We start from the raw sequence: 53687 nt of genomic DNA on the forward strand, positions 1-53687 counted from the left end.
TTTGTAATAATAAGTACTATCTTCAGCTACAGTCGTATCCACGTAGTACATAGTTTTTAAATTTGTAGCAATTGGGCTTGGCAAGTTTGCGTCTGCAACACCAATCATAGATGTATTTGAGCGAATAACGTCAAACGAGTCAAAATCGCCAAACTGCGCCCATTCCAATCTAATGCCAGCCATAACCTAACCTTTCAATCGACCATAAACATCTTCATTCTTCCAATACCCTTTTTCATCATGCCAATTAACGTATTCATCAAAAAAGTTTTGTTCTCCATAAGAGCGAATACGGTCCTGCACATAACCCATTAACCATTCCATAACATTGTCACAGTTACCATAACTACCACCTGTCATTTGTACTGCATACATTTGGAACTTGGGTAAATGAATCAATATATGCCAGTCGATTTTTTTAATATCACTGGCATATAAATCAGCTTTAAAACCTGCGACACCTACGGATTGCGTAGGCGGTTTAGATATTTCACTCATATTTATTCACCATTCAATTACTCTCTAATGCTTGGTGGTATTCATTTAAGATCAATAAAGTCCTCTTTCATGTCGAATATCTTGTTTGTGCCGTTATCCCACGTCACGATGATGTCACCGCCATTTGGGATGGCTGGTAAAGAATAGGCTTTATCAATAAATGCAATGAGATGATGATTTTTACAGCCTTGATAAATTAAAATTCCTGTTATGTCGTTTCCACAAATGCAAGGAAAGTAAATATCTTCAGCATCAAACACATAATTTTCAAATGACTTTTTTTTGAGTTCGACAGGTTCACTTGAAATATTTATTTTGGGTATTTCAGATAAAAATTTATTATCTTTATCTGGTGTAAAATAATTATTTACTAAGACAACGCAAATTCTATCGCTCTCTAGGTCAAGTATTTTTTTACTCACCAATGTTTTAACTTGATTAAATATAAAATTCATCGTCACCGTCCTCATTTACAGTGGCATGTAAGAAACTGCCTTACACTTTAAAAATTTTATTTGTACCGTTATCCCACGTCACGATGATGTCGCCGCCATTAGGCGTAATTGGCAACCCTGTCGCAGTGTCGATAAACGCAATCAAAGGGCTTGTACTCTCAGTCCCCGTATCCGCATAAATCACGATTGCTTCAATAGATGCACCTGATACTGCTGTAAATGTAACGTCTGCTGCATCTGCTGCACCACCAGTGGTAGCCTTTGCAGTTAGTGTTACTGGCCCTGCAATACGAGCAGAAATAGGAATATCTGCAAGGTACTGATGCACTGCTGTTTGTGGTGTGTATGCACCTGTATCAACCAAGATGACTTTAACAGTGTCAGTCATCCAGTTAATTTGCGCTTCCAAAAATCGTTGACGCGCGTAGTCATAGAGTGTGTTTGCCATGTGCTTGAGTCTCCGTAGCTGAATCGGAAGCACTCATGCGCTCATGTTTAATTTCAATGTGATTATCTGCTTCAACACAAATTCGAGCCAATTGCCCAGACTTTTTAAGCAACTTAACTTTGGCATCGCCAATGTAAAGCGTATCTTCGGTCTTTAAATCAATTGTACGTTTGCCCATATCTGCCCAAACTAAATAATTACTACAAACCTCATTATGTAAAAACCCCTGAAAAGCCGTTAGCCTTACAGGGGTGCTTATGTCACAAGCAAGTCATGGCATGAATGGAATAACGTTATGCGGTATATCCTCACGAGTAATGCGTCGCAAATCACTATCAGGACGAATACCGAAATAGTCTGTAAATTCCTGCTCTGCTAATGCTGACCGATTTGGATCAAAGAATTCTGCATCTGGTACCTTAAACGCTTGGTGTAGAACCCACTGAATCAATTGAACATGGTGAATTTGGTTAATTTCTGGAATATCAGTATCACTTTCCATTGGTGACAATGGCACACGATAGCCTTCCAATTGTAATTCACCGCCTACATCAGGAATTGGAACAAGACGAATACCTGTGTCATCCTGAATAATGTGTTCAGGTTTACCCTGTTTCACTCGCCAATTCTCACCATCATAGTAATGATCGAGTAATTCAGCTGACATTAAAGTCAAGTATTGCCCTTTTGTTCCATCGCTTGGCTGGAACCACACTCGAGTCAATTCGTATAACGATTCATGTAACTGATAACGAGATGAACCAATCAATATATTAATCTTACAAACATCATTGTTTTGGGATTCATGCAATAAACGACCACGGATACACGCTTCACTTACGGCATCATTAAGCCAATCAATGACACTGGCATCATCAATAAAATATGGTTCTACTTTATCGTTGGCCAGTGTACGAAAACGGCTGATCAGGTCATTTAGCTGCATTACACAACCCCATATTGATGAATCATTTGAGTAACTGATTCTTTTAATTCATCAAGATTTTTTTGTGGGCTAAGTTTCTGCTCATACTTTTCTAAAGCATATTGAACCAAGCCAGCCTTTGTCATTTTTCCAATCGTTTCAATTTCATCAAGAATTTTATTTTCTTTATCAATTTCTTCTTGCTGTTTTTCTTTAGAGCGATTGAGAATACTTGACGTATCATCATCTAAGCCTTGCTCAGTAGATTCACAAGAAATGGATTCAGGCTCACCCTCATAACGAGTAAACTCAGGATGTTTTAAAAACTTGGTTGCCAAATCACTTGGAATTGATCGCACTTGACCTTGTTCAAAGGTTAAAGCTGATTCGTATAAGTGGTCGGTATATAGAGATTTATTTCCAATATACTGAATTGATACACCAGCAGATTTTTGAACAACATTGGTTGGGGTGATTGTCGCTGTATTAATTGCGACATTCTTTTGATGCTCAACCTTTTGGCGTAGGTTCACAACTTCCGCACTCAATGCCAAGTAATCTTCAGGATCAGGCAAGTGCTTAACCAAATGCACCGTTGTACGGAATAAATAATCCTTTGCCTTTTGTTCATCTGGTAATTCTTCATAAGGTAAAAAACATGGATGTTCTTTTTTCTCCATATCTTTTACTTCACCATACTTCCAGCCCTCAGCTTCTTTGACCTTATACCAAGACTCATGAGACTGTTCAGGTGTGGCATCAGGATTTGCCAAATGCATTTCAACGCCAGCAATCAAACTTTGTTTATGTGATTCTGGTGTGTCATCCCAAGTAGGTTGACTATCATCACCCATTGATTGGCAATATGCAGCATTAATTGCATGACACATCATCGCTATTGCAATCGTTTTCATCTTATCACCGTAATAAGTTAAAAAATAAAAAGAATAGTGTAGGTCTGTCTAAAACCTACACCATCAAAACATTAACGAGGACCTGTCAATTCACCGCTGACAATAACCTTGATGTCGCTTGCCTTGGCATTCGCTGCACCACCAGTGGTTAAAATCAATCGTGCAGCCTTAGGCAAGGTTACTAATTTACCTGTATTAGCACGTAATCGACCTGCCGTTGCAAGATCACCAGCATTGATAAAATATGCTGCATCTTGTGGTACTTCTGTACTATCACCATCAACATATTTAAAGCCAAGTGAACCTGTAACGGTGGCTGTCATACCTGTTTTAATCAGGATTTGAGCATCATCAAGGCGCATACCTTCTGGTAGTTCACCTAAATCGATAACATCACCACTTGCTACTGCAACAGTTGTGTCTGAATCAATTACGGCACCTGAAGCATTCGTGGCAAGAAAAAATGCTAACGCTGTAACATTTCCATATGGTGAGAATCCACCAAACTGACCATAACCACTAGGCTTCTTCTTAATTGTCGCCATTTTAAAAATCTCCAAGGATTAGAATAAGATGAGGTATGCCCATAACTGGACATACCCAAAACAATTACTGATTAGCACCAATGATTGGCACAGCGGTATCGACAACAGTTACACCATAGTCGGTAAATTCTGTACGCTCACCAGTATCAACAGAGAAACGGATTTTTGATGTACCACGAATGGCACCGATCAATAATTCCCATTTATCGCCATGATCAAGGTCTTTTTCAGACCAGAAGAAAGGCACACCAGACTTATCACTTGCAGCCATTGCTTCCGCAATTGCTTGTCCACCCAAAATAATTGAACGGTCAACAGCGAAAGTGCTACCAAAACTTGATGGTACGATTAAATCTGATTCAGCTTCACTGTCATACGAAGCACAATATTTAATTGTGTCACCTGCATAGAAACGAATCGGACGTGGCATTTTTCGGATAATAAATCCGTTCCATAAACCCACATCACCTAAGAAAAGCGGATGTTGTTTTGCCTGACTTGCTCGCGCAAATGCAGATGATTGGAAAGAACGGAAACCTGGTTGGGCAGCAAATTTGTTGTACTGTGCTGGCGATACAAGCCATACACGTAATGGTGAATCTTCCGCAGCAACATCACCTTCAAACTTACAAATAGGTGGTGGTAAAGCAATTTGATCCAGAACAGTTTTCATTGAATCAACTGAATCCATTGTAAATAGATCAGTTGTTGCAATATCAAACTCACCTGCATTGCTTTTAACGCTCTGCACACCAGAACCATCAACAACATAGTGACGGTTTTTAGTTGGTGCTTTAACACGGTTCACCATGATTTTATTGAAGTTTTTATGATTATCTTTAGGAATAACCCATTCAATGTTGTTATGAGAACCACGTGCACCAGCCATATGCACCAGTAATGACTGATCACAATAGCGATCCATCAAGTTCTGAGCGACTGGACGACCAAGTTTGCGTAAATCAGCTGGGCTACGAATCTGTGACATCACGTTACCCAAATCAACAGGGAAACGAGCTTGGTTCACACGTAGGCGATCTTCATTCAAAGACATCCCCACACCACGACCTTCAGCATACGCACTACCCATAATTGGATATGCACCGACTGGATTTAGTAAGTGGAATGTCACTTCATCACCACGCCCTTTTCCTAAGTCCTGAACACGAACAATAGGCATATGGGATGTGGTTTGTTTACGGAGAGTCGCTTCCGCACCTGCTTCGCCCTTAGGCATTTTCCCAGCCAATAGGTTTAAAGTGCTGTTACGATTCATGTGTGTAGCGAACAGACCTACCGCTTGGGTAACTAAATTGGTCTTATCGCCATAACTTGCGTTAGTTTTAGTAGTCATGTTTCAAATACTCTCATCACGTATGTTTAAACACGTCTATTGAGAAATTGCTCCACTTGGTCGGGTGTCCATCCTTGCATTTCCTCTGCAAGTTGCGCTGGCGACATTGCTGCCAAACGCTCATCACGAGAAACACCAGCAGGACTACCAGCAGGCAAATCACTCAGACTGTTCGGTGGTGGTGTTTGAGCCTGACTCACAGCTTTTTGCGCTACTGCCTTTACTGCATCATTGGCAGGTTGAGCAGCTTGTTGACCTGATTGGGTATTCGACTTATACAATCCTAGAAGTTCTACCACCTGAGCAGCTGAACCTTTATCCAAAACTGTTTCATACGCATCTTTCAGAAAACTTGGTTGTGCATTCTTCCAATCATTAAATTCTTTCGATTCAACAATAGATTCTGCATCTGGGTGTGCTGTAAAGATTTCGTTAAAATGAGCTTGCTCTACACTGACCTGCTGTTGTTGCTGAATTGGAGCTAAAGCAGTTTGTAATTGCTGTTGCACCAAAGTTGAAACCTGTGAATTAACAAGTTTCTGAATACCAGCAGCCAAATCTTTCTCGCTAAAATCCCCAAAGATTGCAGGGTCTACACCCTGATCAATCGCTTGTTGTGCGATATTTGCTTGGTTGTCCTGTGTAGTTGGAGCCTGTCCGTTATCTTTACGTTCCTGTGCATCAGCTTGAAGTTGCGCCAACTGTTGTTGAGCTTCATCAAACTTTTGCTTCCATTCCTTTTCACCGTTACGTGCTTCCACTAACTTGTCATAGGGAATGGTGTGTTTTCCGTCTTTAGCTAAGATCACAGCATTTTCAGCATTTAACTGGCTTTCATCGACCTGTTGTTGCTGTTGTGCTTGTTGTGTATCAGCTCTTGCGGAGCTATGCTCCTCATGCGTACCGTCTTGACCTTCAACTTTTGGGGTATTTTCTTCTGTAACTTGGGTAGTTGCTGGCTGACTACCATTTTCCGCATTTGCGGTATCGCCATTTAACGCTTGCTCTAAAAGCTGCGCTGCAAGTTCAGGTGATGCTTTACCACCGTTAGCTTCAATCAACTCATTTTGTTGCTCTGTAATATCCATGTCTGTCCTATCACTTATCGCTGTGACCGCAAAGGCGAATGGCTAGAGTTATCTAGCGTTTAGCTGTTGATTGCTCAACATGAGACAAGTGTCTAGGATTTATATATGATGTCGTTAGCCTTACAGGGGGTATAAAAAAACCACCCGAAGGTGGCTTAGATTAAATCAAGCTATTTAGAATGTTGTTGGCTGTGCCACAGAACGCACCAAATACATGAGTCCTGTTTGAAATTCTGTCTTAGCCATAGCTGCAAAACGTTCTGGAGTTGCATCGTTGAGTCGATCATAAGTTTCTTGGTCAGTTATCTCTTGAAACTGTTCGATGATGCAACAGCTATCACGCTGCTTTTTAATATGCGCTTGAACCTTAATGATCATCGCTTCAATTTGTGGTCCAAGTTCTTTGATCTCATTCATCAATGCGATTTCTTCTGTATTAAGTTCACGATAACCAGTAATTTTACGGTGTTGGTTTTCCATCCTTATTACTCCAAAATCAACCAATCATTTGCGAATAGATCACCTGTAGATGGTGTCCAACCCATAGCCAAAGTGTCTTGTACGGTCTTTAATGTGCAATATGGTGCAACATCGATGTACCCACCAAGTTTTTCAGCATGAGCTTTGTTGTGTGGATTCCAGATATAGGTTGATTCAATTTGCTTGGATTCACCTTGAGCAACCACATATTGCAAATCATTCCAACATGAACGAGCAACTTTTTTACCTAGTTTCAAAGCACTAAGTGCATCACCAAAATTTAAACTTCCGTTTGGTCGATAAGCATCTTTGAATACACATGCTGGCGACCAAGAGATATAGCCTTTATGTCGTTCATCATTTGGTTTTCCACCATCAACATACTCAACTAAGTAGCCTTGTTCTGAAGGGTCTTCGTTTTCAGGTATATCCCAATTACGATAATGGTTATATTCACCACGTGTCATAGTTGTTGCTAATACGGATTTAGTGCCGATGTATGCACACATAGCGAAAGGTAATAATTTCTTTAACATTTTATGCCCACAATAAAAAAGACAGCCGATTCGACTGCCTTAGTATCTGTGAACAATAAAAATTACTCTTGCCTTACAGGGGGCATATTATCACTGGTTCGTTGAGTCTCAATTCCCTGCATTCCTGTTGAACCTTGCTGTGGTACTGGTGGGTTCATTGGACTTGTATTCTGTTGTACCTCTGCTAGTCCTTCACTGCCTAACTGCGCCCCTTCACCTTCTAAATATGGTGAACGTACATCACGTGCTGCTGTCTGTTCTGCGGTTGGGAAATTAGGATCATCACCCATCGGATTAGGACGCTGATAACCTGCACCTTTCATAATCTCGTCAGCAATAGGTGCGATCTGTGGCATCATTGCTACCTGTGAACCTCCTTGCATTGCTGAATATGCAGCTTGCACACCAATTTGTACTGAACGTGCGTCTATTTCCTTAATTTCACTTAATGCTTTACGCTCTTTAAGTTCAAGCTCTCGACGTTTTAGATCAATACCAGCATCGGCAAGTGCTTTATCAACAGCTTCTTTAATTTGTTGTTCCACTTGTTCTGGTGTTGGTGCCTGTGTAGCTTGGCGAATAGATTCAATAATATCTTTCTTGAATGGAATGTCAGTCAAGGCCATCACATAAGGCAATACTGCAACTTGAACCTCTTGAGGTAAGGATTTAACAATCTCAGACAAGGCATTAAGTTGTTGTTCTCGGAAAGTGCTGGTACTTGGAACATCATCCAGTACAACTTTCAAGCGTGTACGTTGAACATCATTACTGACATAAGGATAACCATGTTCATCAACCTCAGGTTTATTGATAACAACTGTACGATCCTCACGTACCGCATCACCCTCAATAATGATAGTCTGTTGCTGAGTTCCCATATCCTCAACGATCATTGATAGTAGCATTTCTCCCATGAGGGTACGTCCCTCACGGAAATTATCCATCATCTTCATTAAAGTTTGATTGGATTGCTCAACTTGAATCTGCTCTTGTTTACCCGAAGTAGCATTACCTTTTTTACCTTGGAACCCAGAAGTAATATTGCTTACTTGCTCAATAGCAGCACGATTATCACTGATCAGTTGGAAATGTTGCTGTGATAATTCATAGTCACGTTTAACATCAAATCTTGCACCAGGTCTAGCCATGTGTGCTGCATCCAATACAATATCAGCATCAGGACGTGCAACTTGACGACGTAATTGTTCGTCTGTCATAGCCACTGCACCTTTGGTACGTTCAACACGTGTAACACTCATGCCCCAACGCAGTTTAGAAATACCTGAATTGATACTATCCTGACTGTACTTCATGCCACGAACAAAGCCATAAGGAATGCCGGTGTTATCTTCTCTGAACCCAAAGAACGGAACATAGGGGAAATAATGGTGTGAATATGGCGAAGGACTATCATGTAAAAGGTGTGGTCCAAGCCAATATGAACGACGCAATTTTGATATGGTAGCCTGCTCTACACGTGCAACACCTTGATAAATTGCCAAATCATGAGCCATATTATTGGCGTCATACTCAACGATACGACCATCACTGAACTTTAAAACTGGTACACGGATCCAACGACGGTACCAAACCTCAGTAACATTTATCTCTTTAGATGTCGGGTTATACCAGTAGTTTTCACTTATCGTCCATGAACGTGCATCAAGCCAAGCGTTTTGTAAGCCTGTACTTGCTCCACCATCCAGCACATCAGGTTGTTGCCACCATGAACCGCCATAACGACCAACTGTTTGGATTAGCTCCTTGTGTTCTGGGAAAGCACTCATTAACCGTTTAGGATGAACCCAGCGTGTGCGACGTAACCAACGTGCATCAGATAAGTCTGGCTCTGTAGACTTCATATCCCAATGAATTTCATTACGATGAACTACAACACAACGATAAGGATATTTAAATGGGTCTTGCTCACGCTTTACCTCAACCCATCCTAAACCACATGAAATTTGAGGACGAAAAGCATCACTACATGCTTTATCAGCTTTAGATAAACGTTCAGCTTGATTTAATTTGTAGTTCAAGGCATCAGCAACATCATCACCGCCAGTTTCACCATTGGCTTTTACACGCCAATCAGTACGAGTCTGTAGCTCATAACCCATAATCGACAATAAAGCTGGACTAATTCTGTCCTCTACAGCAGGTGGAATACCGATCTGTTGCATACGGTTAAGCAAATCTGTATCTAATTGATTGCCATCTGCATAATCCATCTCTTTATCTGCGATGTGACGCCAATGAGGTTGTTCCTCAATTTCGTGCATGATCTCCGTTAATTCTTCCAGACTGAGCGTATCATCATCGCTAATCTGCTCACTTGTAGCTGTATCTTCTTGAGTAAACATAGCTTTTCCTTATAAACGCCAATCTGTCGGAGGTGCTTCGACATAACCATGTGGATTTTGTTGTGTTGTACCTTGATTCATGCCAGTAAGACTAGCCGTATAGACGTAATCACCAAGCAACCCTGCATCTTTAGCCTGTGCCCACTGTCTAAGTGCATCTGCACCTTCTGAGCAACCATTGGATTTATCAGGCTGATCAATAAACATATTGGCTTGTTGGTTAAACTTTTTCTTATAGCCTTCAATACGTTCGATACCCAATTTGCATCGTTCTTCATCAAACCAAGCATTCTTTAAATGCCTACGAGTCTGTTGAATACCAGTTGTGAGTAACGTAATACGTGGAATGACCACAAAATTATGACCAGGTAATAATTCTTCAAGCATTTCTAATACTGACTTGTTGTAATCGCCAAGCCTTTGATGTGCTGCATCGTGCGGTAAATAATGAGTATGATAGATATAAGGTTTATCTTTAATCAGTTTCACGTAATGACGCAAATCTTGAAAATGATCTTCTTCATAATCAATAAAGCGATCTTGCTGATTCATCATTTGATGAAACCAAATTGCACAACCATCATGGTTGCCAATATCCCAAAACGTACACGTAGGTACATCTAAAACTTCAATTTGAGCAATACCACTACGTTTACGCAACTCAAGCATATCTTTTGCGTAGTAGTTCCCTTCTGTACTGACCTGAAATGCTTCGTCAGGAAATGAGGGATACTCTTGCCACATCAAAGCTTGATCACCAGATAGATCATTATCACGTGTCGATACATACCAAGCACGTTGATCAGGATCAATTTTGATCTTCTTACCTAAGTTTCTGGATACAACAATTTCAATGTGATCAAAAATATTATGATCTTTTTTAGAAATAATGACTTCAGTTGAGTCAATACGATACTTCGGTTCTTCCCACCAACCATAAAAATGCAATCTAAAGTCTTTTGGCGTGAGCTTTTTACGTGATGCAAAGTTCTTCTGTGCAATCTGAACCTTATCAAAGAAGTCACCACCACGACCTTCAGCAGTAGATTCAATGACACAGATCCCTGTTGTTGGAACTGCTGGTAATGAACCTGTACGAACCTCTTTCGCTTTACCAGGCGATTGAGCGCAAATTTTACCGTATTCAGAAATAAGTAAACGGTGCATGGTGCCACCACGGAATGATGTGGCCACTGAAATTTTAGAACCATTATGGGCGAATTCCATCTCAGTTCCATTATTGGTTTTGAGTGGAAAGCGTTCTAATATTTCAGGTGGTAAGTTATCGTACGCAAATTTAATCTTATCGCTAAAAATATCACCAACAGTTTCAAGGTTCTGTGCGATAACACCGCAATGCTGATTGGCATTAAATAAAGCGTGATCAAGCCACAAAATACAAATCAATGTGGTGAAACCTAACTGACGTGCTTTTAAAATAATATTGCGGTACCACAACCGATTTAAGAATTTCTTCTGTGCATCATTAGGCTGGAACGGTAATTCAAATGTTGGAGCTTCTTCTACTTGCCCTAACTCATTTACAAAGTCATCACCTTTAATTTTGATCTTATATAAACAGCCACTAAAAATACGCCAAACAGGGTCTGCCAAGCAGCGTTCAAGCTCCTCGGCATTTGTCGGTAGTGGCTGTAAGTTAGTGTTATAAATCAATTTTTACTCCATTTTGCACAACATTGGTGCATTTTTGAAGCGTGTACGTGAATGAAATTGTTTTGGTGTGGGTGATTAGTCGTTCCATTCACGTACATGCACTAATATTCAGGATCATCAGCAATTGGCTTAAACGCAGAACTATTTCCGGTGCTCACTCGTTCAAGTAATGCAGTCAGTGCATCGACAGGTTTATTGTTCTCATCATCAAGTCCAAACGCTTGACGTTCTAAAGCAATCAATGTTTTGAGTGTGTCGCTTAAATCTTTCATAGACTTCACACGACCAGGCATTGAGATGATCTTCATATAAAGGTCATTTACTTTGTCATTGCCTTTATCATCAGGCGACCACATAAGCTCACCCAGCATTTCCAGCAATTTGACATTCTCTTGACCAACCATCATTTCAAGCTCATCAAAAAGACTCATGGCAATCTTGCGTGAACGTTGAATATCCTTACGATGTGCTAATCGGACTGATGCTACTTCATTGGCATTTGCATCAATAGTGTCTTTTTCTGAAATAGTCGTTTTCGTGCGCACACTGCTGCGCACACTCTCCTTGCGCACAATGTCATCTGCTTTAGCTTTAATTTTTTCAGATAGATCACGAACCCATTCATATTGCTTTGCTCTACGTCTAATGCCTGATTCTGCAATATCATGCTCACCTGCAATTTGACGTAGAGACTTAATACCTGCTCGATAATCGAGTTCGATCTTTTCCCAATCAATTACTTTTTTTTCAGCCATGATCACCAAACCTCATATTGGTTTAATGATCATGTATATATGTGGGGAGGTCTAACCTTAGAGGGGGGTGAAGCAGTTTTGATAAATTACAACAGCTCTCCTTGCTTGCCTATATCTAATAGATCCCCTACTTGCTTCGATAATTTACGCACTTGACCTGAAACTTCACTCTGAAGTATTGCCATATGATGGCCCATTTCAATATTTGCATATTGCATTGCTTCAGCAACCATGAGATTGCCAAGGTTACGTGCTTCACGTGGCGTTAATGTCAAAATCTGGTCATCACCAATTTCAATTTTAACGGTACCATCAGGTAAAACCATCTTGGACATAATACGAGATGGACGATGTTTAGGGGCTGGAATGAATACACCACGCTGTACACGGATAATCTGACCACTATCGACAAGATGGCTTAATCGATCATCAACGATAGATAATTTTAAGCCAGTCAATTGTGACAAAGTTTCTCTAGTAACGATCTGCTCTTGATTATGTAAATCCTCAATGGCTTCAAGGATTGTTTCAGCGTTAGACTTCATTGTCATACTCCCCTAAATCGTTCTTAAACTTCAACTACGTCAATATTGTGAATTAACTTCATCAATTTACGTTTGATAATGTAATCCGCAGTTTTATGACCTTTGGCGTCTTCACAGATGAACTGATCATCTTTGGTCCAATAAACAAAGTCTGCTATGTAATCTGTGCCACGTACTTTCACACCACAAATTTTCTGTGCTGGTATCAGGTTGTATCGAACCTGAGTTTGTAAATCCTTGATCTCACCTGCACGCTGTAAGACCTTTAAATCATTTAAACGACGATATTCATGTTGTGAATCAGCAACTTTTTCACCATCAACGACAACTTTCTGATTCCCATACTTTGGCTGTTTAGGCTTGTTGTCACGTTGGTGAACAAGTCTTTTGATTTGAGATTGTGATAAATAATTTGTCATGCTCTACCTGCATTAGAATTCTTATTAATACCTTTCAACTGAGCCATCAATTCAGGTGGACAGGTGGTGATTCTTCTCTCATCTTCCTTAGGTGCTTTTAATGCCCCAACTGGATCAGTGAATGCTTGAACATCTCCCATCAATTTCGCATTTGAAACGATACGGACGTACATATCCTTGAATGCTTTTGACTGTGATTCAGCACGTGGATTTAATTCATCAAAACCTTTCTTAAATTCTTTAAGAGTTTTGAGTACATGCACACTGATTGAGATTGTCTGATTCGACTTCTCATATGCCAATGCTTGTTGCCATGCTTCATTTTCAGTGAGCCAATGTGCACCTTGTAAACACCAGATTTTAAAATCCTGTATGCATGGTGGCCATGGTTCATGGCGCATACGGTTATATCCATTTTCCAACTGCTGTGCTGTCAATCCTGAAAAGTCCTCAATCATTGCCTGCTCAAGATCGGCTTCTTCAACTGCTGCCCAAAAATCTGTAAATTTCTTACCGTAACGAATACGCATTTTGTCAATTAAACGACGTGCTTCAGTAATGGTGAACTCACGCATGACCCACCTCCTCAATCAGAAAGCTCTTTGGGGGTTCAGGTACCACATCAATAATTGATGATTCCTGATGTTGTTCTTCACGGACTTTTTGACCATAACGCAACCAACGATTTACATTTTCTTGTTTAGCTTGGTATGCCGATGGTGTTTGGATAGGTTTATTTCGTCCTGATTGCTCAGTGACGCTATTTTTCGCCTTTCGTTTGATAAGTTTATGCTTGTTGTTGTTTACCCATGTCAGGAATGCTACAGCCCATTTTTGTGCAGTCTTGAATGATTGCTTACCGTAATCATTCGGTGATGCAAACCAATCTCCAAATTCATCAAACAGGTTTTCAAGATCGTGTTGATCAAGATCAGGGTGTCTAGGTTTAGACAATTCGATGAAATCAGATTTCAATGTTGAATATTTCTGACCAAGTTCGATCACTGAGATTTTTGCAAGATCAAAATTGTGGTACTGAACAAATTGAGCTGGCGGTTGTGAAATTTTTTCTTCGTGCGTATTACTACTACTTAATTGGTGGTTATTAGTGGTTATATGGTGGTTAGTGTGCACCTCCTGCACTGGTTCAGGTGCATCTCCTGCACTGGTCACATGCACCTCCTGCACTGGTGCATCTCCTGCACTGGTGAATGTATTGCACTGGTTTGTGCTTTTCTCTCCACTCGATTTAGACTGTTTTTTAGTCTTTGGAGTGAAACTTTCAGGCGTAATTTTGTAGCGATTATGGCGACCATTTGAGCGATCAACCTGAATAATTTTTACTTCTTCAAGCAAATCTATAGCCGTTTTAATCGCACGTACTGAAAATTCAGTTTCATCAGAAAGTAATGAAATTGATGGAAAACACTCACCATAGTCATTGGCATAATCAGCAAGGCGGAGAAGTACCGCCTTTGCTGTCGGATTACCCACTTTCAATTTGCGAATCTGGTCAGTTATTGCGTAGCTCATACCACCTCACTGAATAAATCATGTTGATTTTCAGCTTGTGGATTAATCCAAAGCACTTCTTCACGTAGAACCGAACCTGATTGACCAGCAGCTGCAACAGATTTTTTAATTTTTTTCCATTTTAAGGCTTCATATATCGGATGTTCATATCCACATAAAATCACCATGCCTTTGCAGTGTTGTAATACGCTTACAAGCTGTTCATGGTCTGCATTAGTCATTTCATGTCGGTATGCTTTCCCCCCCATATTTCTTGTGTCTAAAACATATGGTGGGTCCACAAAGAAAAGCGTGTTTTCTCTGTCATGGTCTTGAATAACTTTGACAGCATCACGATTTTCAATAAGAACCTTTTTTAAGCGTGCAGCAGCTTGAAGAATTACTTCTGGTTGTCGTTGCCAAATCGTGACAATATCGCTTCCACCTCGAGCTGTGTCTAAACGAAAACCAGTATTTCCTTTTGTTGCTCCTGCACTTCCAAAACCCATTTGTGCACGTATCACCAAACGTCTAGCTTGCTCAACCTTACATGTGGTATCAGCTCGAGCATTTAAAAACTCAGTGCGTGAATATGGCGTGAGCTCAATTTGTTTCGCCAATTCAATTGAAAGATTTGGATCACGTATAACTTCAAAGAAATTTACGACATCACTGTCAAGATCGTTATAAACCTCCATACGGCTTGGCTGTTTTGACAAAAGAACAGATGCTCCACCACCAAATGGTTCAACATATGTCTCATGAGGAGGGAAATGGCTAATAATCCAGTCTGAAAGTCGAAACTTACCACCATGGTATCGAATAAGAGGATGATTCATAAATTTCACCTCACCACAAATCTTCACTACATACCCCAAGGCGAGAAAACTTCATCTCACCTAAGGCTATTAGTTCAAGTTGATTTGCACAAAATTCCAACTGACCACATTCAACCGCATGTAAAAATGCTTGTGGACGTGTATAGAACTTCCCATTTTCACAATAGAAACCCTGATGTGCAGATTTCCCCCATTGGTTTTGAATATCTGGTACCAAACCAAGTGACAAAATAATATTGATACAATCTGCATGGCGATTAGGTTTTGGTAGAGCGACCATAAGCTCACCTGCTTTAACAGCAACTCCGATAATCATGCTGCCCCCTTCTGTTGATATAGAACAAAGGGATTATTAGCTTTGGCTATAGCAGCCATAGGCTCAGGCGAAACACTATTTCCGCACATATGAACCTGGTCTTTTTTAGACAATGGTTTTCCATCATGACCATGTTCAATAACATATGAATCTGGAAAACCTTGACCTCGATAAAGTTCACGCGGATAAAGCATACGCATACAAATATCGACAATTACCCGAGGTTCACCTTTGATCCAAACCGTGACTAATGCCAAACGGTCTTTTGTGGTCAATGTATCCATCGGTGCAGTAATATCGCGTGACTCACCATTTCCGTAGTAATTAATTAAGAATGATGCGACTCGCAGCGCGCCATCAAGATTATCTTGGCTCAATTCAGTTGTAATAAGCTGTTGTTGGCTACCTGTGTTTGTAATTGTTGTTAATGGTTCATTCAAATTACGACCATCTGTTTCACAAAATCCACCATTTGCCTGCATCATATATGCAGCGACAAGGTTTCTACCGCCAGAAGTCGTGATCGTGCCTAAGGGCTTTTGAATATCATCACAACCACAACTCCACCGTGGATTTTCTGGTGTACCTTCACCATGCCCTGCATGTATTAGCATTGGTGCAACCATGCCATGATGACCACCCTTAACTTGTGCACAAATGGTCGTCAATGGTTGTTCTACTGACCAATTCCGCTGCTGTGATGCGTTTGCAAATTCTGTTAGAAATGGTGTAAGAATTGGGCTAATTAACGCACTATGTCCACCAAATGCAGAAGTAATTGTTGCTAATGGCTCATCAATGCCATGTCCAGTAGAAGTTCCAAAATCACGACTAATAAAAGGAGTAGAAGCATTAACAAAATATGGATTATCCGAATCAATCACGAATTTCTTTAATCCGCGTGCTATACGTTTTAATGTTGCATCAGCTAATGGCTTTGGCCGATCAAAAATAGATTTTCCTAAATCTCTAAAATCTATACATTCAGCAGCCGAACGCCATTTTTTTTGGCCGCGCTTAGGATTTTTGAAATGAGTTGGTGTTGGCCAGATAATAGGTTTTCCATCGCAGCGAGCAACCATAAATAATCTTTCGCGTGTAGTTGGTGCGCCAAAATCAGCAGCAATAAGCTTTTTCCACTCCACCACATAGCCAAGTTTTTCAAGACTTTTAATAAAGTGCTTCCATGTTTTCCCTTTTCGTTTAGGATCAGGCACTAAAAATTGGTTATGACGAGGAATACGTTCACCAGGTTCTGCAACTCGATGAACTTTTTTGCCGTTGATTTCAATTTTTTCTAATGTAAGAACTCTACCTGTAGCCTTGTCTCGTTTTGCTATTAACGGCCCCCAGCCAAGAATTTGTTTAACATTTTCTAGGCTAATCACGTCAGGGCGTACTTTTCCTGCTACTTTGAGAACAACCCATGATAAATCACGGATTTCTTTTTTACGTGGTTGACCGCCTGCTGCTTGAGAATGGTGAGTGCAATCGGGGCTAGCATGAAACCAACCAACTTGATAACCATCACAAATTTCTACTGGATCAACGGCGTATACATCATTTACATAATGCTTTGCATGTGGATGATTCACTTCATGCATCGACAATGCTTTAGGATTATGGTTTACAGCTGAATAAATTGGGCGATCTAAACCCATTTCTAATCCGGTACTTGCACCGCCACCACCAGCGAAAAAGTCAACAATGATTTTTTCTCCAAAATTAAGCGCGTATTGGGTATTAAACGCCTTTGTGTAACTAACAAAATTATTCATGCTGCCCCCTCATATCCAATGGTTTTACCGCTACCACCTAATACCTGGTCGGCAATCCATAATTTACGTAAACGATCTTCCGCTAATTCATGTCCAGCATTTACCCACTCAGCAACTGCTAAAAATTCCTGATAGCACTTGGTATTGATAAATTTAATATCAACTTCAATAAGGACCTGAATTTGTTCAATGCCAAAATCATCAGGAATATTTTTCTGAGATTCGATTTCTTTAATTATTTCCTGATCCAAACCAAGCCAACCAACCTTTTTCAATCCATGGCCAAGATCAATTTTGCAATCTTTCTTGCCACGTAATAATTCGATATGGCTCATGCTTGGCAAATCACGACGAAATTCAACTGTGACCATTGGTTTGCTTAAATCATCAAGATTCATCATGTGAATATCAGCAGATAATTTCCATGCTTCTGGTTGTTCAACATGACCAAGAATTAAAGCAATAGATAAATCCTGATAGTGGTATGCACCAATAGTGAAGTGATAAGGCAGTGTTTCGGCATGGGGGAACTTATCTAATAAAGATTTTTCCCCGATTTTTTTGTCTTCAATGAAGTCACGTACATGAGATGAAATAAATTCCATACTCATTTCATAAGTTTCAGAAATATCTTTTTTGTACTGTGCTTCCTGTTGAAGCTGTTTTACCTGTGAAGGCAATAATTTGTTTGGATTAAACTTTTTGGTGCGCTTCTTTTTCATGCTGCCACCTTCTTTTCATGACTTGAACGAACTTTATTCACACCTTTTACATGATGTGGTCTATAAACACGGTCATAGCAGCCTTTACATGCTGATTCTGGTCGAAATGTAATGGTTCCATCCTTTAACTTTGATTTCACCATGAACCAAAACTCTGAATCTGTAGGCCAGTATTCATCACAGTGCTTACAAAGTTTTTCTTTGCCTAGTTCAGTAAAGATATACATAGGTTTTTTAGCTTCATTTGATTTCATGCTGCTACTCCCTTATGTTTCTTCACATGCTGTGCCCAGCCTTTACATGGTTTCATGCGCTTACGATCTGTAGCAGACGGACTATGCAAATTTTCAATATCTTTATGGCAATAAAAAACTGCATCCGACTCCAAGGCATGAGCCAAGTCAGATTGAGTAGAAAGACAATGATTTGCTAAAGTTCCACATCTATAAGCACATGATTCACATAGAACATCTTGATTAGGTGCTTTTTGCGCTAGGATCAGCCCATTCAAAGCACCATGAAAACTAGGTGAAATAAGCTTATCTATTGCGTATGGGTGCATATCACCTGTGGTGACGAGATGTAAATACAATGTTTCATCACACGATTGGGCATAATTCACAGCAACATTCAGAACATTGCCAAGTAAATTAAGTAATTCATCATGTGATTTTGCTGAAAACTTATCCTTGATTGCCTGTAAGCGTTCAGCTTCAGGCAATTGGATAATGTCAGTTAGGGCGAGAATTGAGGTGTTATCAATCATGATCTACTCCCTTTATTCCCTCATAAATGCGAATAAGGTCTTTTAATTCAGATAGATCAATGACTGTTTTAAAATGTTTTTTCAGTTCTTCTAACGATGTAAAATCAGAATCATCCCAATCATTTAATTCAGATGACCAAAATGAATGAAACTCTAATGAATGATAATGACAGCCAGTATCAATGATGTAATGAGTGGCTGTTTTATCAGGGGTATTGTAAATAATTTCCTTTGCCTGCTCTAAGCCCAAGGAATCAACCAATTCCAGTGCTCTATTTTTAAGTTGTTGCAGGGATTCAGCATAATGCCATGCACGAGCACAAATATTGTTTAAACTGGTACGACGCTCATCCAACCAATGTTGTCGCCACTCTTCTTTTTTGATTGGATCATCAATTAAATCCATACCTTTATTAAATGATGAACGTGACTCGGCACCACCAATTAATACGCTATTCAGACACGCAACTAATTCATCAAGTTTGTTGGCTTTAATGAATTCAATAGATTGTTCTAAATCTCTATTAAATTTTTCAGTGAACCATTCATCATGATCACCGAAGATGAACAGTGGTACTTCAAGATCAGTATCAATTCCTTTGAGAGCGTATTTACCTGAGCCTATAAGACAACAAGCGATTGAAGCCACTTCATGGTCGAATGCTTCTAAAGTACATGCATCGCTTGGATTAATAATTTCAAAAATCATGACACTTCCCCTAACGCTTGCTCAGCTAACGAAAGACGATGTTTAGCATTTAGCTCAACTGTTGACGCGTGACGTAGTAAATGTGCAAGTGCAAATTTGCGATTATCATCGAGCAAGATCCCATCACCCTGCACTTTATGGACTGTCATCAGGTGGTCAGGCATAAATGCATCAACAAATACAACCGTGTCGCCTTTCACAAAATTCGAGCATGTTGTTGCTTCCACCGATATGGTTTTCACATATGCATCATCAGGAGCCAAACCAAGCTCAAACTCTCGCTTTTCTATATGCTGTACTAAACAGTGATGGCACTGTTCCCCTTTAAATTCTGGACATTTGCCAGTGCACTTATGTTCTGTTAAATTACTCATGTTCATTTTCCTGAATGTTGATGAATACTAGAAGCTCGACCTGCAACGTCGGGCTTTTTTAATGCCTGCCAAAAACTTTTCAAATTTCTGCATACATTCATAAATACACTCGTAGACGTTGTATTCTTTGATTTTTCTATGTGCTCAGATGATGATTGACCTGTCTCCAGTTCGATCTTTTTATCTATGGCATCTCTTAACCATTTCGCACGATCACTACCTTGGCTTTCAGCCAAAGTATCAATGATCTCTTGGACTTCCAGCGGTACACGTGTTGACATGGGTGCCAACAGTTTTTTGCTGAATACGAACATTATTTTTGTTTCCATAGGTTCACCTATTGAATTTGTTCAGGCTCTCTTAGTTCAATCCAAATGTCCTGATAATCTTCTGGGAAAAGGTCTTTGCGTGTGCAGATTCCACGATCTTCTGCAATCACAGCTAGGCGGATTTTTCTGTCAGTTGGAATAGCTTTCCAACCACTCACTGAAGGTCCTGTAATACCTAAAAGCCGTGCAACTGCATTACATCCACCAAGGGCTTCTATAAGTTGGTTGTCATTCATGTTGCTCTCCTATAACAAAAGCAATTATTAGGCATTCCTTATAAATAATCAATAGGCATACCTAATTTTATTCATGTTAGGATTTCCTAATGATTTGAGAGTTATTTATGAAGACACTTGCTGAAAGACTTAAATATGCAATGGAAGTTTTACCACCAAAAAAAATAAAGGGTGTAGAACTTGCTCGTGCTGTTGGTGTTAAGCCACCATCTGTTAGTGACTGGCTTTCTGGTAAATCAAAAACAATGGAAGGTGAGAATCTTCTACGAGCTGCAAATCACTTGAATGTGAACCCTATTTGGCTTGCGACTGGTAAAGGCTCACCTAAACAAGATGGTGAAATTAATCCTCAATTCACCCAGGTAAATGAATGGGATACCAATACTCCAGTAGATGATGACGAAGTAGAAATCCCATTTTTCAAGGATTTTTCTTTTGCTTGTGGCGGTGGTTCATTTAATGAAGCTATTGCTAATGAAAGACGTAAATTAAGAATGTCCAAAGCGACTTTACGCAATTTAGCAATCACAGAATCTAATGCAGTTGCAGCAACTGCATCAGGCGACTCAATGACACCAACCATTAATGATGGCGATACAATCCACATTGATCTTGGTCGCAAAGAGGTTAAAGATGGTCGTATCTATGTGATTTGTATAGGTGGGCTTCATTACTGCAAACGTTTATATAACCTACCCTTTGGTGGAATCCGATTGTTATCTGATAATTCAGAAGAATATAAAGAAATTGAACTTACAGCAGAAGAAAGAATCTCACAACAATTTGAAATTATTGGTTGGGTTTGGCAGATTGCGAAATTGGAAAAATGGTAACACCTGAAGGTATAAGTGTTTTAAGCCCAAACGAGTAAGAAAAAGTTAAATCATTATAATTTAGGTATCTAAGAATGCATGACTTTATATATAACTTGGGAATTATTGGTTTAATTATTATATTTTTTTATATCGTTTTTTGGTTAGATCGTCGCAACAAACCAAGCGATTATGATTTGGTTAGAAATCACTTACAAAGAGTCACGCACCTCAATTTAACTGTTAAGGGATTTGGTAATTACCACATTGAGTACGTGATAAGAGGTTATCATACTTTTGAATATTTTAAATATTGTAGCCAATATGAAAAAAACTTAGAAATAATGAAAAAAGACTCATCTATAAAGATTTTAAAGCATGGCTTAACTGGCTATCGTGACTGGGAAAAATGGGGAAATTAATTTAATAAATTTGGTAATCCACCTATCTTAATGATGTAACAGCATATCAATAAACACCACTCCACCTGCTATATGCAGGTTTTCTTTTATCAAAAACAAAAAATTAGGTAATCCTAAAAATAAATTAGGAATACCTATTGACTAAATAATTAGGTTTACCTAATATTTATCTCACAAACCAACCCAATGTGAGGTAAAAAATGTCTACCAAACCAACCAACGCACAGCAATTTGTTGCTGACTTAGGTGCAGGAACCTTTGCTAACCAACTCGGTGCAGCTATCAGCATGGTTTCTCAAGGTGCTGTTCAGCACAACAAAAAAGGGCAAATCAAAATCACACTTGATATTGCTCGTATCGGTGATTCAAGCCAGGTCGAAATTGCACACACACTCGCTTTTGTTGAACCAACAGCAAAAGGTAAACGTGCAGAGGACACTACCTCAAAAACTCCAATGCATTTGAATGCTGGTGGTGATGTCACTTTGTTCGCTAACCATACAAGTCAATTATTCACTGAAGACGCTTAAACAGCCCCTTCTCATTACAACAATTTTACCAACCATCCATAAGGTACTGAAAATGGAAAACTCTGCTAAAGAAATCGTTGAACTTGCGTTACCTGTAAATGATTTATCTCGTGGTGAACTTGTTGCCATTCATGAAAATTTCAATGTTCATGATTTAGAACAATTTCAAGCTGGTCGTAACCGTGCACGTGGTGTTTTAAAAACCCCATCTTTTGAAGATTTCAAAAGTTATGTTTTAGGTAATACGCAGTCTGAAAATTCTGTTCCTGAAGTAAAAGTTTATGCCCCTGTATTTGTTGACCACAAAAATGTATCAGCAACGGCAATTTTAAACTTCAAAGTTGTTGGATTGGCTCAAGGTCATTGTGACCATAAAGCAGTATTACAGCTTGAACCAACTGTAGTTTGGGAAAAGCTCAATCAGCTTAAAGATAACAAACTTAATCAAAAGCGTTTTGCAACATTACTTGAAGATTGGGCAAGTGTATTTGCTGCAACAAGTGAAACTGGTGAAACGATCCATATTGCGGAAGCAATTAATGCAGTTCGCAACATGAAAGTTGGCGCATCTTCAACTACTGACTCGTCAGTATCAAACATGCAAGAAACTCGCTCAGTCTTTGACAAAGTTGAAGCTTCAAGCACAGCAGGGAAATTACCAAGTTATTTTGAAATCATTGATCCAGCTTATGTCGGTCTTGATGACAAAACTATTCGCTTGCGTCTTGTAGTAAATAGCTCAGATGGTGAGCCATCGTTTGCATTGCAAATCGTTAAAGAAGAACTCTTGCGTAATGAAATTATTCAAGAATTCAAGGAAAAAGTGATTGCCTTGCTCCCAGAAAACCCTGTCCGTATTGGTACCTTTTCCGCTTAAAACTAAAAATTAAGCAATAAAAAGCCCCGAAATTTTGATCGAGGACGGGGCTTCTTTAGGGGGTATAGCAATCGCTATAAGGAGATTATGAACATGGTTTCATTAAATTTCAAATCAATTTTGTTGGGTTTAGGTGGTGCAGTAGCAATGACAGCAGTTTTTGCGTCTGTGCAAATGTATCAACCAGCCAAGCTACCTGTTGAAGAACAGCAGCAGATCACAGTGGCATCAGACATCTACAAGGTGGATGAGCTCGATTTAGGTCCATACAACGACTGTCAACATGATTGTCATGCAACCTTATTAACAGCAAATAACCAGTATTACATCGAAGTGAATTTTGACTATTCAGGTTCTGATGAGGGTAACGGTTTTAATCGTGCTGTAGGCGTTCAGATTGATCGCTTAGAACCTGAAGTGGTCGGTGATGAAGATGGCGAAATCAATGCATATCTTGATCGTTATGAAATCGACAAGATCAATGATGCCCTTGAAGACTCTATCGCTGTGAAATTACAGAAATTGAGAGGTTAATATGCTTGATTTAATTGAAATTAAAACAGCTTCTAGTGAACCAACCGATCACTCTAAAAGCCTTCAAGCTGATGTATATCGAGCTTTATTTGGTGAACCTGTCAAATACAACGAATTTGAATTCGATGTTGGAAATAAAACTGTTATTTGCCTAATGCATGGCTTTCCTTGGCATGTGGTTTCTAAAGATGAACCATTTGATCAGCATAACGGTGAATTTTGGGGATGGAATCCGTTCAAAGTCAAAAGTTCTGGTCGATTTGGTGGTGGTTGGGCTTTCAAATTTGGCATCACTTCAAATGAAAATTTTCGTGAATTAATTATTGACGTGGGAATTGGTTCAATTCGTTTGGAAATCATGAATTCACGTAGAGGATTTAGAGCATGAAAATCAAAAAGATTACTTCTCAAATCCGTCGTGATTTCACAGCAATTTATGAATGTGAGCATTGCGGAAATACCGAAACACGTGATGGCTACGATGATGAATATTTCCATCGTAACGTCATACCAGCAATGATTTGTGTGAAATGTCAGCGTACTGCTGATGATAGCTACCGCCCTTTGGCTCCTAAATATTCTGAAAATCAGGTGGTGTGATATGAATACCCAAGTAAATCACGAAAAATTCTTAGCAGGTCGTAAAAAAGGTATCGGTGGTTCAGACGTTGCTGCAATCCTTGGTTTTAGTCCGTACAAATCACCATATCAATTATGGTTAGACAAAACAGGTCGTAGTGAGCGTAAAGAATCACAAAATGAGTCTGCACATTTCGGCAACCTACTTGAAGATGTTGTTGCAAAAGAGTTCTCACGTCGCTCAGGGATGAAAGTTCAACGTGTTACTCAGCAATTATCTCTTGAAAACATCGGAGAGTCTTGGGCTATCGGTAACATTGACCGTGCTGTTATAAATCCTGAAATAGCAGGTCGTGTTCATTTCGATAAAGAAGGAAAGCTGACCACAGACCAAGGCTTGGAATGTAAAACAGCTTCTGAATATCTTTCTAAATTATTCGGTGAAGAAGGTTCAGACCAAATTCCAGACTATTACCTTACTCAGTGTCTTTGGTACATGAAACTTACAGGCTTCCAAGTATGGCACCTTGCCGTTCTTATTGGTGGCAATAAGTTCCGCATGTATCGCATTGAACGTGATGACGATTTAATTGAATCAATCTTTAAACAGGTTAAAGCATTTTGGTTCAACCATGTCATTGCTGATGTTCCACCAGATCCTACTTGTTTTGATGATGTTTTACATCGCTGGTCAAATCATGTTGTGGGTAAACAAGTCGAAGCTGATTTTGAACATATCAAACTCGCTGAAGAACTTATCACTGTTCAAGGTCGTCTAAAAGCAGATAAGGCTCGTGAAGATGAAATCAAATTAAAGATTGTCTCCACGATGCAGGATGCTGAAATGATGATTAGCCAGGGCAAGTCCATCTGCACCTACAAAGAACAATCCTCTACTCGTATCGACAGTACGCTGTTGAAAAAAGAAGAACCTGATTTATTTGCGAAATATAGCAAAACCTCCAGCACCCGAGTTTTCCGTATTTCAAACAAATTTAAAGAAACAGTTTAAGGAATTTTATTATGAACGCATTAACAACCCCACAAAATGGTCAGATTGCCCACTTAACTGCTTTTGACATCATGATGAATCCTGAAATTATGGATCGTTTTGAGCGTATTGCAAGTGTCATGGCTTCATCAAAATTTGCAGTGCCGAAACATCTTCAGGGCAATACTGGAGATTGTTTAGCCATCATTATGCAATCAGCACAGTGGCAAATGGACCCTTTTGCCGTAGCTCAAAAAACTCATCAAATTAATGGTGTATTAGGGTATGAAGCGCAACTTGTGAATGCTGTGATTACCAATCGTGCACCTATCACAGGTCGTTTAAATTTTGAATGGTATGGCGATTGGGCAAAGATCAACGGCAAGGAAGATAAATCATGGGATAAAGGCATTAAAGTCTGGGCAACATTAAAGGGTGAAACTTCTCCACGTGAAATTGATATTTCTATGGGACAAGTAGGCTCAGTACGCAATTCACCTTTATGGGTAAGTGATCCACGCCAACAACTTGCGTATCTTGCTATTAAACGTTGGTCACGCTTATATACACCCGATGTAATTCTAGGTGTTTATACCCCAGATGAAATTGCTGAACGTGAAGAACTTGATGTTACCCCAGTTCAATCAACGGTAAAAAAACATCAAGGTGCATCGGGTTTAAAAGCTCAGATGGCTGAACGTGAACAGTCTCAAGAAACTGTTATTGATATGGCACCCGAGTTCAATACAGCAGCATTAATTGCACAAATTTATGCGACTGAAACACTGGAACAGCTAAAAGAAGTCAGCAACACAGTACCTACTAACTTAGGTGAACCAGCTCAAACTGATATTAAAAATGCTCATGGCTGGCAGAAGTTCTACCTTCAGTTGGTTGTTGATCTTGAAGACGCAGCGGATGTTGAAACCATCAATAAGATTATGGGTGAGCGTTTTGAGCCTCACACTTCTGGCTTATCTGATGTTCAAATCGACAAGATCAATTCGATTTACGAACGCAAAGCAGCTGAATTAACAGCATAACACTGGCATGTGGTGCCCTCACACATGAGGGTACCAATAGTGAGATAGAAATATGAATCCAACTATTGAACAACAACATGCCATTGATATGGCATTACATGGACAGTCTTGTAAAGTGACCGCATACGCCGGTGCTGGTAAGACTTCTACCCTTAAACTGATTGGTAATGCAAAGCATCATCAACATGGCATGTACTTGGCATTTAATAAGGCTATTGCAACAGAAGCACAGTCTAAATTTAACCATAATGTTAAGTGCAAAACATTTCACAGCCTAGCTTATAACTCTGTTCCGCGCTGGCTGACTAATAAATTAAAAAATCGTCGCTTGATGTCAAACCAATTGGCATCTCGCCATGATCTTGAGAATTATCAAGTACCAGTGGCATTGGTTAAACAACGTGGTGAGGATGACCAGAAGCGTTTATTTAATTCAAAACGTATGGCCACATCTATGATGAATGCCGTTGGTTATTTCTGCCGATCTAATTACAGCGAAATTCAACTATCACAAGTTTACGCTGCTTTACCTGATTGGATGGATGATACATATCGTGCTGAATTGGCAAATATCCTTTTACCTAAGGCACATGATTACTGGAATGACATTTTAAATCCTGCTGGTATTAACCGTCTCGAACATGACCATTACCTAAAATATTGGGCATTGAGCAATCCAGTGATTAATGCTGACTTTATTTTATTTGATGAAGCACAAGATGCTGATCCTATTATGTTGAATGTTTTGAGTAAGCAACGTGCTCAGGTAATTTATGTGGGTGATCGTCACCAGCAAATCTATGCGTTTCGTGGTGCTGTCAATGCGATGCAATCCCTAGATATTGCTGAAACACGTTTAAGTCAATCATTCCGTTTTGGTGAAAACATTGCTGATCTTGCGAATAAAATTTTGTTCAATGTTTTGGATGAAGAAATTCCATTACGTGGTTTTGAACAAATTGACTCCAATGTTGGTGAAGTCACCGATATGGTTGCAGATGCATTTATCTATCGTACCAATGCTGCTGCCCTTTCCAACATGGTTGAGCTGGTAAAAATTGGACGTGAACCGCGTTTGGAAGTTGATACAGGTTCTTTATTAAAAAACATTGAAGATGCTAAAAAAGTTAAGTCTGGAATAAAAGTCCACGATGGAAGTGTATTTGAAGGCTTTAGCAATTGGGAAGAAGTCATTGAATACACAAATGAAGTCTCTGGAAATGACTTAAAAGCACTTGTTAGCCTAATCAATAAAGTGGGTGAAGAAGCTCTAATCAGCTCATTACTAAAAAGTAATTCTAGTGATTATGACTGCATTGTGACCACAGCTCATAAGTCTAAAGGCTTGGAGTTTAACAAGGTCAAACTTGGTGGTGATTTCTTTTATAAAGAAGCTGCTGCACCTGGTGAAAAAATCCTAACCGAAGATGAAGCTCGACTTTTATATGTTGCTGCTACTCGAGCTAAAAAGCAGTTAGATATTTCTGCATTGAACCCACTATTTAAAAAGATTGGATATAACACTCAAGCTGAGGTAGCAACATGATCACTCGCCTACCTTGCCGATTTACAAACTTATTCACTTACTGGTTGTACTGTGATGGATACAGGCCACAAGTGAAAAAAGATGCTGTGGTTATGCGTCGTGGCGATAGTGTTCTCAAAATATTCTGCCACAAAGGCCGAATGCAGCAAGATTATTTGATGAATGAAGCATGTCAGCGAAAATTCAAGCAATTTTGTGGATGCCACTTAAACGGATATCGAGAGTTTTTAGTCGGCTTAGAGCGCGAAGCAAGAGTTGAAGTAGCTCGTAGTAAAAATTTTAACTATTTAATGGTGGCGTGATGGATATTCAAAAACTAACAAAAGAACAGGCGGTAATAATTACAGGATTCACAGGAATTTTATGTGGTTCATTTAGTGATTTTCATGCTGATGTTGAAAAACGATTGGGGCGTGGTGTTCAAACTTTTGAAATGGGTATGAAGTCCTTCATGACTGACATTAAAAAACTTTATGAGGCTGATTTTATAGAAATTGCAACTGTCTGCAATCAAGAAGAAAAAGCCATAATCCAAGCACGGGAGAATTCGTAATGGGAGTAGCGATCAATCGAAATGACCAAATCGACACATCAATGATGTTGATTCTGCGTTATAAAAGACCTGTTGTTGCCTTAAAAGATATTGTGGAAGATTACATGCCACATTTAGATATCGCAGCTGCAAAACAACGAGCAGCTAAATGTAAACTACCTTTTCCAGCATTTAAGGTGGATGGTAATAAATCTGAATACTTTGTAAACTTAACGGATGTTGCAGTTTGGTTGGATTCACTGCAAAAAGAGTCTCAAAGAAATTGGAGTGAGGTGAATTGATTTCACCTCCTTTTTTTACGCCAATTCTACGCCATACGCCACGTAAAAAACACTAAGATATTGATTTTAAATTATAATTATAAATAGTCTAACCCACCAGCCATCGGAGCAACGATCAAATTATTTGACAGTTGATATGAACCAATATACATATATTTTCTTACAATTTCTGATCAACATAGTATACTTCATTCGCCCGTTCGGCTCATCTTTTTGTGCGGTGTTGTCTTCATTATGAACCAATCGTTTTCGACTCGTCCTCTATTCAAAACATTTAGCCTCTTGGCAATCAGCATAAGCTTAGTGGCTTGTGGTGATAATGCTTGGTGGTCAAATAATAAAGAACCCGAAATGAAGGCAGAACAAATTACCAAAGTACTGCCACCGCGTGTGAATGATCGCCAGTCTTGGTCGCAAGATATCTTCGATATCATGCAACAACTTAGTATTCCTAAAACCAAGCAAAATGTATGCAGCATTGTGGCCGTAGTCGATCAGGAATCTAACTTTGTCGCTGACCCTGCTGTACCAGGCTTAGGCGAGAAAGCAGTTCAGGAAATCAATACGCGCCTCAAAGAGAAGTTTGAAGCGAAACTAGGTGAAACCATTGGCGGCACTGTGGCAGGTTATTTTGAGGATGTGCTCAAAAACCAACCTTCACCAGAAAATAACTATATGAGCCAAATGCGCAAAGTCAGAACTGAGCGTGAACTCGATTTGCTTTATCGTGAAATTTTTGACTATATGTCGAAGCATTATCATGTCAGTGCCCTAACAGGCGCAGCGAAATTGGTTGGACAAGATATTGGCGAAAAAATGAACCCGATCACGACACTGGGTTCTATGCAAGTGCATATTAATTATGCCAAAGAACATAAACGTCAAAGCGGAAATATTGCTGAACTACGTAATGATCTCTATACCCAATACGGTGGCCTATATTATGGTATCCATCGTTTGATGGAATATTCTGCCGATTATGACAAAGCCATCTATCGTTTTGCCGATTACAACTCAGGCATGTATTCAAGCCGCAATGCAGCTTTTCAAAAGATGCTTGAAGTCATACAAGGTAAAGACCTTGATTTAGATGGTGACCTGTTACTTTATAATAAAGATGGGAATGTACAATCTGTACTGAGCCAATCTGAAAAAGAAGTGATCTCAGCGTTTACCAACAATAAAATTCTGGTTACTCCGCGTCAAATTCGTGCGGATTTAAAGAAAGAAAAAGAGAAGAAGTTCGAAGATACACAAACTTATTTAGCCGTTCAAAAGTTGTATCAAAGTAAAACCAATAAAGAACCTATTTATGCAATTATGCCTGAAGTCGTTATTTCGGGCCCTAAACTGAGCCGTGACTACAATACCAATTGGTTTGCCAGTCGAGTTAATGGACGATATGAAACATGCATGCAAAGAGCGAAACGCATAAAACTCTAAATCTTGCTTTATTTGATTTCGATGGAACACTCTATCCAAGAGACAGTTTCACAGGGTTTATTTTCTTTGCACTATCAAAACGCCATATTGTCAAAAGAGGCTTGAAAATCCTGCCATGGATTCAAGCCTATTATTTACGCCTCTACCCTGCGCATGCCATGCGACCACGTTTATTCCAGAGTATGTTTAAAGACATTTCTGTAGATGTGGTTGAGCAACTTGCTCACGAATATGCACAGAAACTCACTAAAAAATTAGATCCCGATTTATTCCAGCAGCTTCAACTACATCAGCAACGTGGTGATCACATTGTTCTAGTATCAGCATCGATTGATCTTTATTTGGCTCCAATTTGTGAAGTTCTCAATATTGAATTACTGTGCACCCAAACTGAAACTAAAGATGGACGTTTAACGGGTCGCTACAGTTCAGAAGATTGCAGTTGTGAGCAAAAGAAATTGCGCATTTTACAAAGCTACAATTTAGCAAATTATCAAACGATTTATGCCTATGGCAATAGTGAAGAAGATCTAGAAATGCTCTCTTTAGCAGACCATCCTTATATGATGGGAGTAGAGCAAGCTCTTCCCTCCTTAGAGCTGAAACAATTGAACCAAGCAGACATAAAAAAGCCCGCTTAATGCGAGCTTTTTTATTTTTAAACAATTTAGTAGATTGCCATATGATCACGATGGATCATTTCTAGCGATCGTGCTTCACCTAAAACCTGATAGACTTTTTCTGATGATAAACCTTTAATCATTTCGGCAGAACGTGAACTAAAATTCACACGACCTACTGCGACACGACCACCGTTTTTATCAACACATTCAACTACATCACCACGATCAAAATGTCCTTCAATCGCTCTGACTCCGACAGGCAATAAACTACGATGTTTGAGCTTAATCGCTTCAACAGCACCATCGTCAATCACTAAACGACCCGCAGTTTGTAAATGCGCTGCCAACCATTGCTGATGTGCTGTCACACGATCATTGTCAGTGGTAAATAAGGTACCCAACATCTCACCCGCCATTAGGCGAGCCAGCACATTTTCGCTTTCCCCACTGGCAATCAAGGTAGGACAACCCGACTTTGCCGCTAGACGCGCAGCGCGAACCTTGGTGACCATACCACCACGACCAAGTACACCACCGCCACCCGCCATTTCAAACAAACGATCATCGAGTGCTCGAACAGCAGAGAACAATTTTGCATTTGGATTGCTACGTGGATCTGAATCAAACATACCTTGTTGATCCGTTAAGATAATCAACAATTCTGCCTGTACCTGACCCGCAACCATCGCTGCCAAAGTATCGTTATCACCAAACCGAATTTCATCAGTAGAGACGGTGTCATTTTCGTTAATGACTGGAATGACATGCCAATCAATCAAGTTCTGCAAAGCATCACAAGAGTTGAGATAACGACGACGATCAGCGAGATCATCATGCGTGAGTAACACTTGTGCAGTTTGGATACCATGTTGATCCAGTACGCTTGACCATGTATGGATTAAACCCATTTGGCCAATAGCAGCACAAGCTTGTAGACTGGGTAGATCAGTGGGTCGACTCGCAAGTTTCATGCGTACCATCCCTTCTGCAACTGCACCTGAGGACACAAGAATAATCTCATGTCCAGCATTGTGTAGATCTGCAATTTGTTTCGCCCAGTGCGAAATTGCATTTAAATCTAGACCTTGCCCATTTGCAGTGAGTAAAGATGATCCGATTTTAACAACGATTCGTTTACACGCATTGAGCTGACGTTGCCCATCGACCACTTCTATCATTTTTCCCTCGGTTTACTAGTCACGAATGTAGACGCTTTCTACATCGCCTTCGTCTTCATCGTCATCAAAGTCTTCATCATCGTCCAAACCAGCTTCACGCTGTGCTTTACGCATGGCACGATATGCTTCTTTCGCTGCGATGGTTTGTTCACGTGTCTCAGCTTCAAGCTGCTCACGGAATGCTTTCACTTCTGCTGCATACTCAGGATCTTCAACTTCGCGCTCACGTTGTTGTTCGATTTGATCCATTAAGTAATACACAACTTCTTTGGTTCCTTCCGACATAAGACCAGAAGTTTTAAATACAGGACCTTTCCACTGCAATTCATCGAGAATGTGCTGACACCATTCTTCTCTTGATTCTTCTGCAATTTGATCCAGTTTATTTAACACCAAGACCACTGGCAGTTTTGCCAATGTCGGAGAGAATTTTTCTAACTCACCTAAAATCGCTCTTGCATTATGAGCTGGATCAGAACCATCAATTGGCTGAACATCAACAATATGCAAAAGAATACGCGTACGCGCCAAATGCTTAAGGAAACGAATTCCTAGACCAGCACCTTCAGCAGCCCCTTCGATTAATCCTGGAATATCTGCCATCACAAATGAACGATGACGATCCGCATCAACCACACCGAGGTTTGGTACCATCGTGGTAAACGGATAATCTGCAACTTTTGGTTTTGCTGCGCTGACTGCACGAATGAACGTTGACTTACCTGCATTTGGCATACCGAGTAAGCCAACATCTGCAAGTACTTTCAACTCTAAACGCACTTCACGATATTCACCTTTGATCCCGTGCGTACACTTACGTGGTGAACGGTTAGTCGATGATTTAAAGTGAGTATTACCTAAACCACCATCACCACCATGGGCAACTTTTACACGCTGACCATCAGCGACCAAGTCACCAATAATGTCACCAGATTCAGTATCTACAATGGTTGTACCGACTGGCACTTTCAAAATAACGTCTTCGCCGCCACGACCAGAACAGTTCGCACCCGAACCATTTTTACCACGCTCTGCACGATAGCGACGCGTATAACGGTAATCTACCAATGTGCTGGTATCATCATCAGCTTGAATATATACACTTCCGCCACGTCCCCCATCACCGCCATCTGGGCCACCAAAAGGGACAAATTTTTCACGGCGAAAACTGGCTACGCCATTGCCACCGTCGCCAGCCTCTACGGTAATGACTGCTTCATCAACAAAGCGCATGTGCCAATCCTCAAATTCTTAAAAGCGGACTATTTTGCCACATTTTAAGAAAATTCTCGAATAGAAAAATCAGCAAATTGATTTTTTTAAATTTATTATTCGTTCAATATTCAATTTCATTATCCAAGTCAACGAACTATAGAGATTTTTTAGCTAATTATGGTCTCACATTCTTCAAAGGCAGTTCCATTTGCATATCTAAATTGGCTTTGGTCTGTTGCACCGAGTTATACATGATTGCATCAAAGGAAGAAATCTTACTCATATTAATTGCATCATTCATATAAAAGCTCGGTTTAAATTGATGCTTCACCGGCAAATCTACAGTTTCATCAAAAGCAAAATATACAGGTCCATCAAAAACAATTTTCACAGGAACGGTATAAGTACGTTTCAATTGAAATGGGATATCCAAATTTACTGGAATATTCAAACTCAAAGGAAACTTGGGCAATAATTTATTCTGATAGATCAAATCGGTACTGGTTTCAATCGGTACGACTTCATCTACTTTCAGCGTGGTTTCATAGTTGATATCAACCGTAATCGGTGTTTCGACTTCAAAACTTAAATCAGCCAAATATTTGCCTTTTAAAGGCAATTGTAGAGTCCGATCAATGTCCAATACCGTATTGAGTTGACCTTCCGACTTCACTCTTAGGTGATCACCTACTTGGATCTTGGTGCCCAAGGATTCAGGCAAACGAATATCTGCCTGTTGCGCAGAAACAATCAAAGATGCCTGAATATTTAAATAAAACCAAAATAGGATCGCCACCAAAGTCGTGACAATCACAAAGCTAATCAGCAGGCTTTTCAGTGTTTTGGGCATCTCCATTACTCACCTGCTTTTATATCGTGTTGAGCTGCTTGTACTTCGACAGGCTGAGCTTTGACACGATCCAAATACATCGTGGATAACGGAATCTTTAATTCACCCTGTGCAATTTTGACAGGTAAGGTATTTTTAACATCGACAGTAGCATTAAGCTCAGAAGTGATCGGTACATTCAAATTGCCTTGAATTGGAATGTTCGCATTCAGCTGTGCTTTCAAAGGAATATGCAAATTTTCCTTAAGTTCAGTACGAACGGGCGCATCAAACTTCAAATGTACTTTTTGCTGTAGCGGTACTTGAATATCAATCGGCACATCCAGTTGTAAAGGAATTGAACCTTTCAATGGTAAGGTGACGTCCTTACCTAAAATTTTAACCTGTACCTTGGTATCAATCGGTAGGCTTTGATTAACCTTAATCGTTTCCTTTACAGGAATCGTGGTACTGATTGGAACTAAATTATCAAAATAAACCCGTGGCGTCAGGGTTTGAGTCAGAGGAACATTCAGCTGTTCATTAATTGGAATCTTGGCATCGACACGACCATTCACATCCACATTGAGCGCATCTTTAACCTTCACACGAACCTGCAAAGGCTCTTGTAAGTCGATGGCGACATCTTGATTCTTTAATGGAATATAAATATTAAAATGCTTAAATACCCACATCGCGATATACACACCACACAAGTTGGCAACCACAATTAAAGCAAATACCACTAATAAACGTCTGAACTGCAACAATGAACGATTCCTTATTAATTATTTCCCTTTTCCATTATTCTCATCGATTTTTATGTTTTATTCAGCATATATTCTGTACAGTCAATAAAAAAGCCCAGTTTATTAACTGGGCTTTTTATCATTCTGCAAACAAATTATGCATTTGTTTCAGCAGGGATTTTTGTATAGCTTACGCCACACATTTGTTCAGCGATACGTAATACTTGGCAGCTATAACCCACTTCGTTATCGTACCAAACATAAGCAGTTAAACGTGTGCCTGAAGCAATTGTTGCTTGCGCATCAAATACACCAGCTGTACGTGAACCAATAAAGTCACTTGATACAACTTCAGTTGAGTTGGTATAACCAATTTGACCTTGTAAACTAGAGTTGATTGAGATTTGACGAATGTATTCGTTCACTTCTTCACGATCAACTTCTTTCTCTAAGTTAAGGTTCAAGATTGCAAGAGATACGTTTGGTGTTGGTACGCGTACAGAGTTACCTGTCAACTTACCTTTAAGACCTGGTAACGCTTTTGCAACTGCTTTTGCAGCACCAGTTTCAGTAATGACCATGTTCAATGTTGCGGCACGGCCACGACGGTCAGCTTTATGATAGTTATCAATTAAGTTTTGGTCGTTTGTGAACGAGTGAACTGTTTCAACATGACCATTCAATACTTTGTATTTGTCATCTAAAACTTTTAATACAGGTGTAATTGCGTTAGTTGTACAGCTTGCAGCAGAGATGATTTTGTCTTCATCTAAGATGTCAGAGTTGTTCACACCAAATACAACGTTCTTCATCTCACCTTTACTTGGTGCAGTTAATACCACACGTGCAACACCTGCACATTTCAAGTGTTGGCTCAGGCCTTCAGCATCACGCCACTTACCTGTGTTGTCGATAAGAAGTGCATTTTCAATACCGTAAGCAGTGTAATCCACTTCGCTTGGGCTTGATGCATAGATCACTTTAATGAATTGACCATTTGCAATGATTGCTTCGTTTTCTTCATCTACAGAAATCGTACCGTCAAAAGTACCGTGAATAGAGTCACGACGTAATAGAGAAGCACGTTTCGCCAAGTCACCATCAGATGATTTACGAACAACAATTGCTTTAAGGCTTAAACCACGACCCAAACCAGATTGGCTGATGATTAAACGTGCTAGGATACGGCCGATACGACCAAAACCATAAAGAACAACATCTTTAGGCGCAGCAGCAGTCACGTTACCTTGGATTGGAGCAACCGCTTGAGCAACGAAAGCATCAACATCGCCACCTTGGTTTTTATATTCAACAGCGAGTTTACCGATATCAACTTCAGCTGAACCGATGTTCTCAACTTTCATTAACGCTTCCAAAATTGGGAAGGTATTTACAACAGAAAGTTCAACATCAAGCATACGTGTACGGCGATGCGTTTTTAAAATTTGAATAACTGAACGGTTAATTAAAGAACGGCCGTAAACAGAAACAACAATATTTTTCTCACGGTACAATTGACCAATTAAAGTAATCATACGTTCCGCGATTTCTTCACGGTTTTTCCAACGACCTTGGTGTTCTGCGTGTAGGGCAATGATAGTGTCTTTGCTCACTGATACGTCCTCTAATTTATATATACTGGGCGTGAATTTTTAAAACGCCATAATTGTAATAGAATTATCATCAAGATTGAATCAAAAGCTGCTAAACGAGCTAAGATTTTGTCCTAATTGACTATAAATTCATAAAATACCTATAATTATTTTTGTGAATTTTGGTAGAAATCCATTTTCATCATCAAAATAGCTGCAACTTAGTGCACTTACATAACAGTTTTATTGATAGTTCAGCGTAATAGATAAGCACTTTTAGCTTTTATCATCCAAATTCACCCGTTGCGAATACTGTTTTAAGTTCAATTCTAGATGTTGCTTGCGCTTCCTCTGTTGATACAAATGTATTGCCCCTTCAATCACCAGTACCAACACAGCCAACCAAATTGGGATATAGGTTAACCATTCATCTGCCCCGATTTTTTCTCCAATCAGCAAAGAGACCAAGGCCAACAAAACAGGTTCCAAATAGCCCAGTAAACCGAAAATAATTAAAGGTAAATAGCGACTCGCAAGAATATAACTACCTAGCCCAATGGCACTGAGCAAACCTAGCCCAATCACCACCAAGATCAAACTCGGATATTCTAAAAACTTGAGATAAGGTGTATCCCCTGTTTGGGTAAAGAAAATCGCAACAGGAAGAATCAGTAAAAGATCCCACCAGAACCCACCTAAATTATCAGTTTGAATCTTTTTGCGAAGAATAAAATAAGCTGCGTAGCCCAAAGCAACAAAGGCAGTTTCCCAAGCAATACTGCCTAAACGCCATACCTCATGTCCGACACCAAATGCTGCGAGTAATACCGCAACGTACTGCAACTTTGAAAGCTTTTCACCATATAGGATACTTCCAGCCAACACCAAAACCAGAGGTAATAGGAAATAACCCAATGAGACCTGTAGCCCACGACCATGCATAGGTGCCCACAAAAACAGCCATAACTGCGCTGATGTCAGTACCGATGTAATGATTAAAAGTAGTAATAACGAGGGCTGCGCGACAATTCTTTTAAAGACGTGTTTGATATGACTTAAATCACCACTGAACCACATAAATAGCGTTAAAACGGGCAAGGTCGCAATGATGCGCCAACCAAAGGTTTGTTCACTATCAAATGCACCAAGCAATTGGGTATAAAAATACAAAACCCCAAAAGTAACTGAAGCCAAAACTGAATAAGCAATTCCTTTAAACATTTTAGGCCTCTAATTTTAGGGAATCTTCCAAAATACGTGATTTATCCACTATTTAAAATTAAAAAAACCATGCAAGCATGGTTCTTATTCAGTATATCGTATTTATTTAATGATGTTCAGGATAAATCACATCACCAACATCATAACCTAATGATTTAGCATAATTTAAATATTCATGAATAATTTCTTTTTTGGGATTAGGTATCCGTGAAAGTACCCATAAATATTTACGGCGCGGTTCTCCAACCAGTACCGTTTGATAATCAGCATCGAGTTTTAAAATCCAGTAATCACCCCGGATCACAGGGACCCAACGCACGACCTCTGGCAAGAAACTTACTCGCAATTTAGTATTAAATGGTGCATTGGCAACAAAAGCTTCACCCACACTTTGCTGTACGTTGCCTTCACTGTCATAACACTTGTTATCAACAACAATATTGCCATTTTCATTTAAGGTATAAGTCGCGGTGACGTTATAAGCGCATTTACGCTCAAAAAACATTGGTTTTCGCGCGACTTCGTACCAAACTCCCAAATACTTATCGAGTTCAACTTTATCGACTGTCGATAACGGTTTTGCTTGTGCATAAGCAATCGTTCCAACAGCCAACCCAGTTAAGACAGCCCCACCAATCGCAATCTTTGCAAGGCGCCAACTCGCTTTCGGGAAATTTTTAATAAAAGGCATGAGAAATCCTCAAAACAGTAATTTGTTATCAATAGTCATATAGTTAGCAATTTAAAATAGCTTACTTTGTGAACAAAAACTGTTGCGATATGTATCCCTTTTGAGGATTTCTCTGTTTGATTATGACTGCAACATATGTGCTTTGAGACGAACAATCTCATCACGTAATCTTGCAGCTTGTTCAAACTGGAGCTCTTTCGAGGCTTTTAACATTTCCTTTTCCAGTTTGCCAATATGCTTTGCAAACAGTTTTGGGTCTGATAACAAATGCTGTTCATCTGCACTGATTGCCTGTGCTTGCTCAAGCACTTTTTCATCAATTTCATCATCACTGAGTACTTCACCCGTATCGATTTCCTTGATGGTTTGGCGCACCGCACTACGTGGTGTAATACCATGTAATTCATTAAATTCAATTTGTTTATTACGACGGCGATCTGTTTCATCCATCGCTTTACGCATTGAATCAGTAATACGATCAGCATATAAAATCGCTTTACCTTTGACATTACGTGCTGCACGACCAATGGTTTGAATCAATGAACGTTCTGAACGCAAGAAACCTTCTTTATCGGCATCTAAGATTGCAACCAAAGATACTTCTGGCATATCCAGACCTTCACGCAGCAAGTTAATCCCAACCAATACATCATGCACGCCCGTACGTAGTTCGTGAATAATTTTGACACGCTCAACCGTATCGATATCTGAGTGCAGATAAGCCACTTTAACGCCATATTCTTTAAGATATGAGGTTAAATCCTCAGCCATACGTTTGGTCAAGGTTGTAACCAATACTCGCTCGTTGAGTTGTTTACGAATATTAATTTCAGAGAGCACATCATCCACTTGGGTTAATACCGGACGCACTTCAATTTCAGGATCAATCAAACCTGTTGGACGTACCACTTGCTCAACAATTTGCTCTGACTTTTCCAACTCATAATGTGCAGGCGTTGCGCTGACAAAGACCGTGGTTGGAACAATCCGCTCCCATTCTTCAAATTTCATTGGACGGTTATCCAAAGCACTTGGTAAACGGAAACCATAATTCACCAAGTTTTCTTTACGTGAACGGTCACCTTTATACATCGCCCCAATTTGTGGAACGGTCACATGTGATTCATCAATGATCAGCAAGGCATCTTCAGGGATATAATCAAACAAGGTTGGCGGCGCTTCGCCTGCCCCACGACCAGAAAGGTGACGTGAATAGTTTTCAATACCGTTGGTATAACCCAACTGCTGCATCATCTCTAAGTCATAACGCGTACGCTGTTCAATCCGCTGCGCTTCTAATAATTTGTCATGCTCTTTGAAAAATTTGAGCTGATCTTTCAACTCATCTCTAATGGTGTCAATAGCACGAGTTAAATGATCTTTCGGGGTCACATAATGACTCTTTGGATAAATGGTCACACGCGGCACTTTACGCACCAATTTTCCAGTCAAAGGATCAAACCAACGAATCGAATCGACTTCATCGTCAAATAATTCGACCCGTATCGCGTCTTTATCCGATTCCGCAGGGAAAATATCAATAATTTCACCACGGATACGATAGGTACCACGTAAGAACTCCAGTTCATTGCGGGTATATTGCATCTCTACTAGGCGACGAATGATCTCATCGCGACTAACACGATCGCCTTGTACGATATGCAACAGCATTTGCATATAGGCATTTGGATCACCCAAACCATAAATTGCAGAAACTGAAGCGACAATAATGGCATCACGACGTTCTAACAACGCACGTGTCGCAGAAAGACGCATTTGGTCGATGTGATCGTTGATTGCAGAATCTTTTTCAATAAAGGTATCTGACGAAGGCACATACGCTTCGGGCTGATAGTAATCGTAATAACTGACGAAATACTCAACTGCATTATTCGGGAAAAAAGCTTTAAATTCACCATACAACTGAGCCGCAAGGGTCTTGTTATGTGCCATGACAATTGTTGGACGTTGCGTCTGAGCAATCACATTGGCCATGGTATAGGTTTTACCCGACCCTGTTACCCCAAGCAGTAATTGATTACGAAAACCTTGGTCAATACCACTAACCAATTTCTCGATTGCCTGAGGTTGATCTCCCGCAGGTTGATAATTGGTGACTAACTCAAAAGGTTGGTTTTCGCTCATATAGAGATACTCAACTGATTGGATGGCTATTTTCACTTTCTAATGGGGGCAACAAACTGCTTTTTAAAGTCTAACGATACTTTTGAATTGTTATGCAATTTCCAACACAGTCAAATCAAGAGATTGCCCTAGTCTTTAAAAAAGCGCGCAATTTATACTTATAAACCTAAAAAACTTAACAGAATGGGGTTAAATTTCAATCTCGTTTTGATATTAGTTGTTAACTACAACTCCTAGACAATACATCACAGTATCAAAGACTCTGCCAAGAAAGCCATGATATATATTTTAGTGCTTAGCAATACTTGAATCTAATCGTCATTGGAATAGCGTCACTCAGAAACATGTCTTGAATAAATTAATCTCAAGCAAGACTTGACCCGCTACGCAATCAACTGCAACATGGACTTATACTCGATTTCAATGATAAGAATATGACTTACCAATATCACGATGAAACAATCGTAACGGAACTCCCAGAAGATACGGTCTTTGTTTTTGGTAGTAATTTAGCAGGGATACATGACAGCGGTGCGGCCCGTGTCGCGGCACAACATTTTGCGGCAGTCAAAGGTGTTGGTCGTGGCTGGGCTGGACAAACATTCGCAATTCCAACACTGAATGAACACTTACAACAAATGCCATTGGCTCAGATAGAGCATTATGTCGAGGACTTTAAAGTCTACGCAAAACACCACCCTAAAATGAAATACTTTTTAACGGCATTAGGCTGCGGTATTGCAGGTTATAAAGTATCTGAAATCGCCCCATTATTTAAAGGCATTCACTCCAATGTGATTTTTCCAGAATCTTTTCGCCCCTATATCGAAGAAGATGCTGTTTCACAATTTCCAGACCTAACTGCTGATGCGGTACATGCTTTTATTTCAGATAAGGTCATTTTCTATTTCGATCATGGCTACGAGTCTTTCGAAGAAGCACTCGATCAAACTCAGTTAACTGCAGCTGAAAAAGCCATTGCTTTAGTTGTTTTAAATGAAGAGCTGTACCCACGTGATCGTTATGGTCGCGGTCGTGAACATGAAATCAACGACATTTTAGGCAAGCTCAATGGCAAAATTTTCAACTTCCATAACAATGCTGAAGGTGCAATGACCTTTGTGAGTGTAATTATTGCCTTGATGGAACTATATGATATTGATGAGTATGATTTTCTCAAACTATGGCGTGGTGAACTAAAAATACAACACCCATTAAACCGCCATTAATAAGAAAAAAAGCCAATCAGATTGATTGGCTTTTTTATTAACGCTTACCCATCGAACGACGTGTACCGCGTGGTGGCATCCAAGTGCGATCAGCATATTGTTCAGGTTTTGGACGAACCTGATTATGCGTTGCATCCTCAGCATCATCCTGAGCAGATGGCATTGGAAAAGGCAATTTCACCAAAGCTTTTTTGGCTTTAGGTTGTTGGGTTCTCATTGGAATTCTCTCGAAATCTAGATTTCTAGCCGCATATTGTAATAGATTTTTGCGCTTTTGATAAAAATAAAATATGTAAAAAAACACAATGATTCTAATGCTTAAAATTTAGTAACTTTTTATGCGATTCTGGCAAGTTTCAGCCACAAAGAAGTCGATTTAGGCTAAGATAACCTGCTTTTTATTTTTTAATCCCATAAGAAGGAATAATGCCGTGGACGTACGTCTCTCTGATCGTGTCAATGCCATCAAACCGTCCCCTACACTTGCAGTGACCAATAAAGCCGCTGAGCTTAAAGCTGCTGGTAAAAACGTGATTGGTTTAGGTGCAGGCGAACCAGACTTTGATACCCCTCAACACATCAAAGATGCTGCAATTGAAGCGATTAATAAAGGCTTTACAAAATATACAGCTGTAGACGGTACTCCAAGCTTAAAAAAAGCAATTATTGCGAAATTCAAACGCGATAATAATTTAGATTATCAAGCCAACCAGATTCTGGTGTCTTGTGGCGGTAAGCAAAGTTTCTTTAACTTGGCACTTGCTTTGTTAAACAAAGGTGATGAAGTGATCATCCCTGCACCTTTCTGGGTAAGCTATCCAGATATGGTGATTATTGCTGAAGGCACACCCGTAATCGTGAAATGTGGTGAAGAACAACGCTTCAAAATCACACCAGAACAGTTAGAAGCGGCAATCACACCAAATACTCGTCTAGTGGTATTAAACAGCCCTTCAAATCCAACAGGTATGATCTACACCAAAGCTGAGTTAGAGGCTTTGGCAGAAGTATTACGTCGTCATCCACAAGTATTTGTTGCATCTGATGACATGTATGAACCAATTCGTTGGGAAGATGAGTTCTACAATATCGCGACTGTTGCACCAGACTTATATGACCGTACCATTGTTTTAAATGGCGTATCTAAAGCCTATGCAATGACAGGCTGGCGTATCGGTTATGCAGCAGGCCCTGCAAAAATCATTGGTGCGATGAAAAAGATCCAATCACAATCGACTTCAAACCCAACTTCAATTTCGCAAGTTGCAGCTGAAGCTGCATTGAATGGCCCACAAGATGTACTTGAGCCAATGATTGAAGCGTTTAAACGTCGTCATGACCTCGTTGTGAGTGGCTTGAATGACATCAAAGGGATTTCTTGTCTTCCTGCTGATGGTGCTTTCTATGCCTATGCCAACATCCGTCCATTGATTCGTGCCAAAGGCTTAAAATCTTGCACAGAATTCTCTGAATGGTTACTGGAAGAAACAGGTGTTGCTGTTGTTCCTGGTGATGCATTTGGTTTAGGCGGTTTTATGCGTATCTCTTATGCGACTGCTGACGAGGTTTTAGTTGATGCTTTAGCACGTATTAAAAAAGCAGCTGATTCAATTGAAGGCGTTGATGCCGCAATTGCGTCGATTGCAGCAGAAAAAGCTGCGAAATAATTTTTCTGCAATAAAAAAGAAGCTTCTCAATGAAGCTTCTTTTTTATCTCTTAAATCAAAATCTTCAATACAATTAGAATTTCCTACAAGCTACACTATTCCGCAGATTCACCACTAAAAAGTGCAACGACCTCCGCTTCAGTCATCTTCTTGGTCGAATTTTGAAAAGCATAAAACTCAGGCTTACAATCAATATAGATTTCTAGATCGAGATTTAGATCTTTTGGTGACTCATTCAATGCAAATGCATTGATATTGCAATAATTCTGATCTTTAGTCCGCCAAAATAAATTGGTACCGCAGGCATTACAGAATCCTCGCTCGCCCCAAGCCGATGAGTTATAAACAGAGAGATGATCTTGTTTTAAAAATTTTAAGCTGCCCTGTTTAACATCAATCGTCATAATCACACCACTGGTCTGTCGACGACAAATCGAACAGTGACAGGCATGTACATCATGATTACTTAATTCGACTTCAAATGTGGTTTCACCACAAACACACTGTCCTTTCATTATAAATTTACCTTTTATTCAAAATTGTTATTTATGAATTATCCTTAGCATAAAACAAAGCAAGCATGCTGCAATCAATAATTTGTAAAACATGATATGGATCGATGAACTGTATTGACAGTCTCTGATGGAAAGACTACGTTATACACAAGTTCCTTTTTAGAACTATATAGGAAAAAATATGAAACACCCGAAAGAAATGAATGGACTTGAGTTTTTAACCGCGATGTGTGAAGGGAAAATTCCACCTGCCAGTATTAGTGAAACCATTCCGATGCAACCCGTAGAAGTTGCAGAAGGATTTATCAAATTTGAAGTTCAAGCAGATCAACGCCACCTTAACCCGCTGGGTGGAGTACATGGTGGTTTTGCTGCAACCGTACTTGATTCAGTGACAGGCTGTGCTGTTCATACGCTTTTAGAAGCAGGCGTCGGTTATGGCACCATTGATCTAAATATTAAAATGTGTCGCCCTATTCCTAAGAATCAAAAACTCACAGCGATAGGCAGCATGATCAATATCAGTAAAAATTTAGGTATTTCTGAAGGTAAGATTGTCGATGCAGATGGCAAACTTTATGCCCATGCAACCGCAACCTGCATGATCATTCGCCCATAAGCATAGATTAAGCAAATGGGCTATTTCATCATAGCCCTATGCAATGGCCTTATTCGCTTGAAAGTTTTTTGGTCGAATACATAAATGACTAAATACTGCGTATTGCCAAATGCTTTTCACTTGTACTGAAACAACCTTTTGCTCTGCCACAGACCAAGCCAAAGCAGTGTTTGCACCTAAAAATAATTCACCACCAAGTTGAAATAAATATAAAGGTGCGTGCTCGTCGACAGTTGATGTATTTTTTTGTGTGAGTAGATCTTTTGCCGTTTGAATTTTCCACTTATTACCAAACCATAATTGCAGTAAATCACCCAGATACAAGGCTTGTTGCTTAAACGGAAAAGTATTTATAAATGAATGTTCAACTGGCGTGTAATACTGCGCAGCATCTTGAATAATTTCGAGATAATGTTCTTGATAAAAAGACAAATTTGAAAAAATAGATTGAATATTTAGAATAGTCATTTCGACCTCCAGTTTAGCCATTTTAGTGCTGGCAAGTAGGGTTAAATCCACACTGTTTAGATAAATATCTAAACGCTCTTTCTAATTCGAATCTAGCAATAGCCTGTTCAAAGTTCAAGTTATTTTTCCTACTTTATCGTAATTGTGCAAATAAAAAGCATACGATGCAAAAATGAAAGAAACATGACAGTTTTATCTTGACCAATTTTAAAAGCTGCCTATAATGGCACTCAGATTCTCCCATAGCTCAGTCGGTAGAGCGACGGACTGTTAATCCGCAGGTCCCTGGTTCGAGCCCAGGTGGGAGAGCCAAGATTCTAAAAAGCCCAGATCATTGATCTGGGCTTTTTATTTTAAATAAACAAAATACCCTTATAACGACAATTACGATTATTTTGTTCATTTCATGTTGAGTATCGTATAAATTTCGACCTACCATATTATTTTAACTATAAGATAAAAATTAATGATGTTGTTAAGGAAAACACATAATGAAAAAACTTCTATTCTGTTTAATCGTCTTTTGTAGTCCAGCAATGGCCGCCCAAACCACTTGGTATGCTGGTTCCTCTTATAAAGGCACGGTGACTGTACCAATTGAAAGTGGTCCCAATGTCGTCTGGAAATGTAATGGTCGTGTCTGTAGCATGTCTGGCCCTTGGGGCAATGCACTCTCCTTAGATTCTTGTCAGAGTCTGGTCTTACGTATCGGTAAGATTAATTATTATAAAAACTCAGCAGGCGCAATCTGGAATGCCCGCTCCACTGAATTGGCACAATGTAATCAAGTTGCACGTTAATACTCAACATTTTTGTTAAGCGATTATTATTCATACTGATTTTACTTGACGGACTGCCATTTAGGCCCTAAAATTCGCTCCAGATTCTCCCATAGCTCAGTCGGTAGAGCGACGGACTGTTAATCCGCAGGTCCCTGGTTCGAGCCCAGGTGGGAGAGCCAAGATTCTAAAAACCCACTCTTAATTGAGTGGGTTTTTTATTTGCTCTTTGATAAATACATGTTTGAATCGAATCACTTCTTATTTCTAACGATTGGTTTTATTAGTACAGCTATCTTGCTTTTTAGCTGTATACGCCCTTTCTTTCCCAAACAAAAATTCTTTGCTCGACCTGTCATCACATCATTTGAATCAAGAATGTTTGTACGATTACAACAGGCCTTTCCACAGCATCATGTACTTGCGCAGGTAGCCTTTAGTGCATTGATTACTAGTGATCACTATAAGATCCGCAGTAAGTTTAATCGCAAGGTGACAGACTTTGTGGTTTTAGATCAGCAGATGAATGTTTTGGCGATTATTGAGTTAGATGACCCGAGTCATTTAGGCAAAGAATTAGAAGATCAAAAGCGCGATCAGATGTTACAAGAAGCAGGCTATCAAGTACAACGTTATACGGAGATTCCATCTATAAAACAGCTACAGATGGATCTCCGATAGTCAGCTAATTTAAGAAAAATTATTCCGCCTTTGTCGCTTGTTCAGCATTTTTCTGCTGTTCAAATTTCTTTGCCATTTCAGCGCGTTGCTGGTCATATTTTTTCTTGGTTTGCGCATCACTTTTCGCAGCAACAAAGGCCATACCTACAATAAAAATTGGAATTAACAATCCCAAACTCATTAATAACCAAGGGATTGATTTTTTCTCAACAGGTGGCTGGCTCATAAGTGATTTAAACTCAAATTGCATGGCTTTAAACTGTGCAACAATATAACAAAAAAGAGCCCCTATAAAGAGACTCTTTTTAAAAGTAAATTTCTTCTAAATAAGCAAAGAAATCTTAGAATTTACCAGTACAGTGAGGGCTTTGGCTGGCATCCTTCTGCGCATCCGTCAATACGATACCTGTACCTGCTGACATATTGGCTTGGATAAAGCCATAAGCATCCGCATTTTTACATACAATCGCTTGAGTATGACTCGCTCCAACAACTGGCACGAATGTGACTTTAGTACCCAATGCAATCAATCCTTTTTGCAAGGAATCTGTCACTGGATAAGGCACTGCCATATCTAATGTCCCCTGAATAATCATTACTGGACTGTTTATTTTCTTGGTCGCAGGTTGATTATCTGATAGGAATTTTTTCACTGTTGGATTTTCTTGGAAGTTACCCGCTAAGCCCGGATAGTCCAAAACAGTTTTAGTGGTATCTTTGCTGATAAAGTCACGAATATCTGCTGCAAACTTATTATGCAAATCATCTAAACAGATGCCATTTTCACCTGTCGTACCTTCGGCGAATTCAGCAATTGAGCGAGAACGTTCCTGAAAAATTTCCCGATAATTAAATTTAGAATCATAAGCAGTAATACCAACAGTGGTATATGCAGCATAAGCAAGCAGCTCTGCATAGACTTCAACCGCTGTACCTACTGGTGCAAGACCAGCCTGTTCTTGCTTAAGAATATTTGCAATTGCCTGTGGTGCAACAACAGAGATGATATAACCAAGGCTCGATGCAGGAGCGCCCGCAACCGCACCTTTGTAATTTGCATCATTATTTGCAAATTCAGCAGTACCCAATGAAGCATGACCACCTTGAGACTGACCAATAGACATCCATTGTCCATTGAGTTTCGCCCCATAATGATCTTTTGCTGCTTTTACCGCTGCAATCGCAGATTTAGCTTCACTACCCAAGTTTAGATATGGATGAATTCCTGGAGTCCCCAAACCTTCATAATCTGGCGCAATCACCACATAACCCGCCGCCAATAAAGTATCAGCGAGGATTTTAAAGCGAGGATTCACAGTATTATTACTTGGTGCACAGCTATCACCTACCCCAACCGTACCATGCTCCCAGACCACCACTCTATAACCATCAGCTGGCTGAGCAACTTTAGGGAACATCACCAATGCGGTTGCTTTGGCAGTGCGACCTTGAACATTCTCTATGTTATAAGTCATTACCTTGAGTGATGAGGCATTATCCACTTTATCCTTAGAATAAGTCGTTTCAGACAGATAGGTTTTATTCGAATCTACCCCGGTATAATCATCATCATTGTCATTACACGCTGTTAAAAATAATGCAGAAATCGAGAAAGTAACTGCTAAAGCAATGTTTGACCGTTTCATAAAATATCCTTTTAGTCCTTATCTTATTTTTGTGCATGAATCTACATGCCGTATTATTAAGGCATAAAAAAAGTGCCCTGCATAGGACACTTTTCAACTATTTAGTCAGATTAAAATATTAATTCTAAAAAAATTCCAAGAAAAATAATCAGTCCTACCCAACGATTGTGACGAAATGCCCAAAAACAAATTTGTGGATCACGATCTTTGGTTTTGAAAGCTTGATAGGCAAAATCTACCGCAACGATCAACAACGCAATCAATCCAAACGGTAACAACAGATTTTCTAAATATAAAGCCCCACCGATCAGCAACAAACTGAGAATCTGGAGTAACCCGATAATTTGTATATCGTAACGACCGAATAAAATCGCTGTCGATTTCACTCCAATTTTTAAATCATATTCTCGATCGGTAATCGCATACTGAGTGTCGTAAGCCACCGTCCATGCCAAATTACCAAAATATAAAAGCCAACAGGTTAAATCTAAGGGCTTCCCCATCGCGGTAAAAGACATGGGAATTCCCCATGAAAAAGCCATCCCTAAAACCACTTGTGGTAAGTGTGTATAGCGCTTCATAAAAGGGTAAACAAATGCCAGTACTAGACCTGCTAGGGCGCAATAAAACGTTGCAATCGGTAGAAAAAATAAAGTACACGCACTTGCTGCAACTAATCCCAAAAAAACATAAACCGCTTCGCGTGGACGAATGATGCCAGTGGCTAATGGGCGTGTTTTAGTACGCTCTACATGAGCATCGACTTTACGATCAGCGAAGTCATTAATCGCACAGCCCGCTGCACGCATAAAAATCGTGCCCAAAACCATCGCAATGAGAATCTGCAATGGCGGTAAACCACCAGCAGCAATCCATAGTGCCCACATGGTTGGCCAAAAGACCAGTTCTGTACCTACAGGCTTATCAAAACGGCATAGATAGTAATAGGCTTCTAAACGTTGCCGCCATGTTGTGTGTTGCACTGTTTCCATGATGAATCCTTAGAGTCAATGCTGTCGAATAAACTGTTCAAATGCGGGAAGAAATGTTTCTTGCACAATAAATTTGCAGCCATGCCAAGTATAGCAACTTTGTCTGGTCCAACCTTCTTCAAGATAAATAACCCGCCTTTCGCAGGCAGGATTGGTTCGTTGAAATAAAAACCAACCAATAGGCTTATTACGAATATGCCGAAATAATCGTGCTTTCTTATGTAAGCTTAAAATAGGAAAGATACTTTTTGCTTTTACCCAAGCTTCTGTTTCACTACCATAAAGATTGGTTTCACGTACCCATGCAATATGGTGTGCTGGCATTTGCATCCACTGGCTATCGTTAAAGGTGAGTCGTTGAAAATGCTCTTTTGTCCGTTCAACATGAAACTCCCCCTCACCCAGATCAGTCAATTGCTGAGTAAGAGAACCAGATGCATACAACCATTTTTTCATTTCAGTTGGGATCTCTCGTCCCTTAATTCTGTTTGGTCGTAAATTTCGCATGCTTGGCTCACTAAAAACATCGCGATTAGTGTACATGAATTTCTTTGGAAAAACGCATGACTTTCAATTGAATCAAAAACATAAAAAAAGCTCGCCGAAGCGAGCTTTTTCAATCTGTATGTATTACAGGCTGTAGTACATATCAAATTCAACTGGGTGAGTCGTCGTGTTAAGACGGCGCACATCTTCAGTTTTAAGTTCGATATATGCATCAAGCATTTCTTTAGTGAATACACCACCTTTCAACAGGAACTCATGATCCGCTTCAAGTGCAGCAATCGCCATTTCCAAGTTGTGAGCAACTGTTGGGATTTTTGCTTCTTCTTCAGGAGGAAGATCATACAAGTTTTTGTCAGCAGCTTCACCTGGGTGAATCTTGTTTTGAATACCATCAAGACCAGCCATTAACAATGCAGCAAAACCTAAGTATGGGTTCATTAATGGATCAGGGAAACGTGCTTCGATACGCTTGCCTTTAGGGCTAGAAACGTAAGGAATACGGATAGAAGCAGAACGGTTACGTGCTGAGTAAGCAAGCATAATTGGTGCTTCGTAGTGTGGAACCAAACGCTTATAAGAGTTTGTACCTGGGTTGGTAATCGCATTCAACGCACGCGCGTGCTTGATTACACCACCGATGAAGAACAATGCCATTTCTGATAAACCAGCATATTCGTCACCAGCAAACAAGTTCTTGCCATCTTTAGAGATTGACATGTGAACGTGCATACCAGAACCGTTATCACCAACCATTGGCTTAGGCATGAATGTCGCTGTTTTACCATATTGATGCGCAACGTTCCAAACTGCATATTTGAACTGTTGAACTTCGTCCGCTTTACGAACTAAGGTATTGAAGCTCACACCAATTTCTAATTGGCAAGATGCAACTTCATGGTGATGTACTTCTACACGACCAGGACCCATGATGTCTTCGATACGTGCACACATTTCAGCACGCATGTCTTGATGAGAGTCAACTGGAGGAACTGGGAAGTAACCGCCTTTAACACGTGGACGGTGACCTGAGTTACCTGCTTCGTAGTCTTTACCTGTAGACCAAGCAGCTTCTTCAGCAATCAATGTGTGGCGCGCGCCAGACATGTCGATGTCCCACTTCACTTCGTCAAAAACGAAGAATTCTGGTTCTGGACCGAAGAATGCTGTATCACCGATACCTGTAGATTTTAAATATTCTTCAGCACGACGAGCAATCGAACGTGGGTCACGCTCGTAACCTTGACCAGTTGAAGGCTCGATAACGTCACAAGTCACAACAACTGTAGGCTCAGCAAAGAACGGGTCAAGAAAACCTGTTTCAGCATCTGGACGTAAGATCATGTCAGAAGCTTCAATGCCTTTCCAACCTGCAATTGAAGAACCATCAAACATTTTACCGTCTTCAAATGTATCTTCATCAATGGTATCAGCTGGGTAAGTTACGTGCTGCTCTTTACCCTTAGTATCAGTAAAGCGAAAATCGACCCATTTTGCGCCACTTTCTTTGATGAGTTGAAGGACCTTGTTCGCCATGCTCATTTGCTCCAATGAAGTTTTTATGCACTTGTTAAGTGCGTGTTAGTTGTTGATGTATAATTAGCAATTATCATACCAACAATTTCAAAGCATACCTAAAACATTGAAATTCTTTGCAGAAAAAATGCTTTAGGCTCCCTGTCCTATGCCTACTATAATGTCTGCATTTAAAAATGCACCATATTTAAACATTCCTATTTTAGCTCGTCCCCAAAAAAGACATAATGAACCAAAATAGTGCAATACATATAACAAAGAACCAATGTAGTGCCAATTACGCTTTTATTATTCGCGTAAATTGGCTTTTTATATCATTCTTTTCAAGATCATTCCAATCAATTCATTTAGACTTTCGATTCACTTTCAGTTTTTTTTCTCAAGTGTTTCAATTACAAAAATTTATTATCAATTACTAACTCATTTCAACAAACAAAATTAGCCTTTTATTCAGCCTTCAATGCTTTCAAAATTTCCCACATTAATGATCCGTTTTGTTATGATGATTTCCCGTTATCGCTAGAATAATCTTTTCTCTATTCAAGATAGATGAAAAAACACAGCGCTAAGATTGGTTTATCTAATTCAATAGCACAATTAAGTGCATATCTTTCAAAAGGTTATAATCATGCTTCTAATGATTGAAAGGAAGCACTGATATTCGCTGACGTTCGTTGGTGTTCGCTTCATTTTACAACAACTACAATTCAAAAATATTTAATGTCCGTTGGCGTCCGTTCTTGTTCGGTGACATTCACAACTTTTGTGAGTAAGATTGTGAGTATTCATTTTTCTTTTCAAGTTACTCACAGATAGCTAATGCTCAACGACACCAAAATAAAACAACTCAAACCACAAGATAAAGCTTATCGTGTTGCTGATCAAGGCGGTCTGTGCATCGAAGTGCGCACGAATGGTTCTAAACTTTGGCGTTATAGATACCGTTTTTTAGGTACTGCAAAGATGATTAGTTTGGGTGAATACCCTCTTGTCACCTTGGCCCAAGCTCGCCAGAAGACATTGGAACAAAAACTACTTTTAGACCAAAATATAGATCCATCTCAAAACCGACAAGAAGAAAAAGCAAGAGCTCTTTTAAATCAGGCTTGTACATTGGAAAGTGTGGCAACAGAGTGGTATGACAAACGCAAAGATAAAAAATCAGTAAGCTATAAGCGATCTGTAGAAAAAGCTTTTGAAAAAGACATATTCCCTACCCTTGGTAAGAAGGATATTAAAAAGATTTCTGCATTTGATGTTTTACAGATGCAAGAAAAGACAATGAAACGTGTTTCTAAACAGGGGAATTATGGTACTGGTGAAAGTACTGCAATCTTTAACCGGCAATTAGTCAGTCAGGTTATTGACTATGCTATTGCAACTTCACGCTGTGAATTCAATCCTGTATCTGCACTAAGAAACACAGTAGAACGCCCACCAAAGATTACTGCGCGGCCTATGACTGATGATGAAAAAGCAGTCTTCAACTCTCGTCTATCTTCATACAATGGTGCAACAACAACTAAGAATGCGATCAAAACTCTAATCTATTCTATGTTGCGCACAGTTGAGGTTATTCGCCTGCGCTGGGAGTGGGTAGATTTTGATATCGGTATAATCCGCATTCCTCCTGCCACTGCTGAACAAAGAAAAAAAGGGCAACGTAATATTAAAAAAGATCGGGAGCATTTAGTTCCTATATCTAAACAGCTAAAGCAAATTTTGCTTGATCAGTTTGAGCAAACAAAAAACAGTGACCTAGTATTTTCAAGTGTGTTTGATGTTACCAAGAAAATGAATAATACAACTGTGAACCGTGCGCTTGGGAATATGGGTTTTGACAGCTTAACAGCTCATGACTTTCGTGCTACTGCATCTACAATGCTTCATGGTCTTGGTTACCCTTCTGATCATGTGGAGATACAACTTGCCCATGTTGATAAGAATGTAGTTCGTGGCACTTATAACCACGCGAGCTACTTAGATGAGCGAAGAGCGATGATGCAAGACTGGGCTGATATTGTTGATAGTTGGGGTGAGAAATGAGGTACTTCTACATCAAGAAAGGCAAGCAGTACTTGCATATCCAGCAATCATTATTTGAAGATTACCAAGACTATTCAGATATAAATGGCATGATCACTCAGCAGTATGTATTTTTAGATACCAAAGATGAGGCTATTAAGTTTTTGGAAGTGAGGGAAGCCAATAGATTTATGGTGACGAGAGGAAGGAAGCTGAAGGATGTGGAGATTGTGAGGGAGTGATGCTTGCTAATGTTGAACACACTGCAAGCAAACACTGATTGAAACATTGGTTTTAATGGTGTGTGCTGTGCACCCTGAAAATAGAACGCACAGCACTGTGACAAGCGAAGCAAGTTTGGATCGTTGGCACATATAAGTTACTTCTTTAGAAATAGCGCTCGTTCTGCTGCACGTCTTTTAGTTAAACCATTCAAAACCTTCCCCTTGGCTTTATTCCATCGTGGAAATTGATCAGCCGCCCCCTGGTAGTCTTTAGCATTCAACTTTTTAAGAAGTGTAGATGAGGCAAAGTTGCCAGATCCAATGTTATAGACAAGGCTGACAAGAGCATCAAATTGATTCTGAGA

The 53687-nt window shown here is 39.7% G+C and carries 68 protein-coding genes and 2 tRNA genes; 24 read left to right on the forward strand and 46 right to left on the reverse strand.

The genetic code is table 11. From position 1 onward, the window contains the following. From B2727_RS06625 to B2727_RS06765, 29 genes are all read right to left on the reverse strand, one after another. The coding region (locus B2727_RS06625) for a hypothetical protein (protein WP_291348556.1) at positions 1-183 on the reverse strand (183 nt) is incomplete at its 3' end. Positions 184-186: 3 nt separating this feature from the next. Next, positions 187-498, reverse strand: a complete 312-nt coding sequence (locus B2727_RS06630) for a hypothetical protein (RefSeq protein ID WP_291348558.1) — start codon at positions 496-498, stop codon at positions 187-189. Between the two features lie 41 nt (positions 499-539). After that, positions 540-953, reverse strand: a complete 414-nt coding sequence (locus B2727_RS06635) for a hypothetical protein (RefSeq protein WP_291348560.1) — start codon at positions 951-953, stop codon at positions 540-542. Positions 954-993: 40 nt separating this feature from the next. Then, positions 994-1401 carry a hypothetical protein gene (locus tag B2727_RS06640; RefSeq protein ID WP_291348562.1) on the reverse strand — a complete coding sequence of 136 codons (408 nt, stop codon included), beginning with the start codon at positions 1399-1401 and terminating at the stop codon, positions 994-996. After that, positions 1382-1579, reverse strand: coding sequence for a hypothetical protein (locus tag B2727_RS06645; protein WP_291348564.1), 198 nt, complete (start codon positions 1577-1579; stop codon positions 1382-1384). The genes B2727_RS06640 and B2727_RS06645 overlap by 20 nt, the downstream gene beginning before the upstream one ends. A gap of 93 nt (positions 1580-1672) precedes the next feature. Next, positions 1673-2347, reverse strand: coding sequence for a DUF6682 family protein (locus tag B2727_RS06650; protein WP_120364424.1), 675 nt, complete (start codon positions 2345-2347; stop codon positions 1673-1675). After that, positions 2347-3240: a RyR domain-containing protein gene (locus B2727_RS06655; protein WP_291348568.1), complete on the reverse strand. Its 894-nt coding sequence runs from the start codon at positions 3238-3240 to the stop codon at positions 2347-2349. Before B2727_RS06655 ends, B2727_RS06650 begins: the two co-directional genes overlap by 1 nt. Before the next feature lie 71 nt (positions 3241-3311). Next, positions 3312-3785, reverse strand: a complete 474-nt coding sequence (locus B2727_RS06660; RefSeq protein WP_010112813.1) for a hypothetical protein — start codon at positions 3783-3785, stop codon at positions 3312-3314. A gap of 64 nt (positions 3786-3849) precedes the next feature. Beyond that, the gene (locus tag B2727_RS06665; RefSeq protein WP_291348572.1) at positions 3850-5139 is read right to left on the reverse strand and encodes a DUF4043 family protein; all 1290 of its coding nucleotides are present in this window, start codon (positions 5137-5139) and stop codon (positions 3850-3852) included. A gap of 26 nt (positions 5140-5165) precedes the next feature. Beyond that, positions 5166-6227, reverse strand: a complete 1062-nt coding sequence (locus tag B2727_RS06670) for a hypothetical protein (RefSeq protein ID WP_042890536.1) — start codon at positions 6225-6227, stop codon at positions 5166-5168. A 174-nt stretch (positions 6228-6401) separates the two neighbouring features. Next, positions 6402-6707, reverse strand: a complete 306-nt coding sequence (locus tag B2727_RS06675) for a DUF7681 family protein (RefSeq protein ID WP_120365282.1) — start codon at positions 6705-6707, stop codon at positions 6402-6404. Between the two features lie 5 nt (positions 6708-6712). Next, positions 6713-7174, reverse strand: coding sequence for a DUF2829 domain-containing protein (locus B2727_RS06680; RefSeq protein ID WP_282896438.1), 462 nt, complete (start codon positions 7172-7174; stop codon positions 6713-6715). A gap of 131 nt (positions 7175-7305) precedes the next feature. Continuing rightward, complete coding sequence (locus tag B2727_RS06685; RefSeq protein WP_291348577.1) at positions 7306-9609, reverse strand: hypothetical protein; 2304 nt, start codon at positions 9607-9609, stop codon at positions 7306-7308. A gap of 9 nt (positions 9610-9618) precedes the next feature. Next, positions 9619-11283 carry a terminase gene (locus tag B2727_RS06690; protein WP_111883825.1) on the reverse strand — a complete coding sequence of 555 codons (1665 nt, stop codon included), beginning with the start codon at positions 11281-11283 and terminating at the stop codon, positions 9619-9621. Between the two features lie 101 nt (positions 11284-11384). Beyond that, a complete protein-coding gene (locus B2727_RS06695; RefSeq protein ID WP_174498774.1) occupies positions 11385-12038 on the reverse strand; it encodes a hypothetical protein in 654 nt (217 codons plus the stop codon). Positions 12039-12124: 86 nt separating this feature from the next. Continuing rightward, on the reverse strand, positions 12125-12583 hold the full coding sequence (locus tag B2727_RS06700) for a hypothetical protein (RefSeq protein ID WP_151803707.1): 459 nt from the start codon (positions 12581-12583) through the stop codon (positions 12125-12127). A gap of 23 nt (positions 12584-12606) precedes the next feature. Then, positions 12607-13002 (reverse strand): DUF1064 domain-containing protein, encoded by a 396-nt coding sequence (locus tag B2727_RS06705; protein ID WP_291348585.1) that lies wholly within the window; start codon positions 13000-13002, stop codon positions 12607-12609. Beyond that, positions 12999-13577 carry a hypothetical protein gene (locus B2727_RS06710; protein WP_291348586.1) on the reverse strand — a complete coding sequence of 193 codons (579 nt, stop codon included), beginning with the start codon at positions 13575-13577 and terminating at the stop codon, positions 12999-13001. Before B2727_RS06710 ends, B2727_RS06705 begins: the two co-directional genes overlap by 4 nt. After that, a complete protein-coding gene (locus B2727_RS06715) occupies positions 13570-14535 on the reverse strand; it encodes a helix-turn-helix domain-containing protein (RefSeq protein WP_291348588.1) in 966 nt (321 codons plus the stop codon). Before B2727_RS06715 ends, B2727_RS06710 begins: the two co-directional genes overlap by 8 nt. Further along, on the reverse strand, positions 14532-15353 hold the full coding sequence (locus tag B2727_RS06720) for a DNA adenine methylase (protein WP_291348590.1): 822 nt from the start codon (positions 15351-15353) through the stop codon (positions 14532-14534). The genes B2727_RS06715 and B2727_RS06720 overlap by 4 nt, the downstream gene beginning before the upstream one ends. Positions 15354-15363: 10 nt before the next feature. Beyond that, on the reverse strand, positions 15364-15669 hold the full coding sequence (locus B2727_RS06725; protein ID WP_010112830.1) for a hypothetical protein: 306 nt from the start codon (positions 15667-15669) through the stop codon (positions 15364-15366). After that, the gene (locus B2727_RS06730) at positions 15666-17447 is read right to left on the reverse strand and encodes a DNA cytosine methyltransferase (protein ID WP_291348593.1); all 1782 of its coding nucleotides are present in this window, start codon (positions 17445-17447) and stop codon (positions 15666-15668) included. The genes B2727_RS06725 and B2727_RS06730 overlap by 4 nt, the downstream gene beginning before the upstream one ends. Further along, positions 17444-18169 carry a hypothetical protein gene (locus tag B2727_RS06735; protein ID WP_291348594.1) on the reverse strand — a complete coding sequence of 242 codons (726 nt, stop codon included), beginning with the start codon at positions 18167-18169 and terminating at the stop codon, positions 17444-17446. The genes B2727_RS06730 and B2727_RS06735 overlap by 4 nt, the downstream gene beginning before the upstream one ends. Continuing rightward, a complete protein-coding gene (locus B2727_RS06740) occupies positions 18166-18423 on the reverse strand; it encodes a hypothetical protein (protein WP_010112832.1) in 258 nt (85 codons plus the stop codon). The genes B2727_RS06735 and B2727_RS06740 overlap by 4 nt, the downstream gene beginning before the upstream one ends. Next, a complete protein-coding gene (locus B2727_RS06745; protein WP_120364410.1) occupies positions 18420-18935 on the reverse strand; it encodes a hypothetical protein in 516 nt (171 codons plus the stop codon). Before B2727_RS06745 ends, B2727_RS06740 begins: the two co-directional genes overlap by 4 nt. After that, a complete protein-coding gene (locus B2727_RS06750; protein ID WP_291348598.1) occupies positions 18928-19644 on the reverse strand; it encodes a hypothetical protein in 717 nt (238 codons plus the stop codon). Before B2727_RS06750 ends, B2727_RS06745 begins: the two co-directional genes overlap by 8 nt. After that, complete coding sequence (locus tag B2727_RS06755; protein WP_291348600.1) at positions 19641-20018, reverse strand: hypothetical protein; 378 nt, start codon at positions 20016-20018, stop codon at positions 19641-19643. Before B2727_RS06755 ends, B2727_RS06750 begins: the two co-directional genes overlap by 4 nt. 2 nt (positions 20019-20020) lie before the next feature. Then, positions 20021-20347 (reverse strand): hypothetical protein, encoded by a 327-nt coding sequence (locus tag B2727_RS06760; protein ID WP_049044693.1) that lies wholly within the window; start codon positions 20345-20347, stop codon positions 20021-20023. Positions 20348-20355: 8 nt separating this feature from the next. Further along, complete coding sequence (locus B2727_RS06765; RefSeq protein WP_004761406.1) at positions 20356-20583, reverse strand: Cro/CI family transcriptional regulator; 228 nt, start codon at positions 20581-20583, stop codon at positions 20356-20358. A 107-nt stretch (positions 20584-20690) separates the two neighbouring features. Here B2727_RS06765 and B2727_RS06770 point away from each other — a divergent pair, with 107 nt between their 5' ends. From B2727_RS06770 to B2727_RS06840, 15 genes are all read left to right on the forward strand, one after another. Continuing rightward, positions 20691-21416 carry a LexA family transcriptional regulator gene (locus B2727_RS06770; RefSeq protein ID WP_180175462.1) on the forward strand — a complete coding sequence of 242 codons (726 nt, stop codon included), beginning with the start codon at positions 20691-20693 and terminating at the stop codon, positions 21414-21416. Between the two features lie 74 nt (positions 21417-21490). Beyond that, the gene (locus B2727_RS06775; RefSeq protein ID WP_291348606.1) at positions 21491-21817 is read left to right on the forward strand and encodes a hypothetical protein; all 327 of its coding nucleotides are present in this window, start codon (positions 21491-21493) and stop codon (positions 21815-21817) included. Between the two features lie 200 nt (positions 21818-22017). After that, positions 22018-22347, forward strand: a complete 330-nt coding sequence (locus tag B2727_RS06780) for a hypothetical protein (RefSeq protein ID WP_010112842.1) — start codon at positions 22018-22020, stop codon at positions 22345-22347. 52 nt (positions 22348-22399) lie between these two features. Beyond that, positions 22400-23224 carry a DUF2303 family protein gene (locus B2727_RS06785; protein ID WP_120401418.1) on the forward strand — a complete coding sequence of 275 codons (825 nt, stop codon included), beginning with the start codon at positions 22400-22402 and terminating at the stop codon, positions 23222-23224. Positions 23225-23317: 93 nt separating this feature from the next. Further along, positions 23318-23758 (forward strand): hypothetical protein, encoded by a 441-nt coding sequence (locus B2727_RS06790; RefSeq protein ID WP_291348613.1) that lies wholly within the window; start codon positions 23318-23320, stop codon positions 23756-23758. A 1-nt stretch (position 23759) separates the two neighbouring features. Next, positions 23760-24146, forward strand: coding sequence for a hypothetical protein (locus B2727_RS06795; protein ID WP_291348615.1), 387 nt, complete (start codon positions 23760-23762; stop codon positions 24144-24146). Continuing rightward, positions 24143-24358, forward strand: a complete 216-nt coding sequence (locus B2727_RS06800) for a hypothetical protein (RefSeq protein ID WP_291348617.1) — start codon at positions 24143-24145, stop codon at positions 24356-24358. The genes B2727_RS06795 and B2727_RS06800 overlap by 4 nt, the downstream gene beginning before the upstream one ends. 1 nt (position 24359) lies before the next feature. Beyond that, the gene (locus tag B2727_RS06805; RefSeq protein WP_291348619.1) at positions 24360-25349 is read left to right on the forward strand and encodes a YqaJ viral recombinase family protein; all 990 of its coding nucleotides are present in this window, start codon (positions 24360-24362) and stop codon (positions 25347-25349) included. Between the two features lie 11 nt (positions 25350-25360). Continuing rightward, positions 25361-26371 (forward strand): RecT family recombinase, encoded by a 1011-nt coding sequence (locus B2727_RS06810; protein WP_070152230.1) that lies wholly within the window; start codon positions 25361-25363, stop codon positions 26369-26371. 52 nt (positions 26372-26423) lie between these two features. Continuing rightward, positions 26424-27917, forward strand: coding sequence for a 3'-5' exonuclease (locus tag B2727_RS06815; protein WP_049044790.1), 1494 nt, complete (start codon positions 26424-26426; stop codon positions 27915-27917). 71 nt (positions 27918-27988) lie between these two features. Continuing rightward, positions 27989-28219 carry a hypothetical protein gene (locus B2727_RS06820; protein ID WP_291348622.1) on the forward strand — a complete coding sequence of 77 codons (231 nt, stop codon included), beginning with the start codon at positions 27989-27991 and terminating at the stop codon, positions 28217-28219. Beyond that, positions 28219-28470, forward strand: a complete 252-nt coding sequence (locus B2727_RS06825) for a hypothetical protein (protein ID WP_282896419.1) — start codon at positions 28219-28221, stop codon at positions 28468-28470. Before B2727_RS06820 ends, B2727_RS06825 begins: the two co-directional genes overlap by 1 nt. Beyond that, entirely contained in the window at positions 28470-28751 is a 282-nt protein-coding gene (locus tag B2727_RS06830) for a pyocin activator PrtN family protein (RefSeq protein ID WP_291348626.1), read from the forward strand. Before B2727_RS06825 ends, B2727_RS06830 begins: the two co-directional genes overlap by 1 nt. A 234-nt stretch (positions 28752-28985) precedes the next feature. Then, complete coding sequence (locus B2727_RS06835) at positions 28986-30194, forward strand: DUF1615 family protein (protein ID WP_005202462.1); 1209 nt, start codon at positions 28986-28988, stop codon at positions 30192-30194. After that, positions 30161-30835 (forward strand): HAD-IB family hydrolase, encoded by a 675-nt coding sequence (locus B2727_RS06840; protein ID WP_005202460.1) that lies wholly within the window; start codon positions 30161-30163, stop codon positions 30833-30835. Before B2727_RS06835 ends, B2727_RS06840 begins: the two co-directional genes overlap by 34 nt. 26 nt (positions 30836-30861) lie before the next feature. Here the strand turns inward: B2727_RS06840 and proB are convergent, their stop codons facing one another. From proB to uvrB, 8 genes are all read right to left on the reverse strand, one after another. Next, positions 30862-31995: a glutamate 5-kinase gene (proB, locus tag B2727_RS06845; protein WP_005202457.1), complete on the reverse strand. Its 1134-nt coding sequence runs from the start codon at positions 31993-31995 to the stop codon at positions 30862-30864. Positions 31996-32010: 15 nt separating this feature from the next. Then, a complete protein-coding gene (gene cgtA / locus B2727_RS06850; protein WP_005202455.1) occupies positions 32011-33228 on the reverse strand; it encodes an Obg family GTPase CgtA in 1218 nt (405 codons plus the stop codon). Positions 33229-33385: 157 nt separating this feature from the next. After that, positions 33386-34066, reverse strand: coding sequence for a hypothetical protein (locus B2727_RS06855; RefSeq protein WP_005202453.1), 681 nt, complete (start codon positions 34064-34066; stop codon positions 33386-33388). Further along, positions 34066-34809: a hypothetical protein gene (locus B2727_RS06860; RefSeq protein ID WP_005202451.1), complete on the reverse strand. Its 744-nt coding sequence runs from the start codon at positions 34807-34809 to the stop codon at positions 34066-34068. The genes B2727_RS06855 and B2727_RS06860 overlap by 1 nt, the downstream gene beginning before the upstream one ends. 134 nt (positions 34810-34943) lie before the next feature. Next, positions 34944-36401 carry a glyceraldehyde-3-phosphate dehydrogenase gene (locus B2727_RS06865; protein WP_004808502.1) on the reverse strand — a complete coding sequence of 486 codons (1458 nt, stop codon included), beginning with the start codon at positions 36399-36401 and terminating at the stop codon, positions 34944-34946. A gap of 255 nt (positions 36402-36656) precedes the next feature. After that, complete coding sequence (gene rarD / locus B2727_RS06870) at positions 36657-37601, reverse strand: EamA family transporter RarD (RefSeq protein ID WP_005202442.1); 945 nt, start codon at positions 37599-37601, stop codon at positions 36657-36659. 106 nt (positions 37602-37707) lie between these two features. After that, the gene (locus B2727_RS06875) at positions 37708-38292 is read right to left on the reverse strand and encodes a lipocalin family protein (RefSeq protein WP_005202441.1); all 585 of its coding nucleotides are present in this window, start codon (positions 38290-38292) and stop codon (positions 37708-37710) included. A gap of 120 nt (positions 38293-38412) precedes the next feature. After that, entirely contained in the window at positions 38413-40437 is a 2025-nt protein-coding gene (gene uvrB / locus B2727_RS06880) for an excinuclease ABC subunit UvrB (RefSeq protein WP_004808507.1), read from the reverse strand. 434 nt (positions 40438-40871) lie between these two features. Here uvrB and B2727_RS06885 point away from each other — a divergent pair, with 434 nt between their 5' ends. Next, the gene (locus B2727_RS06885) at positions 40872-41666 is read left to right on the forward strand and encodes an A1S_2505 family phage non-structural protein (RefSeq protein ID WP_005202440.1); all 795 of its coding nucleotides are present in this window, start codon (positions 40872-40874) and stop codon (positions 41664-41666) included. Between the two features lie 37 nt (positions 41667-41703). On the opposite strand, the gene B2727_RS06890 is transcribed toward B2727_RS06885, so the two are convergent. Then, the gene (locus B2727_RS06890) at positions 41704-41883 is read right to left on the reverse strand and encodes a hypothetical protein (RefSeq protein WP_005202439.1); all 180 of its coding nucleotides are present in this window, start codon (positions 41881-41883) and stop codon (positions 41704-41706) included. A gap of 214 nt (positions 41884-42097) precedes the next feature. Here B2727_RS06890 and B2727_RS06895 point away from each other — a divergent pair, with 214 nt between their 5' ends. Then, positions 42098-43333 (forward strand): pyridoxal phosphate-dependent aminotransferase, encoded by a 1236-nt coding sequence (locus B2727_RS06895; protein ID WP_004808509.1) that lies wholly within the window; start codon positions 42098-42100, stop codon positions 43331-43333. Positions 43334-43428: 95 nt separating this feature from the next. On the opposite strand, the gene B2727_RS06900 is transcribed toward B2727_RS06895, so the two are convergent. Then, complete coding sequence (locus B2727_RS06900; RefSeq protein WP_005202438.1) at positions 43429-43848, reverse strand: GFA family protein; 420 nt, start codon at positions 43846-43848, stop codon at positions 43429-43431. Positions 43849-44029: 181 nt separating this feature from the next. Between B2727_RS06900 and B2727_RS06905 the strand changes: the two genes are divergently transcribed. Beyond that, complete coding sequence (locus B2727_RS06905) at positions 44030-44467, forward strand: PaaI family thioesterase (protein ID WP_005202437.1); 438 nt, start codon at positions 44030-44032, stop codon at positions 44465-44467. Between the two features lie 36 nt (positions 44468-44503). On the opposite strand, the gene B2727_RS06910 is transcribed toward B2727_RS06905, so the two are convergent. After that, the gene (locus B2727_RS06910) at positions 44504-44935 is read right to left on the reverse strand and encodes a hypothetical protein (protein ID WP_005202436.1); all 432 of its coding nucleotides are present in this window, start codon (positions 44933-44935) and stop codon (positions 44504-44506) included. Positions 44936-45171: 236 nt separating this feature from the next. Here B2727_RS06910 and B2727_RS06915 point away from each other — a divergent pair. From B2727_RS06915 to B2727_RS06930, 4 genes are all read left to right on the forward strand, one after another. Then, positions 45172-45247: transfer RNA gene (locus B2727_RS06915), tRNA-Asn, on the forward strand. 179 nt (positions 45248-45426) lie between these two features. Further along, complete coding sequence (locus tag B2727_RS06920; protein WP_005202435.1) at positions 45427-45735, forward strand: hypothetical protein; 309 nt, start codon at positions 45427-45429, stop codon at positions 45733-45735. Between the two features lie 85 nt (positions 45736-45820). Further along, positions 45821-45896: transfer RNA gene (locus B2727_RS06925), tRNA-Asn, on the forward strand. Between the two features lie 58 nt (positions 45897-45954). Continuing rightward, positions 45955-46395 carry a DUF2726 domain-containing protein gene (locus B2727_RS06930; RefSeq protein WP_017402421.1) on the forward strand — a complete coding sequence of 147 codons (441 nt, stop codon included), beginning with the start codon at positions 45955-45957 and terminating at the stop codon, positions 46393-46395. A 19-nt stretch (positions 46396-46414) separates the two neighbouring features. Here B2727_RS06930 and B2727_RS06935 read toward each other — a convergent pair whose 3' ends face one another. From B2727_RS06935 to glnA, 5 genes are all read right to left on the reverse strand, one after another. Next, positions 46415-46621 (reverse strand): hypothetical protein, encoded by a 207-nt coding sequence (locus B2727_RS06935; RefSeq protein WP_005202434.1) that lies wholly within the window; start codon positions 46619-46621, stop codon positions 46415-46417. 115 nt (positions 46622-46736) lie between these two features. Next, positions 46737-48041 (reverse strand): alpha/beta hydrolase, encoded by a 1305-nt coding sequence (locus tag B2727_RS06940; RefSeq protein ID WP_005202433.1) that lies wholly within the window; start codon positions 48039-48041, stop codon positions 46737-46739. A 110-nt stretch (positions 48042-48151) separates the two neighbouring features. After that, a complete protein-coding gene (ubiA, locus tag B2727_RS06945) occupies positions 48152-49033 on the reverse strand; it encodes a 4-hydroxybenzoate octaprenyltransferase (protein WP_005202432.1) in 882 nt (293 codons plus the stop codon). 15 nt (positions 49034-49048) lie between these two features. Further along, on the reverse strand, positions 49049-49540 hold the full coding sequence (locus B2727_RS06950; RefSeq protein WP_005202430.1) for a chorismate--pyruvate lyase family protein: 492 nt from the start codon (positions 49538-49540) through the stop codon (positions 49049-49051). Positions 49541-49663: 123 nt separating this feature from the next. After that, on the reverse strand, positions 49664-51079 hold the full coding sequence (gene glnA / locus B2727_RS06955; protein ID WP_171057879.1) for a type I glutamate--ammonia ligase: 1416 nt from the start codon (positions 51077-51079) through the stop codon (positions 49664-49666). An 813-nt stretch (positions 51080-51892) separates the two neighbouring features. Here glnA and B2727_RS06960 point away from each other — a divergent pair. Further along, positions 51893-53119: a tyrosine-type recombinase/integrase gene (locus tag B2727_RS06960; protein ID WP_291348641.1), complete on the forward strand. Its 1227-nt coding sequence runs from the start codon at positions 51893-51895 to the stop codon at positions 53117-53119. After that, complete coding sequence (locus B2727_RS06965; RefSeq protein ID WP_291348643.1) at positions 53116-53340, forward strand: hypothetical protein; 225 nt, start codon at positions 53116-53118, stop codon at positions 53338-53340. Before B2727_RS06960 ends, B2727_RS06965 begins: the two co-directional genes overlap by 4 nt. A gap of 137 nt (positions 53341-53477) precedes the next feature. On the opposite strand, the gene B2727_RS06970 is transcribed toward B2727_RS06965, so the two are convergent. Next, a partial coding sequence (locus B2727_RS06970) for a lysozyme (RefSeq protein ID WP_291348645.1) occupies positions 53478-53687 on the reverse strand: 210 nt, incomplete at its 5' end.

The organism is Acinetobacter sp. UBA991 (assembly GCF_002292065.1).
Classification (GTDB): domain Bacteria; phylum Pseudomonadota; class Gammaproteobacteria; order Pseudomonadales; family Moraxellaceae; genus Acinetobacter; species Acinetobacter higginsii.

Bases quoted from the DNA above. Each gene is read 5' to 3' on its own strand.
- B2727_RS06630 (WP_291348558.1), bottom strand. From the start codon at position 498: ATGAGTGAAATATCTAAACCGCCTACGCAATCCGTAGGTGTCGCAGGT.
- B2727_RS06635 (WP_291348560.1), bottom strand. From the start codon at position 953: ATGAATTTTATATTTAATCAAGTTAAAACATTGGTGAGTAAAAAAATA.
- B2727_RS06640 (WP_291348562.1), bottom strand. From the start codon at position 1,401: ATGGCAAACACACTCTATGACTACGCGCGTCAACGATTTTTGGAAGCG.
- B2727_RS06645 (WP_291348564.1), bottom strand. From the start codon at position 1,579: ATGGGCAAACGTACAATTGATTTAAAGACCGAAGATACGCTTTACATT.
- B2727_RS06650 (WP_120364424.1), bottom strand. From the start codon at position 2,347: ATGCAGCTAAATGACCTGATCAGCCGTTTTCGTACACTGGCCAACGAT.
- B2727_RS06655 (WP_291348568.1), bottom strand. From the start codon at position 3,240: ATGAAAACGATTGCAATAGCGATGATGTGTCATGCAATTAATGCTGCA.
- B2727_RS06660 (WP_010112813.1), bottom strand. From the start codon at position 3,785: ATGGCGACAATTAAGAAGAAGCCTAGTGGTTATGGTCAGTTTGGTGGA.
- B2727_RS06665 (WP_291348572.1), bottom strand. From the start codon at position 5,139: ATGACTACTAAAACTAACGCAAGTTATGGCGATAAGACCAATTTAGTT.
- B2727_RS06670 (WP_042890536.1), bottom strand. From the start codon at position 6,227: ATGGATATTACAGAGCAACAAAATGAGTTGATTGAAGCTAACGGTGGT.
- B2727_RS06675 (WP_120365282.1), bottom strand. From the start codon at position 6,707: ATGGAAAACCAACACCGTAAAATTACTGGTTATCGTGAACTTAATACA.
- B2727_RS06680 (WP_282896438.1), bottom strand. From the start codon at position 7,174: ATGACACGTGGTGAATATAACCATTATCGTAATTGGGATATACCTGAA.
- B2727_RS06685 (WP_291348577.1), bottom strand. From the start codon at position 9,609: ATGTTTACTCAAGAAGATACAGCTACAAGTGAGCAGATTAGCGATGAT.
- B2727_RS06695 (WP_174498774.1), bottom strand. From the start codon at position 12,038: ATGGCTGAAAAAAAAGTAATTGATTGGGAAAAGATCGAACTCGATTAT.
- B2727_RS06700 (WP_151803707.1), bottom strand. From the start codon at position 12,583: ATGAAGTCTAACGCTGAAACAATCCTTGAAGCCATTGAGGATTTACAT.
- B2727_RS06705 (WP_291348585.1), bottom strand. From the start codon at position 13,002: ATGACAAATTATTTATCACAATCTCAAATCAAAAGACTTGTTCACCAA.
- B2727_RS06710 (WP_291348586.1), bottom strand. From the start codon at position 13,577: ATGCGTGAGTTCACCATTACTGAAGCACGTCGTTTAATTGACAAAATG.
- B2727_RS06715 (WP_291348588.1), bottom strand. From the start codon at position 14,535: ATGAGCTACGCAATAACTGACCAGATTCGCAAATTGAAAGTGGGTAAT.
- B2727_RS06720 (WP_291348590.1), bottom strand. From the start codon at position 15,353: ATGAATCATCCTCTTATTCGATACCATGGTGGTAAGTTTCGACTTTCA.
- B2727_RS06725 (WP_010112830.1), bottom strand. From the start codon at position 15,669: ATGATTATCGGAGTTGCTGTTAAAGCAGGTGAGCTTATGGTCGCTCTA.
- B2727_RS06730 (WP_291348593.1), bottom strand. From the start codon at position 17,447: ATGAATAATTTTGTTAGTTACACAAAGGCGTTTAATACCCAATACGCG.
- B2727_RS06735 (WP_291348594.1), bottom strand. From the start codon at position 18,169: ATGAAAAAGAAGCGCACCAAAAAGTTTAATCCAAACAAATTATTGCCT.
- B2727_RS06740 (WP_010112832.1), bottom strand. From the start codon at position 18,423: ATGAAATCAAATGAAGCTAAAAAACCTATGTATATCTTTACTGAACTA.
- B2727_RS06745 (WP_120364410.1), bottom strand. From the start codon at position 18,935: ATGATTGATAACACCTCAATTCTCGCCCTAACTGACATTATCCAATTG.
- B2727_RS06750 (WP_291348598.1), bottom strand. From the start codon at position 19,644: ATGATTTTTGAAATTATTAATCCAAGCGATGCATGTACTTTAGAAGCA.
- B2727_RS06755 (WP_291348600.1), bottom strand. From the start codon at position 20,018: ATGAGTAATTTAACAGAACATAAGTGCACTGGCAAATGTCCAGAATTT.
- B2727_RS06760 (WP_049044693.1), bottom strand. From the start codon at position 20,347: ATGGAAACAAAAATAATGTTCGTATTCAGCAAAAAACTGTTGGCACCC.
- B2727_RS06765 (WP_004761406.1), bottom strand. From the start codon at position 20,583: ATGAATGACAACCAACTTATAGAAGCCCTTGGTGGATGTAATGCAGTT.
- B2727_RS06770 (WP_180175462.1), top strand. From the start codon at position 20,691: ATGAAGACACTTGCTGAAAGACTTAAATATGCAATGGAAGTTTTACCA.
- B2727_RS06775 (WP_291348606.1), top strand. From the start codon at position 21,491: ATGCATGACTTTATATATAACTTGGGAATTATTGGTTTAATTATTATA.
- B2727_RS06780 (WP_010112842.1), top strand. From the start codon at position 22,018: ATGTCTACCAAACCAACCAACGCACAGCAATTTGTTGCTGACTTAGGT.
- B2727_RS06785 (WP_120401418.1), top strand. From the start codon at position 22,400: ATGGAAAACTCTGCTAAAGAAATCGTTGAACTTGCGTTACCTGTAAAT.
- B2727_RS06790 (WP_291348613.1), top strand. From the start codon at position 23,318: ATGGTTTCATTAAATTTCAAATCAATTTTGTTGGGTTTAGGTGGTGCA.
- B2727_RS06795 (WP_291348615.1), top strand. From the start codon at position 23,760: ATGCTTGATTTAATTGAAATTAAAACAGCTTCTAGTGAACCAACCGAT.
- B2727_RS06800 (WP_291348617.1), top strand. From the start codon at position 24,143: ATGAAAATCAAAAAGATTACTTCTCAAATCCGTCGTGATTTCACAGCA.
- B2727_RS06805 (WP_291348619.1), top strand. From the start codon at position 24,360: ATGAATACCCAAGTAAATCACGAAAAATTCTTAGCAGGTCGTAAAAAA.
- B2727_RS06810 (WP_070152230.1), top strand. From the start codon at position 25,361: ATGAACGCATTAACAACCCCACAAAATGGTCAGATTGCCCACTTAACT.
- B2727_RS06815 (WP_049044790.1), top strand. From the start codon at position 26,424: ATGAATCCAACTATTGAACAACAACATGCCATTGATATGGCATTACAT.
- B2727_RS06825 (WP_282896419.1), top strand. From the start codon at position 28,219: ATGGATATTCAAAAACTAACAAAAGAACAGGCGGTAATAATTACAGGA.
- B2727_RS06830 (WP_291348626.1), top strand. From the start codon at position 28,470: ATGGGAGTAGCGATCAATCGAAATGACCAAATCGACACATCAATGATG.
- B2727_RS06835 (WP_005202462.1), top strand. From the start codon at position 28,986: ATGAACCAATCGTTTTCGACTCGTCCTCTATTCAAAACATTTAGCCTC.
- B2727_RS06840 (WP_005202460.1), top strand. From the start codon at position 30,161: ATGCATGCAAAGAGCGAAACGCATAAAACTCTAAATCTTGCTTTATTT.
- proB (WP_005202457.1), bottom strand. From the start codon at position 31,995: ATGATAGAAGTGGTCGATGGGCAACGTCAGCTCAATGCGTGTAAACGA.
- cgtA (WP_005202455.1), bottom strand. From the start codon at position 33,228: ATGCGCTTTGTTGATGAAGCAGTCATTACCGTAGAGGCTGGCGACGGT.
- B2727_RS06855 (WP_005202453.1), bottom strand. From the start codon at position 34,066: ATGGAGATGCCCAAAACACTGAAAAGCCTGCTGATTAGCTTTGTGATT.
- rarD (WP_005202442.1), bottom strand. From the start codon at position 37,601: ATGTTTAAAGGAATTGCTTATTCAGTTTTGGCTTCAGTTACTTTTGGG.
- B2727_RS06875 (WP_005202441.1), bottom strand. From the start codon at position 38,292: ATGCCTTTTATTAAAAATTTCCCGAAAGCGAGTTGGCGCCTTGCAAAG.
- uvrB (WP_004808507.1), bottom strand. From the start codon at position 40,437: ATGAGCGAAAACCAACCTTTTGAGTTAGTCACCAATTATCAACCTGCG.
- B2727_RS06885 (WP_005202440.1), top strand. From the start codon at position 40,872: ATGACTTACCAATATCACGATGAAACAATCGTAACGGAACTCCCAGAA.
- B2727_RS06890 (WP_005202439.1), bottom strand. From the start codon at position 41,883: ATGAGAACCCAACAACCTAAAGCCAAAAAAGCTTTGGTGAAATTGCCT.
- B2727_RS06900 (WP_005202438.1), bottom strand. From the start codon at position 43,848: ATGAAAGGACAGTGTGTTTGTGGTGAAACCACATTTGAAGTCGAATTA.
- B2727_RS06905 (WP_005202437.1), top strand. From the start codon at position 44,030: ATGAAACACCCGAAAGAAATGAATGGACTTGAGTTTTTAACCGCGATG.
- B2727_RS06910 (WP_005202436.1), bottom strand. From the start codon at position 44,935: ATGACTATTCTAAATATTCAATCTATTTTTTCAAATTTGTCTTTTTAT.
- B2727_RS06920 (WP_005202435.1), top strand. From the start codon at position 45,427: ATGAAAAAACTTCTATTCTGTTTAATCGTCTTTTGTAGTCCAGCAATG.
- B2727_RS06930 (WP_017402421.1), top strand. From the start codon at position 45,955: ATGTTTGAATCGAATCACTTCTTATTTCTAACGATTGGTTTTATTAGT.
- B2727_RS06935 (WP_005202434.1), bottom strand. From the start codon at position 46,621: ATGAGCCAGCCACCTGTTGAGAAAAAATCAATCCCTTGGTTATTAATG.
- B2727_RS06940 (WP_005202433.1), bottom strand. From the start codon at position 48,041: ATGAAACGGTCAAACATTGCTTTAGCAGTTACTTTCTCGATTTCTGCA.
- ubiA (WP_005202432.1), bottom strand. From the start codon at position 49,033: ATGGAAACAGTGCAACACACAACATGGCGGCAACGTTTAGAAGCCTAT.
- B2727_RS06950 (WP_005202430.1), bottom strand. From the start codon at position 49,540: ATGCGAAATTTACGACCAAACAGAATTAAGGGACGAGAGATCCCAACT.
- glnA (WP_171057879.1), bottom strand. From the start codon at position 51,079: ATGAGCATGGCGAACAAGGTCCTTCAACTCATCAAAGAAAGTGGCGCA.
- B2727_RS06960 (WP_291348641.1), top strand. From the start codon at position 51,893: ATGCTCAACGACACCAAAATAAAACAACTCAAACCACAAGATAAAGCT.
- B2727_RS06965 (WP_291348643.1), top strand. From the start codon at position 53,116: ATGAGGTACTTCTACATCAAGAAAGGCAAGCAGTACTTGCATATCCAG.